At 68.3% G+C, this 57,671-nt stretch carries 44 protein-coding genes, 7 pseudogenes and 1 riboswitch (1 of these 52 running past the window's edge); of the genes and pseudogenes, 18 read left to right on the forward strand and 33 right to left on the reverse strand.

The features are described from left to right. Nucleotides 1-33 precede the first annotated feature (33 nt). Nucleotides 34-196: riboswitch (cyclic di-AMP (ydaO/yuaA leader) on the reverse strand. Between the two features lie 1,418 nt (nucleotides 197-1,614). Continuing rightward, a pseudogene (locus tag ACWFR4_RS41500) lies at nucleotides 1,615-1,821 on the reverse strand (transposase family protein); the annotation flags it as partial. A gap of 244 nt (nucleotides 1,822-2,065) precedes the next feature. Then, nucleotides 2,066-2,428 (reverse strand): dihydrofolate reductase family protein, encoded by a 363-nt coding sequence (locus ACWFR4_RS41505; protein ID WP_453656749.1) that lies wholly within the window; start codon nucleotides 2,426-2,428, stop codon nucleotides 2,066-2,068. An 83-nt stretch (nucleotides 2,429-2,511) separates the two neighbouring features. Between ACWFR4_RS41505 and ACWFR4_RS41510 the strand changes: the two genes are divergently transcribed. Both ACWFR4_RS41510 and ACWFR4_RS41515 read left to right on the forward strand, forming a co-directional pair. Next, nucleotides 2,512-3,765 carry an RNA-guided endonuclease InsQ/TnpB family protein gene (locus ACWFR4_RS41510; RefSeq protein ID WP_453656750.1) on the forward strand — a complete coding sequence of 418 codons (1,254 nt, stop codon included), beginning with the start codon at nucleotides 2,512-2,514 and terminating at the stop codon, nucleotides 3,763-3,765. Nucleotides 3,766-3,899: 134 nt separating this feature from the next. Further along, nucleotides 3,900-4,640: an HAD family hydrolase gene (locus ACWFR4_RS41515; RefSeq protein WP_453656751.1), complete on the forward strand. Its 741-nt coding sequence runs from the start codon at nucleotides 3,900-3,902 to the stop codon at nucleotides 4,638-4,640. An 83-nt stretch (nucleotides 4,641-4,723) separates the two neighbouring features. Here the strand turns inward: ACWFR4_RS41515 and ACWFR4_RS41520 are convergent, their stop codons facing one another. Beyond that, nucleotides 4,724-5,500 carry a class I SAM-dependent methyltransferase gene (locus ACWFR4_RS41520; RefSeq protein ID WP_453656752.1) on the reverse strand — a complete coding sequence of 259 codons (777 nt, stop codon included), beginning with the start codon at nucleotides 5,498-5,500 and terminating at the stop codon, nucleotides 4,724-4,726. 576 nt (nucleotides 5,501-6,076) lie between these two features. Between ACWFR4_RS41520 and ACWFR4_RS41525 the strand changes: the two genes are divergently transcribed. From ACWFR4_RS41525 to ACWFR4_RS41540, 4 genes are all read left to right on the forward strand, one after another. Further along, entirely contained in the window at nucleotides 6,077-6,568 is a 492-nt protein-coding gene (locus ACWFR4_RS41525; protein ID WP_453656790.1) for a DUF2975 domain-containing protein, read from the forward strand. Further along, the gene (locus tag ACWFR4_RS41530; RefSeq protein WP_232650045.1) at nucleotides 6,568-6,789 is read left to right on the forward strand and encodes a helix-turn-helix domain-containing protein; all 222 of its coding nucleotides are present in this window, start codon (nucleotides 6,568-6,570) and stop codon (nucleotides 6,787-6,789) included. Before ACWFR4_RS41525 ends, ACWFR4_RS41530 begins: the two co-directional genes overlap by 1 nt. A gap of 290 nt (nucleotides 6,790-7,079) precedes the next feature. Then, entirely contained in the window at nucleotides 7,080-7,574 is a 495-nt protein-coding gene (locus ACWFR4_RS41535) for a transposase family protein (RefSeq protein WP_453656791.1), read from the forward strand. Next, nucleotides 7,571-9,364 (forward strand): protein kinase domain-containing protein, encoded by a 1,794-nt coding sequence (locus tag ACWFR4_RS41540; RefSeq protein WP_453656753.1) that lies wholly within the window; start codon nucleotides 7,571-7,573, stop codon nucleotides 9,362-9,364. Before ACWFR4_RS41535 ends, ACWFR4_RS41540 begins: the two co-directional genes overlap by 4 nt. A gap of 182 nt (nucleotides 9,365-9,546) precedes the next feature. On the opposite strand, the gene ACWFR4_RS41545 is transcribed toward ACWFR4_RS41540, so the two are convergent. The 4 genes from ACWFR4_RS41545 to ACWFR4_RS41560 all read right to left on the reverse strand — a co-directional run bounded on the left by ACWFR4_RS41545 (nucleotide 9,547) and on the right by ACWFR4_RS41560 (nucleotide 13,690). Next, nucleotides 9,547-9,720: a hypothetical protein gene (locus tag ACWFR4_RS41545; protein WP_453656754.1), complete on the reverse strand. Its 174-nt coding sequence runs from the start codon at nucleotides 9,718-9,720 to the stop codon at nucleotides 9,547-9,549. A gap of 518 nt (nucleotides 9,721-10,238) precedes the next feature. After that, a complete protein-coding gene (locus ACWFR4_RS41550) occupies nucleotides 10,239-11,282 on the reverse strand; it encodes a hypothetical protein (RefSeq protein WP_453656755.1) in 1,044 nt (347 codons plus the stop codon). Between the two features lie 281 nt (nucleotides 11,283-11,563). Then, nucleotides 11,564-12,277, reverse strand: coding sequence for a hypothetical protein (locus ACWFR4_RS41555; RefSeq protein ID WP_453656756.1), 714 nt, complete (start codon nucleotides 12,275-12,277; stop codon nucleotides 11,564-11,566). A 159-nt stretch (nucleotides 12,278-12,436) separates the two neighbouring features. Further along, nucleotides 12,437-13,690, reverse strand: a complete 1,254-nt coding sequence (locus ACWFR4_RS41560; RefSeq protein ID WP_453656757.1) for an RNA-guided endonuclease InsQ/TnpB family protein — start codon at nucleotides 13,688-13,690, stop codon at nucleotides 12,437-12,439. Between the two features lie 516 nt (nucleotides 13,691-14,206). Between ACWFR4_RS41560 and ACWFR4_RS41565 the strand changes: the two genes are divergently transcribed. Beyond that, nucleotides 14,207-14,635, forward strand: coding sequence for a VOC family protein (locus tag ACWFR4_RS41565; protein ID WP_453656758.1), 429 nt, complete (start codon nucleotides 14,207-14,209; stop codon nucleotides 14,633-14,635). A 178-nt stretch (nucleotides 14,636-14,813) separates the two neighbouring features. Next, nucleotides 14,814-14,921, forward strand: a pseudogene (locus ACWFR4_RS41570) (IS5/IS1182 family transposase); the annotation flags it as partial. A gap of 306 nt (nucleotides 14,922-15,227) precedes the next feature. On the opposite strand, the gene ACWFR4_RS41575 reads toward ACWFR4_RS41570, so the two are convergent. The 5 genes and pseudogenes from ACWFR4_RS41575 to ACWFR4_RS41595 form a co-directional block, all read right to left on the reverse strand. Then, nucleotides 15,228-16,679, reverse strand: a complete 1,452-nt coding sequence (locus ACWFR4_RS41575) for an amidase (RefSeq protein ID WP_453656759.1) — start codon at nucleotides 16,677-16,679, stop codon at nucleotides 15,228-15,230. A 739-nt stretch (nucleotides 16,680-17,418) separates the two neighbouring features. After that, complete coding sequence (locus ACWFR4_RS41580; RefSeq protein WP_453656760.1) at nucleotides 17,419-18,657, reverse strand: IS256 family transposase; 1,239 nt, start codon at nucleotides 18,655-18,657, stop codon at nucleotides 17,419-17,421. Nucleotides 18,658-18,848: 191 nt separating this feature from the next. Next, complete coding sequence (locus tag ACWFR4_RS41585; RefSeq protein ID WP_453656761.1) at nucleotides 18,849-19,688, reverse strand: enoyl-CoA hydratase/isomerase family protein; 840 nt, start codon at nucleotides 19,686-19,688, stop codon at nucleotides 18,849-18,851. A gap of 918 nt (nucleotides 19,689-20,606) precedes the next feature. Then, nucleotides 20,607-22,400: a SpoIIE family protein phosphatase gene (locus ACWFR4_RS41590; protein ID WP_453656762.1), complete on the reverse strand. Its 1,794-nt coding sequence runs from the start codon at nucleotides 22,398-22,400 to the stop codon at nucleotides 20,607-20,609. Nucleotides 22,401-22,749: 349 nt separating this feature from the next. Continuing rightward, nucleotides 22,750-22,857, reverse strand: a pseudogene (locus tag ACWFR4_RS41595) (transposase); the annotation flags it as partial. A 62-nt stretch (nucleotides 22,858-22,919) separates the two neighbouring features. On the opposite strand from ACWFR4_RS41595, the gene ACWFR4_RS41600 reads away from it, so the two are divergent. After that, entirely contained in the window at nucleotides 22,920-23,384 is a 465-nt protein-coding gene (locus tag ACWFR4_RS41600; RefSeq protein ID WP_453656763.1) for a zinc ribbon domain-containing protein, read from the forward strand. A 365-nt stretch (nucleotides 23,385-23,749) separates the two neighbouring features. Here ACWFR4_RS41600 and ACWFR4_RS41605 read toward each other — a convergent pair whose 3' ends face one another. The 3 genes from ACWFR4_RS41605 to ACWFR4_RS41615 form a co-directional block, all read right to left on the reverse strand. After that, the gene (locus ACWFR4_RS41605; RefSeq protein WP_453656764.1) at nucleotides 23,750-24,310 is read right to left on the reverse strand and encodes a class I SAM-dependent methyltransferase; all 561 of its coding nucleotides are present in this window, start codon (nucleotides 24,308-24,310) and stop codon (nucleotides 23,750-23,752) included. Between the two features lie 258 nt (nucleotides 24,311-24,568). Next, nucleotides 24,569-24,988: a hypothetical protein gene (locus tag ACWFR4_RS41610; RefSeq protein WP_453469382.1), complete on the reverse strand. Its 420-nt coding sequence runs from the start codon at nucleotides 24,986-24,988 to the stop codon at nucleotides 24,569-24,571. A gap of 153 nt (nucleotides 24,989-25,141) precedes the next feature. Next, a complete protein-coding gene (locus ACWFR4_RS41615; protein ID WP_453469380.1) occupies nucleotides 25,142-26,059 on the reverse strand; it encodes an NADP-dependent oxidoreductase in 918 nt (305 codons plus the stop codon). A gap of 521 nt (nucleotides 26,060-26,580) precedes the next feature. Between ACWFR4_RS41615 and ACWFR4_RS41620 the strand changes: the two genes are divergently transcribed. Further along, complete coding sequence (locus ACWFR4_RS41620; protein ID WP_453656765.1) at nucleotides 26,581-27,108, forward strand: DUF1062 domain-containing protein; 528 nt, start codon at nucleotides 26,581-26,583, stop codon at nucleotides 27,106-27,108. Nucleotides 27,109-27,399: 291 nt separating this feature from the next. On the opposite strand, the gene ACWFR4_RS41625 is transcribed toward ACWFR4_RS41620, so the two are convergent. The 6 genes and pseudogenes from ACWFR4_RS41625 to ACWFR4_RS41650 all read right to left on the reverse strand — a co-directional run. After that, nucleotides 27,400-27,867, reverse strand: coding sequence for a hypothetical protein (locus ACWFR4_RS41625; RefSeq protein WP_453656766.1), 468 nt, complete (start codon nucleotides 27,865-27,867; stop codon nucleotides 27,400-27,402). Between the two features lie 105 nt (nucleotides 27,868-27,972). Further along, nucleotides 27,973-28,137, reverse strand: a complete 165-nt coding sequence (locus tag ACWFR4_RS41630; protein WP_453656767.1) for a hypothetical protein — start codon at nucleotides 28,135-28,137, stop codon at nucleotides 27,973-27,975. Between the two features lie 105 nt (nucleotides 28,138-28,242). Further along, nucleotides 28,243-29,466 carry a serine hydrolase domain-containing protein gene (locus ACWFR4_RS41635; RefSeq protein ID WP_453656768.1) on the reverse strand — a complete coding sequence of 408 codons (1,224 nt, stop codon included), beginning with the start codon at nucleotides 29,464-29,466 and terminating at the stop codon, nucleotides 28,243-28,245. Nucleotides 29,467-29,506: 40 nt separating this feature from the next. Then, nucleotides 29,507-29,989, reverse strand: a complete 483-nt coding sequence (locus ACWFR4_RS41640) for a hypothetical protein (RefSeq protein WP_453656769.1) — start codon at nucleotides 29,987-29,989, stop codon at nucleotides 29,507-29,509. 167 nt (nucleotides 29,990-30,156) lie between these two features. Next, on the reverse strand, nucleotides 30,157-32,286 hold the full coding sequence (locus tag ACWFR4_RS41645) for an ATP-binding protein (protein ID WP_453656792.1): 2,130 nt from the start codon (nucleotides 32,284-32,286) through the stop codon (nucleotides 30,157-30,159). A 12-nt stretch (nucleotides 32,287-32,298) separates the two neighbouring features. Continuing rightward, a pseudogene (locus ACWFR4_RS41650) lies at nucleotides 32,299-32,508 on the reverse strand (helix-turn-helix domain-containing protein); the annotation flags it as partial. Nucleotides 32,509-32,849: 341 nt separating this feature from the next. Here ACWFR4_RS41650 and ACWFR4_RS41655 point away from each other — a divergent pair. Further along, nucleotides 32,850-33,077: pseudogene (locus ACWFR4_RS41655) on the forward strand (IS5/IS1182 family transposase); the annotation flags it as partial. Nucleotides 33,078-33,092: 15 nt separating this feature from the next. Here the strand turns inward: ACWFR4_RS41655 and ACWFR4_RS41660 are convergent. Next, nucleotides 33,093-34,070, reverse strand: coding sequence for an ArsR/SmtB family transcription factor (locus ACWFR4_RS41660; RefSeq protein WP_453656770.1), 978 nt, complete (start codon nucleotides 34,068-34,070; stop codon nucleotides 33,093-33,095). 89 nt (nucleotides 34,071-34,159) lie between these two features. On the opposite strand from ACWFR4_RS41660, the gene ACWFR4_RS41665 reads away from it, so the two are divergent. Continuing rightward, a complete protein-coding gene (locus tag ACWFR4_RS41665) occupies nucleotides 34,160-35,476 on the forward strand; it encodes an MFS transporter (protein WP_453656771.1) in 1,317 nt (438 codons plus the stop codon). 557 nt (nucleotides 35,477-36,033) lie between these two features. On the opposite strand, the gene ACWFR4_RS41670 is transcribed toward ACWFR4_RS41665, so the two are convergent. Then, nucleotides 36,034-37,092: a VWA domain-containing protein gene (locus ACWFR4_RS41670; RefSeq protein ID WP_453656772.1), complete on the reverse strand. Its 1,059-nt coding sequence runs from the start codon at nucleotides 37,090-37,092 to the stop codon at nucleotides 36,034-36,036. A 249-nt stretch (nucleotides 37,093-37,341) separates the two neighbouring features. Between ACWFR4_RS41670 and ACWFR4_RS41675 the strand changes: the two genes are divergently transcribed. Further along, nucleotides 37,342-37,884: a hypothetical protein gene (locus tag ACWFR4_RS41675; protein WP_453656773.1), complete on the forward strand. Its 543-nt coding sequence runs from the start codon at nucleotides 37,342-37,344 to the stop codon at nucleotides 37,882-37,884. 412 nt (nucleotides 37,885-38,296) lie between these two features. On the opposite strand, the gene ACWFR4_RS41680 is transcribed toward ACWFR4_RS41675, so the two are convergent. From ACWFR4_RS41680 to ACWFR4_RS41690, 3 genes are all read right to left on the reverse strand, one after another. Then, entirely contained in the window at nucleotides 38,297-39,931 is a 1,635-nt protein-coding gene (locus ACWFR4_RS41680) for a thiamine pyrophosphate-binding protein (RefSeq protein WP_453656774.1), read from the reverse strand. Then, a complete protein-coding gene (locus tag ACWFR4_RS41685) occupies nucleotides 39,928-40,713 on the reverse strand; it encodes a cyclase family protein (protein ID WP_453656775.1) in 786 nt (261 codons plus the stop codon). Before ACWFR4_RS41685 ends, ACWFR4_RS41680 begins: the two co-directional genes overlap by 4 nt. Nucleotides 40,714-40,818: 105 nt before the next feature. Next, entirely contained in the window at nucleotides 40,819-41,412 is a 594-nt protein-coding gene (locus ACWFR4_RS41690; RefSeq protein ID WP_453656776.1) for a kinase, read from the reverse strand. Between the two features lie 181 nt (nucleotides 41,413-41,593). Here ACWFR4_RS41690 and ACWFR4_RS41695 point away from each other — a divergent pair. From ACWFR4_RS41695 to ACWFR4_RS41705, 3 genes and pseudogenes are all read left to right on the forward strand, one after another. Next, nucleotides 41,594-42,797: pseudogene (locus ACWFR4_RS41695) on the forward strand (RNA-guided endonuclease InsQ/TnpB family protein); the annotation flags it as partial. 71 nt (nucleotides 42,798-42,868) lie between these two features. Beyond that, nucleotides 42,869-42,988 (forward strand): annotated as a pseudogene (locus ACWFR4_RS41700) (ASCH domain-containing protein); the annotation flags it as partial. Nucleotides 42,989-43,096: 108 nt separating this feature from the next. After that, nucleotides 43,097-44,281 carry a hypothetical protein gene (locus tag ACWFR4_RS41705; protein ID WP_453656793.1) on the forward strand — a complete coding sequence of 395 codons (1,185 nt, stop codon included), beginning with the start codon at nucleotides 43,097-43,099 and terminating at the stop codon, nucleotides 44,279-44,281. Between the two features lie 90 nt (nucleotides 44,282-44,371). Here the strand turns inward: ACWFR4_RS41705 and rph are convergent, their stop codons facing one another. Continuing rightward, nucleotides 44,372-46,969: a rifamycin-inactivating phosphotransferase gene (gene rph, locus ACWFR4_RS41710; protein ID WP_453656777.1), complete on the reverse strand. Its 2,598-nt coding sequence runs from the start codon at nucleotides 46,967-46,969 to the stop codon at nucleotides 44,372-44,374. Nucleotides 46,970-47,901: 932 nt separating this feature from the next. Between rph and ACWFR4_RS41715 the strand changes: the two genes are divergently transcribed. Then, nucleotides 47,902-50,913 (forward strand): family 16 glycoside hydrolase, encoded by a 3,012-nt coding sequence (locus tag ACWFR4_RS41715; protein WP_453656778.1) that lies wholly within the window; start codon nucleotides 47,902-47,904, stop codon nucleotides 50,911-50,913. A gap of 102 nt (nucleotides 50,914-51,015) precedes the next feature. On the opposite strand, the gene ACWFR4_RS41720 is transcribed toward ACWFR4_RS41715, so the two are convergent. The 6 genes from ACWFR4_RS41720 to ACWFR4_RS41745 are packed head-to-tail and all read right to left on the reverse strand — an operon-like array spanning nucleotide 51,016 to nucleotide 57,490. Continuing rightward, the gene (locus ACWFR4_RS41720; RefSeq protein WP_453656779.1) at nucleotides 51,016-51,843 is read right to left on the reverse strand and encodes an ABC transporter ATP-binding protein; all 828 of its coding nucleotides are present in this window, start codon (nucleotides 51,841-51,843) and stop codon (nucleotides 51,016-51,018) included. Beyond that, a complete protein-coding gene (locus ACWFR4_RS41725) occupies nucleotides 51,840-52,829 on the reverse strand; it encodes an ABC transporter ATP-binding protein (RefSeq protein ID WP_453656780.1) in 990 nt (329 codons plus the stop codon). The genes ACWFR4_RS41720 and ACWFR4_RS41725 overlap by 4 nt, the downstream gene beginning before the upstream one ends. Nucleotides 52,830-52,831: 2 nt before the next feature. Then, nucleotides 52,832-53,683, reverse strand: coding sequence for an ABC transporter permease (locus ACWFR4_RS41730; protein WP_453656781.1), 852 nt, complete (start codon nucleotides 53,681-53,683; stop codon nucleotides 52,832-52,834). Further along, nucleotides 53,680-54,627, reverse strand: a complete 948-nt coding sequence (locus ACWFR4_RS41735) for an ABC transporter permease (protein WP_382639231.1) — start codon at nucleotides 54,625-54,627, stop codon at nucleotides 53,680-53,682. Before ACWFR4_RS41735 ends, ACWFR4_RS41730 begins: the two co-directional genes overlap by 4 nt. Before the next feature lie 6 nt (nucleotides 54,628-54,633). Further along, nucleotides 54,634-56,292 (reverse strand): ABC transporter substrate-binding protein, encoded by a 1,659-nt coding sequence (locus ACWFR4_RS41740; RefSeq protein ID WP_453656782.1) that lies wholly within the window; start codon nucleotides 56,290-56,292, stop codon nucleotides 54,634-54,636. A 13-nt stretch (nucleotides 56,293-56,305) separates the two neighbouring features. After that, entirely contained in the window at nucleotides 56,306-57,490 is a 1,185-nt protein-coding gene (locus tag ACWFR4_RS41745; protein WP_453656783.1) for a C45 family autoproteolytic acyltransferase/hydolase, read from the reverse strand. Between the two features lie 128 nt (nucleotides 57,491-57,618). On the opposite strand from ACWFR4_RS41745, the gene ACWFR4_RS41750 reads away from it, so the two are divergent. Then, nucleotides 57,619-57,671 carry the beginning of a MurR/RpiR family transcriptional regulator gene (locus tag ACWFR4_RS41750; protein ID WP_453656784.1) on the forward strand. 847 nt of this gene lie beyond the right edge of the window, so the window shows 53 of its 900 coding nt (coding positions 1-53); its start codon is at nucleotides 57,619-57,621; the stop codon falls past the right edge of the window.

Genomic DNA, 57,671 nt, shown 5'->3' on the forward strand with positions numbered 1-57,671 from the left:
GTGCGGCGGTGCTTTCCCTTTGCGGGCATGACGAATTCCTCTCCGGCGCCTGCGAGGTGAGCTGTCGGGTTCGGACGGGAGATGTCCGGTCGCACCATGTGTGCGACTTCACCCCGAGCCGTTCCGGAATCCGGATCGGCGGCTTTCCTGGGTCCCCCGCTCCTGCCGTGCGTAACCGAGTGGGTGGGAGGGGTTCCGGACAGCGGCAGGATTCGGCGTTCCATCCGGATTGACGGTGACATTAGGCGAGAAAGCGCGAACGGAACAAGACCAGAATTGTGATCGCGAAATATGAGAGCCCTGTGTCTGGTGACCGGAACCCGCCGCTCTCTTTGATCGAAAAGCCCAATCTTCTTTGCGCAGAAGGGAAGTGGGGCTCAGCAGAGCTCGGGGCCTGTTTCCGTTCGTGTGACACGGTTCACTGAAGGGGATACAGGTTGGAATGCCGCTCGATAGTCTAGTGAAGTGCGTTATTTCGCATGAATGCTTAGCGATATGGGCAGATCTTCGCTTACATCGCTAATGATCTGAAAATGCCACTTTAGGTAATAAAAGGGACATACCGCTACATCCCTTTTATTACCTAAAGTGGCATATAGCCATCAATGCTGGCCCGGTCGCGCGTGCCGACGGACATCCCCGCCGCACGGTTCGTGAGCGGGTGTCGATCGGGATGGCGCCTGAACGTGGCCTTGTGCGGTTCGGCTCAGGAATCGACTGAGGTGAGGCCGGCGGGCTCCATCGTCGGAGTGCACTTCCCGCCGACCTGCTCGTCTCGCGGGATACCGGGGACGGGGTGGGTGAGGGCTCCGATGCCGCACCCGGAGTTTTTGCCGACTCAAGATGTGCGCGAGCTCAGAAGAGGTCCGAATGTGATGGCAAGTCAGTTGCCGATCGTCACTGATATGTCAGTGAAGTCCTCGGCTCGGATCCGGAGGAGCCTGCTGAAATCTTCTGGCGAATGACGAGCCGATGGCCAGCCGCGAAGAAGCGCAGTAGTACGGGAAGTTACTCGGGCGCATGGAACATGACGGCGATTCGCCAGTCAGGTGGGATATTTGAGACCTGCATTCGAGCGAAGGCGTGCTGGGCGCGAGCGCGAACGGGCTTATGGGAGCGGCGCGTTCCTATTTTGAGGCAGGAACCGCCGCGTTGTGGTGAGCCGTGGGACGAGTCGCTTCCTCGAATCCGGTTGTGCGGTGAGCTGACGGGACGCGGGCCGCTGGTGCCGGGGCGTGCGGGCGTTCGCGGCATCTGACCGACGCCGGGGCGAGATGGGCCGTTTCCCTGCGGGTACCGCTACCGGGATTCAGTCGCAGTGCACCGGCCTTCAGGACCCTGCTGAGAAAGGCGTGATTCGATCAGGGGCGGCTCGTTGGTCTCTCGCGGTTGTTGTGGTGGTGGGTGGGAGGAGCGAGAAGGTTGTCGCTGGAGCCGCGGGCTGATCAGGGCGTGCCGGAGCTGACGGCCCGAGTGGTGCGGGCGGCGGCCTTCCCCAGGGGGACGCCGCGGTACGGATCCGGGAGGCGTTGGATCCGTTGTTCGATGACGCGGCACTCGCCGAGGCGTTCCCTCTTCGGGGGCGCCCTGCCAGTTCGCCTGGGGCGCTGGTGTGGCGGTCGTGGTGCCGACGCGGAAACCGGCGGCCAGCTGGGCGTAGGTGTGGCCGCACCGCAGGTGCGCCGGCACGAGCAGACCCTGGCGACCCACGCTCAGTCGGCGCCGGCGAGTGCCGAACTCCTGGCGGCGCGTCCGCAGGCGAGCGGACAGATAGCGCAGGGTCGAGGTGGACACATCGACGCCGGACCGGTAGGCAAGCACGCGGAGGCTCCCCTTGGACAGGAGATCTTGGTCGTGCACCCGTCTACCAGGAGCCTCTTCACGTCCACCCACCGCCCTCCACTCCAACTGCCCACCGCCTCGCGCAGGTTAGAAATCCCTCAGTGGCGCAGGTGGCCAAGCGCGGAGCGCCAATGGCAAGTCGGCAAGGACGCACGGCATCGACCCGCAACGAGCGGTGACCCCCAAGGCGGCCACCGACGAGGGCGCCCGCCCCGGTTGCCGATCAGCTTGATCGCGGGTGCGCCGCGAAGACATGCGCGACGGCTCCGCCACTGAAGACGGTGGTGCTGTCCGGCTCGATGGTGAGCGGCGCGAGGAAGATCCGCTCGCCCGCACCCAGGACTACCGGGTGGACGAGAAGGCGGTATTCGTCGATCAAGCCGGTCGCAACCAACGACCGTGCGAACCGTGCCCCACCGTGGGCGAGCAGGTATCCCCGGGGGCGCTCCTGCTTGAGTCGCGTGATGGTTTCGCCCAGATCTCCAGCGGCGATCGTCGTCTCGCCCCAGTCGGCGGACCTGAGCGACTCCGAGAACACGACCTTCGGGATCTCGTTCATCGCCGTGGCAACGGGCGCGGAGCGCACGCAAGAAGCCGGGCCGCAGCGCCCGGCGAGGAATGTGCACTGTTCGAATGCCGGTACGTCGGGTGGCAGGTAGCGTCACGGTCGTGAAGTTGACCGTGCAGGTGAAGCTCCTGCCGACGCCCGTGCAGGCGGCGGCACTTGAGGAATCCCTGCATGCCTGCAATCAGGCCGCGACCTGGGTCTCCCAGATGGCGTTCGAGAAGGACATCAAGCGCAACTTCCCCCTGCGTGAGCACACCTACACGGCGGTCAAGGACCGGTGGGGGCTCGGAGCCCAGGCGGCCCAGCACGTCATCAAGAAGACCTGCGATGCCTACACCACGCTCAAGGCGAACCTGACGGCAGGAAACCTCGGCAAGCCCACCTCCAAGCGCTACCGGCGGGCCACCGAAAAGCCGATCGCTTTCCGGCCGGAGGGTGCGCAGCCGTATGACGACCGGATGCTGTCCTGGCAGTACACGCAGCGCACGGTGTCCATCTGGACGCTGTCCGGCCGGATGAAGCAACTGGCGTTCACCGCCGCCCCCGAGCATGTGGCCCGCCTGGCCCTGTGCCGCAAGGGCGAGTCCGATCTGTTGTTCCGCGACGGCATGTGGTTCCTGATCGCGACCTGCGAGGTCCCCGAGGCCGAACTCAACGTCGGAGTCACGGAGTTCCTGGGGATCGATCTGGGGATCGTGAACATCGCGACCACCTCGGACGGTCAGATCATGGCCGGACGCCGGCTGAACCGCGGGCGTCTGCGCGAGCGCACCCTGCGTACGAAACTCCAGCGTAAGAACACCCCGTCCGCCAAACGGCGCCTGAAGAAGCGGCGCCGTAAAGAGGCGCGGCGGGCGCGGGACATCAACCACAAGATCGCGAAACATGTGGTGGCCGAGGCAGAACGCACCGGTCGCGGAATCGCCCTGGAAGACCTCACGGGCATCCACGCACGGGTACGGCTTCGCAAGCCCCAACGGGCCACCCACTCCTCCTGGGCCTTTGCCCAGCTCGGAGCGTTCATTACGTACAAGGCCCGCAAGACGGGGGTGCCGGTGGTGCACGTCGATGCGGCGTACACCTCCCGCACCTGCGCCCCATGTGGGCACATCGACAAGGCGAACCGGGCATCCCAGGCCCGTTTCGCATGCCGGTCCTGCGGTGTCGTTGCACACGCGGACTGGAACGGCTCCCGCAACATCCGCCACCGTGCGGAAGAGTTGTGGCGACGCGGGGCGCAGTCAACCGCCCCAGACCCACCCCCGAAAACCGGGCGCGGGACAGGACGCAAACCCAGCACCACAGCCAGTGGCGCCCGTTGCGCAAGCCCGGGACTTTCAGTCCCGGGTGGTTGACTAGCGTCGTTCACCCTCCGCAGCAGCGTTTGTCGAGCACTTTGTGCAGAGCAGGTGGAGGGCACGACGGGGTAGGAAACATTCATGAGTAACGCTGTCGCTGCAGAGGCCTGCATGAGGGGCAATTGGGCGCCGTGGCGGTCGAGTTCCATGTGGTCGAGTGCATCGATAGAGGACGGGAACCCCCGCCGTCCGAAGCCGATGCCTGTGATCTACTGCCGGTCATGCCGTTGATGCTGCTGGACCTCGACAACACCCTGGTCGACCGCGATGCGGCCTTCCGTAGCGCCGTCGCCAGCTTCCTTGCCCAGCACGGCCTGCCCGACTCCGACCTCACCTGGGTGACGACCATTGATGCCGGCGGTTATACCGCCCGGCACGAAGTCGCCGCAGCTCTGACCGGCCGATACGGCAATGCGGTACCAGCCACCGCTATCCACGCCCTTCTCGACAACGGCGTCACGGACCACGTCGTCCTGGCGCGCTCCTCCCGAGAGGCCCTGACCAAGGCACGGGCCAGCGGCTGGACCTGCGTGATCGTCACCAACGGCCGCACCGTCCAGCAGGAAGCGAAGATCCGTAACACAGGGCTCGACCAGCTCGTCCAGGGCTGGGCAATCTCCGAGACCGTCGGCCACAAGAAGCCGGAACCGGAAATCTTCCAGGTGGCAGCAGCCACCGTGAGCACTCCCCTGCCTGGCGCGTGGGTCATCGGCGATTCACCGCATGCCGACATCGCCGGCGCCGACGCGCTCGGCCTTCGAAGCGTGTGGGTGACAGACGGCCGGTCCTGGACCCAGGACTCCTACCGGCCCACCCACGTTGCGAGCGACGCCGCCTCCGCGATCAGCCACGCCCTGAGGACACCGGGATAGCTTCGCGCCAGCGGGGGGCGCGGGCCGGGGAATCCGCCGTGGCCTGCTGACATCTGCCGTCTCACGCCGGGCGGTGGCATCACCTACCCGCCCGCGCGGGCCACAAGCAGCGGCTGGAAGAAGCCCGTCTCCTGCGGCATCCGCCATTCGACGTCGACGAACCCGGCCTCGGCTACGAGGCCGGTCAGCCGGTCCCGGCCCAGTGCCCAGTAGGTGGTCCGGCGGACCTTGACGCGCCATTCCCCATCTGCCTCAAAGAGTTGGAAGTGCTCCAGGTCGTAGTGCTCGCCGTCGTCGTGCCAGTGCCAGAGCTGGAAGGTGACGGTTCGTTCTCCGTCGTCAGCCCGGTCGCCGATCCGGTGGACTTGTGGAGGCGTCGAAGCCGGGCGGTCGCGCACCAGGTCGTCATAGGGGCGTGTGCTGACCAGCAGCCGGCCACAGGGGCGCAGCACACGGCGCATCTCGGCCAGGGCGGCGTGCGCATCCTGCTCCGTCAACAGGTGAGGCAGAGAGTTGTCAGCGCATACGACGACGTCGAAGGAGCCATCGGGAAATGGGAGGCGTCGCATATCGGCGGCGGCAGTGCAAAGGCTCAGGCTCCGGCGAGCGGCCTCACGGGCAGCGCGGGCGGCGGCCCGGAGGCTGAGGTCGGTCCCGGTGACGCGGTGCCCGCGCAGTGCCAGGCCGATGGCCTGCGTTCCAATCCCGCAGGCACAGTCGAGCACCGCCGCGCCATCCTGGCCGATCTGGGCGTCCAGAGCGTCTCCCTGCCGACGGATGCTCGCGTCCCAGTCCGTGTAGATCAGGTGGTAGTCGTCAGCCAGCTCGTCATAGAAGGGCCCCACCGATGTCTCGGACATGGCCCGAGATTAACGCGCCCTCCCCCACAGGCGACCCGATCGCCCAGCGACCGACGCAAATCCGCTGACCGTAGCGCCGCACTTCCCCCGTGAACGTCTACGAGCGCGCTGATCAACAGTTGGCGTGGAAACACATCGGCAGACGCTGCTGCCGAACATGAACCGGCCACGGGGCCCTGGGCATCGCGGTCTTCAACGAGAGGAATGATGGCCGACGCGATCGGCCGGGTGCCTGGAAGCGGTGCGGCATGCGCGGCCGACGGAACGCTCGTCGGTGAGCTCCGCGAACGCCGGCAGACGGTGCGGGCGGTGATCCGAACGCCCGTGCCTGGCCCCTTTCGCCGTTCCCACCAGCACGAATGCGGCCGCGGGTTCCGTACGGCGACGTCCATGGGGGCTCCCGATCGGCATGTACTGATCGACAAGATCAAGACGGTTCGCGCCACCGCCATGCCGCGGGAGGGGGCGGCGGCGTCCCGCCACGGTGCGAAGCAGCCGCCCACCCTCCGTTCCAGCCCTTGCTCAATCTATCGAACTTCGATAGATTTCCATCGTAGCTCGATGGAAGGATGGGTCATGGGAAAGCTGGCAGTGCGTGCGTTGCGCGTCGTGCTCGCGGTGGTGCTCGTCGGCACCGTGTTCGTACAGGCATCGATGGTGTGGGTGTTGGTCAGCGGGAGTGACCCGGAAGACGGGTCTCTCCCGCTGACCCCACTGCGCGTGATCACGATCCTGGGCATGGTGTCGGCCCAGGTCGCCGTGGTTTGCGTATGGCGACTGGTGACGATGGTGCGACGCGGAACCGTGTTCTCCCACGCCGCCTTCCGGTACGTGGACGCCGTGATCGGCGCGATCGTGGCGGCCGCCCTCCTGTGGTTCGCGGTCACGGCCATCAATGCGCCGGGCCAGCGGGACGACCCGGGCGTCACTGTCATCATGGGCGGGGTTGGCCTGGCCATCCTGGGGGTCGCGCTCATCGTGCTCGTGCTGCGGATGCTGCTCGCCCAGGCTGTCGCGCGCGACGTCGAAGCGGCGCACATGCAGGCCGAGTTGGACGAGGTGATCTGATGCCGATCGCCGTCGACATCGACGTGATGCTGGCCAGGCGGAAGATGTCCGTGGGCGAGCTCGCGGAGCGCGTAGGGATCACGCCCGCCAACCTGGCGGTTCTCAAGAACGGCCGCGCCAAGGCGGTGCGCTTCGCGACGCTCGCCGCGCTCTGCGAGGTGCTCAAGTGCCAGCCGGGCGACCTGCTGCGCTGGGAGGCCGAGGACGCCGCGGGCGGATGACGTGTCCCAGGGCGCGTGAAAACGCCTGGAACACCCCACCTCAAACCCCCGTCCTCCCAGCACGGAAGGGCGGGGGTTCGTCGTTGGGTGGACGGCCAGTGCTACGCCGTAGTCACCCGCGTGACGATCTGTCCGTTCGACGGAGTTCTGGGAACGGGACAGGCACAGGCTTCCAAGATCATGGAGTTGTCGACGCCCCGAACTCCGAGTGAAAGACCGTACCTGCTGACGCATCAGCGCCGATCCCGCCTGCCTTTGACCATCTCCGCGAGCATCCCGGGGCCGTGCCCGTGGAGGTCCCGGGCCTGCTGGAGCGACTGGCCGAAGTGCCCGACCCTCGGGATCCGCGCGGCGTACGGCACGCTCTGGTCGTCGTGCTCGCACTGACCGCGTGCGCGGTTCCGGCCGGAGCGGCCCCCTGCCGGCAGTGGGTGAGTGGACTCACCGACGCACCGCCGTCCGTGCTGGAGCGCCTTGGTGTACGGCCCGATCCGCTGCCCCGGAGCGGTGCCTGTCGTCGCCGTTCGGAGTCAGGCTCACGTCTGCCACCCGTCCCCACCCGTCCGCATCAGTTCCAGCCACACATCATCGGTGCCGAGACGTATCCGGGGCTGGGCCATCGTCGCCCTCCGGCATCCGTGACTGGAGCTCAAGATCTCGTGCGAACCAGAACCGTGCCGATCGCACGGCGCGTCCTCGCCTGCAACAGGTGCATCAACAACCTTTATTCTCAACTGAGTTACACCCATTGCCAGGCACAAGAGCTGGGAGCCGGATCGCGATGAGCAGCACCAACAGGGACGAGCAGGAGGATAATGCCGATGGGGGCATCAAACCCCTTACGGCGTTCGACCCGGTGCGTATCGGGCCGTATCTCCTGCTCGGTCGGCTCGGTGCGGGTGGCATGGGGCGGGTCTTCCTTGCCCGTTCCGAGAGCGGGCGCACCGTCGCCGTGAAAGTGGTGCACGAAGAGCATGTGTCCGACGAGCGGTTTCGCGCACGGTTCCGGCGGGAGATCGACGCGGCGCAGCGCGTCGGGGAGCGCTACACCGCTCCCGTCCTCGACTCCGGTCCCGACGACGATCCGCCGTGGGTCGCCACCGGGTATGTTCCCGGGCTCTCCCTCGAACAGGTCGTACGCCGGCACGGACCACTGCCCACCGCGTCCGTGCGCGCCGTCGCGGACGGGCTGCTGCGCGCCCTGAAGGACATCCACGACGCGGGCATCGTGCACCGCGATCTGAAGCCGTCCAACGTGATGCTGACCGTGGACGGGACCAAGGTCATCGACTTCGGCATCGCGCGGGCCCTGGAGACGTCCGCGGAGTCGCCGCTGACCAGCACGGGGATGGCCGTGGGCTCGCCCGGCTTCATGTCGCCGGAGCAGATCCAGGCGCAGCGCGTGGGGCCGAAGAGCGATGTGTTCACCCTGGGGAGCGTGCTTATGTACGCGGCCACGGGGCGGCTGCCTTTCGGGCACGAGGCCAGCAATCAGCACGCAGTCATGTTCCAGATCGTGCAGGACGAGCCCGACCTGGACGGGGTCGACGACCCCGCGCTGCGGGCGCTCATCTCGCGGTGCCTGACCAAGGACGCCGGGCAACGGCCTGCCGTGGACACACTGTTGGCGGATCCGGAACTGGTCAAGACGGTCGCGGTCAAGGACACCCTGCTGCCCGCCGACGTCGTCGCGCACCTCGCGCAGCAGTCCGCACGGCTGCTCGACGCCGAGGCGGCGCCCCACCGGGCGGAGCCCGTGGACCGGTCGACCCTCGGGCTGCGGCCGCAGCCCGGACCGCCGGAAGCCGTCCCCGCGGCGGGTGGTTCCACGACGCCGAAGCCCGAACGGCGGCCTGCCCGTCGGCGCCGCACGCTGGTCGTCCTGCCCATCATCGCCGTCATCACCGTCGGCGGCGGTGCGGTCACCCTGCTCAACCCCTTTGGGGGCGGCGGAAGGGACGGAACACATGCCAAGTCGCCCCAGAGCAGCACGAGCACCACTCCTGACGGGAGCAAGGCGCCGAGCGAGGCGGGAAGTTCACCTTCCGGGAAGAGGAAGGACGGGAAAGACAGCAAGGAGCAGCAAGGCAACAAAGGCGAGCAGAGCGCGGCGAAACCCAAGGAGAGCACCGGGAGTTCGACGTCGTCCAGCGGCGCCGGCGGCTCCGACACAAACGGCGGCTCCGACAGCGGCGTCACCACTAGCGGGTCCGGCTCTTCGGCCTCGGGCGGCGGAGGTTCGTCCGGCGCCGGCGGCTCGTCCACCGGCTCCCCGCCGCCCGCTTTGAAGAGCTACAGCGTCAAATACACGAATTCCTGCGTCGGCGCCTGCTCCATGCCGATCCTCGTGAGCTGGTCGGCGATCTCCCGAGCGACGCGCTACGACATCCACTACACAAACAAGGGCAGCCAGTACACCAAGAAGAACGTCGACACCATCCATTCGACCGGCAACACCAGCTACACGATCACTGGGCCGTATTCCGGTGACGAGATCTGCCTCTCGGTACGCGCGGCCAACAAGTACGGAGCCTCTGCGTGGGCGGAGACCTGGTGCACCACGGTGCCCTACTAGAGACACCACCTTGAGTTCTGCGGTCTACTGCCGGGCGGGCGAAACCGATCAGGAGACTGGGGAAGATCTCACCGTGGCGTCAAAGGTCTTCGGTGGGCCGGCGCCCTGGTCACCCCGCCCCGCCGGGATTGGGCGTCGGCCAACACCATGCCCTCGACCTGGTACGTCCATCAACTGATGGTCTATCCGCCTCTTCGTTCTTCGTCCCGCGCGCGGATTGCCGCGAGAACGGCGAACACGTAATAGCTCACGAGCCCTACGGTGGCGACGGCGGTCACACCGATGGCTGTCGCTGTGTCCCGCCCATCCGACTGACTGTCGTTGTCGGCCTTGAAGACAAGCGTGGTCAGCAGCACGTGCGATACGTGAACTCCCAACGTCCGCGCCCACGCTGCGTCACCGGGGCGGGACCGAGCCGTCGTCTGATGCACGAGACATGCAGCCCACTTCTCCGGGGAGTGATGCTAGTTACCCCGGCCGATCTTGACGCTTACGAGTCGGCCCTTCCGCTGTAGTGCTGCCTTCCACATTCGATGCCAGCACCACTCTGGCGACATACGACATCCGCCGGAACGGCACCAACGTCGGGTCGCTGAAGATCGCAATGGTGGCGGCCCTCCGCGGGGGAGACACGAAGATCGGCTGCAACCCGCAAACCCCCGTGGTCAACTGCCCGGCGCCCTCGAGCGGCACGAGCGTCAACGTCGCGAACTCCCCATGCGGCCGCCCTGAACCGCAGCGCCTGAGCCGTTCCCGGCAAGATCTGGAAGACACGTCCTCACACAATCAGAAGAGGCGCTCCTGCCTACTTGTCAGACGATGCAGTAGGGGCGCCCCCCCATCCGATGTTCAGTGGTCCTGCAGGCGGTAGCGGTTACTGCTGGTCGGAGGCTCCTTGCTGTTTGAGGGCCTGGTAGCGGTTGGCAAGGGCATGGAACGCCTCCTTGGGTTCCCAGTGCATGTCCGGGTAGGTACGCACGTCCGCGGGGTAGTCGCTGTGCTCGTCGAGGATCTTGACGATGCCGTAGGAAGCGAGGTCGGGGTCGGGTCCGGACAGACGGTGGGGAGTGCCGTAGCCGGCGAAGCTGAACCAGAAGACGGAGTCGACGCCTTCCTCCTCGAAGATGGGCATGAGGTCGTCGAGATAGCGGACCTGCTCGCTCCCGTCGCGCACCAGGTCCGGCTTTGGGGTGGCACCGTCCGGCTCCATGGCCACGTACCAGCCCGAGCCGCCGTAGTCGCCCGCCCCTCGGAAGGTACAGCAGCCGACCTCCATGATGGCGACCGGCTTGCCGTGGGCGAACTCCTTGCGCAGATCGTCGCGGTAGGTGGCGGCGTTACGCAGACCACGGAAGGCATCCAGACCGATGATGTCGAAAGGGCTCCAGTCCACGCCGTCCAAGGGGCACGAGGCGTAGCTGACCGGGCCGGCGAAGAGGGGGCGGACGGTGCGGACGACGTCACCGAGGAAGGCGTTGACCTTGTCGGGGATGGGCCGGAGTGCGGCTGCGCGGCCGGGGCCGGCCAGGACCGGGATGCGGTCGTTGAAGGTGTCGCCGGGCAGGTAACCGCGGGCGAACAGGCTCAGTTCGCAGCCGGTGACCAGAACGACGTCAGCGCCGTCTTGACGCAGCCGTTCGGCTCGCTCTGCACAGTCGGCGAAGTACGGAAGCATCTGTTCGTCGGTCATCTCGCAGGGAAACGGCGAGAACCAGACCTCCAGCCCGACAGCCGCCGCATGGCGCGCGGTGCTCTCGATCCGGTCCGGGTCGCCGCCCGTGATGCGGATCGCGGTGCAGTGCAGGTCCTCGGCAACGACCTGCATGTCCCGCGCGACGACATCGGCGTCGAAGAGCGGGCGGGAGGTGTCGCCGTTGGGAAAGGTGCCGGTGTCGTAGTGGATGCCTTTGCCTCGCACGCCTTGCACCTCCGGTAAGTATCCACGTGTCGCTTACGGTCCGATCGTCAAGTCTCCAGCGGCGTCAGAGTCAAGCCCGGATGGTGATCAGCCGTGTGTATCCGATCGCTGCCTGCGCGCCGACACCTCCGCCCTCCTCAGACGTTTCGCATGATGGGCAGGTCAAAGACGGCGCTCGCCGATATGTGACAGGACGGCACGCGAGTTCCCCACCCACGCGGTCACACGTCGCCGTGGGGATGGCGAAAGGAGGGGCGCGGGCAGTCGCGGAGCCGGTACGTCTAGGAGCTGTGCAGCCAGATCCGCAGCGGACCCACGGGCTCGAAGCCATGGCGGATGGCGACGGTCAGGTCGTCGCCCTGCTCGTAGCCGACTACGGCGAGGGTGGGGAACAGCCGATGCACCGCGCCCAGCACGCCCGGCCAGGCCCTGTCAGCGCCGCCATCCCGCGCGAATACATTGGAGATTCCGACCACGTGGCCGCTGCGGCTGGCCACCGCCCCGGCCACCACTCGGCCGCCGGCGAAGTGCCCGGCGAGCACGAAGACAGCCGGGTCGTCGAGCAGTTCGGGCCGGAAGAGGCCAGCGTTACCCTCTCCGTCGTCCCAGGCGAGGGCCCACGTTCGCAGCCTGTCCGGGGCGTCCACCACGTACCAGTCAAGATCCGGGGTAAGGGCGGGCGCACTCGGTGGGCGGTGTATCCACTGCGCCTCGAACAGCACCTCAAAGCCGGCCTCGGTCAAGTCGACGTCGGCGAAACTGTCCTTGACGGAGGCGCCGGGTGCCACCGTGTCGATCCGGGCCACCAGCGCAGCCCGGTCAGCACTCGGCACCAGCGTCACCGCGTCGGGGTAGTAGAGCGGCGTGCGAGCCGGAGCGGCCCATGCTTGGGGTCCGAACTCGCCGGCCAAGCCGTGCGATCGACCCATCGCTGCGCACCACTCGGCGTTGTTGCGGGCGGCGGCCCGGACCAGGAGCTGCTTCGGCGTAGTCACGAGTGCTGATCATGACGCGTCCGGCCCCGACCGGCGAACGGTTTATCGCCCCGCGCCGGACAGCTGCCTCCGAAGGCCGTCCCGGCGGCCAGCCGGCCCCAGGGGATACGTGACCGCAGCCCTGGGAAACTCCGTGACCGCCCGCATGGGTTCCTCACGTCAACCACCCGGGACTGAAAGTCCCGGGCTTGCGCAACGGGCGCCACTGGCTGTGGTGCTGCGTTTGCGTCCTGTCCCACGCCCGGTTTTCGGGGGTGGGTCTGGGGCGGTTGACTGCGCCCCGCGTCGCCACAACTCTTCCGCACGGTGACGGATGTTGCGGGAGCCGTTCCAGTCCGCGTGTGCAACGACACCGCAGGACCGGCATGCGAAACGGGCCTGGGATGCCCGGTTCGCCTTGTCGATGTGCCCACATGGGGCGCAGGTGCGGGAGGTGTACGCCGCATCGACGTGCACCACCGGCACCCCCGTCTTGCGGGCCTTGTACGTAATGAACGCTCCGAGCTGGGCAAAGGCCCAGGAGGAGTGGGTGGCCCGTTGGGGCTTGCGAAGCCGTACCCGTGCGTGGATGCCCGTGAGGTCTTCCAGGGCGATACCGCGACCGGTGCGTTCTGCCTCGGCCACCACATGCTTCGCGATCTTGTGGTTGATGTCCCGCGCCCGCCGCGCCTCCTTACGACGCCGCCTCTTCAACCGGCGTTTGGCGGACGGGGTGTTCTTGCGCTGGAGTTTCGTACGCAGGGTGCGTTCGCGCAGACGCCCGCGATTCAGCCGGCGTCCGGCCATGATCTGACCGTCCGAGGTGGTCGCGATGTTCACGATCCCCAGATCGATCCCCAGGAACTCCACCACGTTGGTGTTGAGTTCGGCCTCGGGGACCTCGCAGGTGGCGGTCAGGAACCACATGCCGTCGCGGTACAGCAGGTCGGACTCGCCCTTGCGGTACAGGGCCAGGCGGGCCAAATGCTCGGGGGCGGCGGTGAACGCCAGTTGCTTCATCCGGCCTGACAGCGTCCAGATCGACACCGTGCGCTCCGTGTACTGCCAGGACAGCATCCGGTCGTCATACGGCTGCGCACCCTCCGGCCGGAAAGCGATCGGTTTCTCGATGACCCGCCGGTAGCGCTTGGAGGTGGGCTTGCCGAGGTTTCCTGCCTTCAAGTTCGCCTTGAGCGTGGCGTAGGCATCGCAGGTCCTCTTGATGACGTGCTGGGCCGCCTGAGCGCCGAGCCCCCACCGGTCCTTGACCGCCGTATAGGTGTGCTCACGCAGGGCGAAGTTGCGCTTGATGTCCTTCTCGAACGCCACGGACGACACCCAGGTCGCGGCCTCATTACAGGCATGCAGGGATTCCTCAAGTGCCGCCGCCTGCACGGGCGTCGGCAGGAGTTTCACCTGCACGGTCAACTTCACGACCGTGACGCCACCCTGCCACCCGACGTACCGGCATTCGAACAGCGCACATTCCTCGCCAGGCGCTGCGGCCCGGTTTCTTGCGTGCGCTCCGCCCCCGTTGCCGCGGCGATGCTGCGCATCGCCACCACAGGATGCGATTCCTCCCGGGGGTGAACCCCCGGGGTTCCTCGCAAGAGAACGCTGAAATCCAGTTGCCGGCGTCGGGACACCAATTGTCATGGCCGTCACCCAGCAGCTCGCCCGCGTCCCGGCACAACCCTTGCGGCGCCAAACTCCTCGGCCAGTAGCCCCCCGACCACGCCCCCGTAGCAGCGGGGGCGTTCCCATGCCGGTGTGCAGAAGCTGGCACCCCGTGGCGCGCCGCGACGGGACAACCCCTTGGAGACACCGACCTCGGGGCGCCCGCGGCGACCGCACGACACAGCAACGGCTCGCTCTCAAGGACCATCCCCCCTCAACATGCAGATGCCTACCGGAAGATGAGCAGCAGAGCCCCCCTGCTATGGTGCGCCGATGTCATCGATCAAGCAGTTCCAAGTCACCTTCGACTGCACGGAACCTGAGCGCGTCGCTCGTTTCTGGTGCGAGGTGTTGGGGTACGTCGCACCGTCGCCACCGAAGGGGTTTGACACTTGGGACGAGTTCAATCGCTCGCGGCCTCCTGAGGATCAGGGGTCATGGTTCGCCTGCAGCGATCCCACAGGTGTCGGCCCGCGACTGTTCTTTCAGCGCGTCCCCGAGGGCAAGGTCGTCAAGAATCGGGTGCATCTTGACGTGCGCGTCGGCACCGGGCTCGTGGGGGAAGAGCGCCTCGCCGCACTCGAGGCCGAGTGCGCACGCCTCATCCCGCTCGGCGCGGTACGCGTGCGGCTGTTGCTTGACGACAACGACTCGTGCATCGTCATGCAGGACATCGAGGGCAACGAGTTCTGTCTCGACTGAGATCCCTCCGAGACGGCACGGTGGGGAGCCACCTCCATCGGACCTTCCTCGAAGGTGGGCCCGTATGGGGCCGGAGTTAGCCCGCGAGGGCGAGGTTGTGAAGCCGGGCGATGCCGAGCATCGCGGTGTGACCGTGGCAGAGCCTGCTCGCCCGCCTGGCGGAGGTCGTGCAGGAGGTGAGGGCCTGGGCCGCTCGCGTGGCGGCTTCACCAGCGGATTCCACCTGAGCGCGGACGGCCGCTGCCGCCCGCTGTCCCTGCTGGTCACCGCAGGCGAGCAGGCAGACTGTGGTGACGATCAGGGAGAGCGGGCACATGACCGCCAGGGCAAGTCCTGGCCGCGCAGCCCCGGCCTGCCCAAGGAACGCCTCGTACGCCTGCACTGGGAGACCGCCCGCGCCTACGCCCAGTGGAACCGCTGGGGCCATTGCCTGACCGAACTGCTGGCCATCGAACGCGTCGCCCCGCAGGAAGTACGCCGTCCCGCAGTACGGGAGGTGGCCCGCACCATGCTGTGCAGTCCCGCACCCGCCCGCGGCGCGAAAGGGTTCGCCTCCCGCATCAATGCAGCCTGACTGCGGGCCGAGTGTCCACTACTTCGGTGCCTGGAAGCCCCCGATCTGCTGCTCGAGCAGTTCGGCCAGCCGCAGCGGGGTGCGGTCCTCGAACATCGGACCGATGAGCTGCACTCCCACCGGCAGACCTTCCGGAGATCTGCCCGCCGGTATGGCGGTGGCCGGCAGACCGGGCATGGTGGCCACGCCGGCCCAGACGAGCTGGTCGAAGTACGGGTACCCGACGCCGTCGATGTCGATCCTGCGTTCTCTCAGATCAGGGTTGTGGTCGTGCGGGAACGCGGGAGTGGGCGTGATGGGGCACACCACGGCGTCGAACTCGGCGAAGAGCTGCCGCCAGCCGTGGCGGTGGAGCTCGCGCCGGCTGTTCGCCTCGATCCAGTCGTGGTGGCTGAACGCCATGCCGCGCAGACGCGCCGCATCGAGGCTCTGGTCGTCCGCGCTCAGTCCGGTGGCGCGGGTCCGCAGCTGCTCGTACGCTTCGACGGGAAAGCGCGCAACGGAGCTCGAGAACAGCAACTGCGTGTAGAGCGTCGCGGCTTCGGTCAGATCGGGCAGCAGCGGACTGTGCCGTTCGACGCGGGCGCCGCCGTCGACGAGCGCGTCGGCCACACGGTTCACGCCCGCCCTCACGGCGGACCCGGTCGGAATGAGCGGATGCTCGTCGAGGACCAAGACCCGGAAGTCGCAGAGCCGCTCGTGGCGCGCGGGCGGCAGCGTCAAGTCGTGCGCCATGCCGAGCGTCAGCGGGTCCGGTCCGGCCATGACATCGAGCAGGAGCATGAGATCGCGGGCACTGCGCGCCATCGGACCGACGACGGCGAGGTCAAGGTCGGCCGGCAATGCCGGCGCGTGGGGCAGGACCATACCGCGGGTCGCCGCCAGCCCGAGCGTCGGCTTGTGCGCGTAGACACCACAGAAATGAGCGGGTGTGCGCAACGAACCGGCGATGTCGGAGCCGATGGACAGTACGCCGAAACCGGACGCCAGGGCCGCCGCCGAGCCACCGGAGGATCCACCCGGCGTGCGACCGTGATCCCACGGGTTGTTGGTGGTGCCGTAGATCTCGTTGAAGCTCTGCACATCTTGCAGCCCCAAAGGCACATTGGTCTTACCGAGAACCACCGCGCCTGCGTCCTTGAGCCGCGACACCTGCACCGCATCCTCGACCGGCACGAAGTCCCGGTACGGCGACATGCCCCAAGTCGTGGGCAGCCCGGCGATGTTGAAGGACTCCTTGACCGTCACCGGAAGACCGAGCAACGGTCGGTCCTCACCGCGAGCGCGCGCCTGGTCGGCACCACGTGCGGCCGCCCGCGCACGGTCGAAATCCGGCACACAGACCGCGTTGGTCGCCTTGTCATCCCGCTCAATGCGAGCGATCGCCTCGTCAGTCAGCTCCGTCGAAGTCACTTCACCAGCACGCAAAGCAGCCAACAGATTCTCGGCCGTCCGAAAGTTCCACTCCATGAAATCGACCGTATCGACCGCTCGATAAGGCCACAAAATGCCGCTACGCGCAACGGTTCCGCGTCGGAGTGGCGGCGGCCAACGCCTACGCGACAGAGCGACACTGCTCACAGCCGCGGACCCCGATCTCGGATCAGACCGGACCGGACCGGCGAGGGCATGACGGCTGTCGTGTCTGTGAAGCTGGACCGCCCCGAGTCGGTCTGCGCCACGCTCGGACTGCTGGGCGGCGCAGCATTGCGCACCTGCGTCGAGGAGACCGTCCGCGAGCACCTGGCCACCTGGGCAGCTTGGGCACTGGGTGGAGGGACACCCAGAGCAGGCCGAGGCCGTCATCGGCAGGATCGTCCGGGGCGCCCCGCCGGAACTGAGCAGCGGCCCTCCCCGCCGGTTCCCGCGAACGGGACCGGCGTCGGCCGTCGCGTCCTACGGGCACCTTCAGCGCGATCCCTGGCCAGCCAGAACACTCAGGGGACACCCACAGCGCCTCAGTCACAACAGTCGTGACGTAACACGCCAGTTGGACACTGCGAGCATCGCAGCGGGCCGCAGGGCAGTGATGGTGCGGAAGTCCTTTGGACGCCGTTGTCCTGTGCCATGCGTGAGTCAGCTGCTGTTGCGACGGCCATACCAGTGCCGGTGCGCCGTTTCGCGTGGCCCGCGAGTCAACGCCGCAGCCCCGGAGGTCACGTCCGCGGGAGTGGTGTATTGACGGCCACTCGGTGATCTCGTTTTGAGGCTACGCGGTGAGTTCGGTGGGCAGGTCGGTCTCGCTGGTTTCTGACTCGATCGGGTGGAGGCGGGCCTTGGCCAGCAGATCGAGGCCCATGTATCGGCGGGCTTCGGTCCATTCGTCGTTCTGCTCGGCCAGCACCGCACCGACCAGCCGGATCAGGGCGGTGCGGTCGGGAAAGATCCCGACCACGTCGGTGCGGCGGCGGATCTCCTTGTTCAGGCGTTCTTGCGGGTTGTTGGACCAGATCTGCCGCCAGATCTCACGTGGGAATGCAGTGAACGCCAGGAGTTCGTGCTGGGCAGCGTCCAAGTGGGCGGCAGCCTTGGGGAACTTGGCCTCCAGTGCGTCCAGGACGTGCCGCATCTGGGCCTGGACCGCCTCCGTGTCGGGCTGTTCGAAGACGGTCCGCAGCAGGGTGGCCACCCAGGGCTGGGCCGATTTCGGAACCTGGCTCAGCAAATTTCGGGCGTAGTGGGTGCGGCACCTTTGCCATGACGAGCCGGGCAGGACCGCGCCGATCGCGGCGACGAGGCCGGTGTGTGCGTCGGAGATGACGAGTTGGACGCCGGACAGGCCGCGGGCGATCAGTGAGCGCAGGAAGGCGAGCCAGCCGGCGCCGTCCTCGCAGGTGGCGACGTCGATGCCGAGGATTTCGCGGTGCCCGTCGGCATTCACGCCGACCGCGATCAGTGCGTGGACGTTGATGATGCGGCCGCCCTCGCGGACCTTCTGGGTCAGTGCGTCGACCCAGACGAACGCGTATGGCCCGGCGTCGAGCGGCCGGTTGCGGAACGCGGCGACCTGCTCGTCCAGGTGCTTGGCCATCGCGCTGACCTGGGACTTGGACAGCTGGGTGACGCCGAGGGACTCGGCGAGTTTCTCGACCCTGCGGGTGGAGACGCCGAGCAGGTAGGCGGTGGCGACCACCGAGATGAGGGCCTGTTCGGCCCGCCGGCGTCGTTCGAGGAGCCAGTGCGGGAAGTAACTGCCTTGGCGCAGCTTGGGGATGGCCAGTTCGACGGTGCCGGCGCGGGTGTCCCACTCGCGTGGGCGGTAGCCGTTGCGGTGGTTGACGCGTTCGTCGCTGACCTGCCCGTATTCGGCGTTGCAGAGGGCGTCGGCCTCCGCGGACATGAGTGCGTCGGCGAACGTCTTGACCATTGCGCGCAGCAGATCCGGACTCGCCGCGGCGAGGTTGTCCTCGGCGAGGGCGTGCAGGGGCAGACTGTCTGGTGCGGTCATCGTGCTGATCTCCTTCGAGGCTTCGACACTTCGAAGATCAGCCGGTGGCCGTTCATCTATGCGGGCATCGGCCAGAAGCCGGAGCAAACCCCCGGATCAGGTCGAACCCGTACACCACTTCCCTGGACGCAACCGCCCCGGATCGAGGTACATGCAGACCACGGGTCCGATGCACCGTTCCGTCATCTGCATCAGTCGACGGCCTTCAAGTCACCCAGCGCGTCACCGAGGTCGAGCTCGGTACGGCCACGGGTCTGGAAGCCCTGTTTGAAAAGCTCTGCCGTACGTTGCTGTGTTGGCTTACTCCGAACGAGTTGCTGGAACAGGGCAGCATCTGCGCGCACATCGGCGGGAGTTGCCAGGCTGATGGCATTGATGGCCGATTTAGCCGCAATCAGCGCATCACGCGGGAAGTTCCCCATGCGCGCAGCAAGGTCGGCCACGAACTCGTCCAGGTCGGCGTCGGGCACCGCGCGGTTGATCCATCCGTAGCGTTCGGCGAGTTCGGCATCGAAGTCGGCCGACGTCAGCACGGCTTCGAGCGCTCGGCCCCGGCCCAGCAGACGGGTCAGATGCTGGATCGCTCCCGCGCCGGGCGGGGTGCCGATGCCTACTTCGGGCTGGCACAGGACAGCGTTCTCCCGGGAGGCGAAGCGCATGTCGCAGGCGAGGAGGAACTCGCTGCCCGCCCCCCGTGCCCGGCCACGCAGCTTGGCGATGGTGACGGCCGGGATCTCGCTGAGCCTGCGGAACAGCATCCCGAGTGAGGCGTCGCCCGGACCTCCGGCTTTCGCGGCTTCAGCGGTGTATTCGGGCACTTTGGTCAGGTCAACGTGCGGGAAGAAGAAGTCGGGATCCGCACTGTCGAAGACCACCACCCGTGCAGTCGCCGGTCGGGAAAGCTCCTCGAGCAGTGCGACCAGATCGCGCACGAGCTCGGGACCGATGAGGTTGATCGGCGGGGCGTTGAAGGTGGCGGACAGGACGTTGCCGTCCAACCTGGTGCTGATGGTGTCGTACGAGGCAGTCATGTCCTCTTCCTCTCGGTGCTCATCACGGCCCGGTGGCAATCGGAGGCTGTCAGGGCCGGCACTCCTCAAGTCGCAGCACGACCGATCCGGCAACCTCCTTCCAGCCGCTGCACACAGTCAGTCAACGGCCTCGACCCGACCCACTCGGGGCAGACATCCCTTCCACTCTCTCTCCGATCACCCACTCGCACCGCCCAGGAGCGTGATCCCCGCACGACGCTCGCCCGGGCGTACCACTGCTCCCTGACCGCCCGAGGGGCCAACTGAAGTACAAAGTGGCCAACCAACCTCGGCGTATCGCTCGGGTACGGCGGCTGGTGGGGCAAAGCACGAAAGTGCCTTCCTGACCTGGGACGATGAACCTTGCTGAGGGGTTCTGTCGGTCCAAGCGGAGGGGCACTTTCTACGTGCAGAGGATCGGGTTCCCTCCCAGGGTCCATGTCAGTGCCGATGGTTCGGAGGTGGTCGGTCAATCCGAGGCACGGTTACGGGCCGATCTTGCTGACGCCACCGGTCTGACTGCCGCGTACTCCACCGCGCTCAGGTCGCTTCGGCCGCGCGGGACCGGGCATGATCCGGGCCGGATCGCCACCGGTCTGGCGGTGATGCTCGCCAGCGGGGGCGAGGCCATCGCAGATCTGGCCGTACTGCGGGACCAGGCAGGGGTGTTCGGCCCCGTCGTCTCGGCACCGACCGCCTGGCGGCTACTCGACGACGTCGATCCGGACTTGCGCGAGCACGGGTTGAACCTGCGGTTCTCGGTCGGATACGCGGTCACCGAGCCGGTCCGTCGTGCAATCCGCTCACTGCCCGAAGCTCTCTGGCATCCCGCCTTGGACCAGAACGGGACACTGCGAGACGGCTCCGAAGTCGCCGAACTGACCGGCAAGGTCGACCTCGCCGGTCACCCGGCCGGCGTCAGGGCTCTTCCGGGCCCTCCTCGTCGACTTCGAACCAGACCGTCTTCCCCTCCGGTTCGGGGCGGATGTTCCACCGGTGGGCCAGCAGGTCGAGGAGGACGAGGCCGCGACCGGAGGAGGAGAGTTCCCCGGGGGCGCGCCGGTGCGGGACCTCGTCGCTGCGGTCGGTGACCTCCACGCGCAGTCGTCGCCGGCCTTGGGCAGCGCCGCTGATCTCGGCCCGAAGGACGGCGGCATGTTCGGTGTGGATCAGTACGTTCCCGAGGAGTTCGGAGACGAGCAGGAGGACCGTGTCGACCTGCTCGGGCCGCGCCCAGTCGTGGAGCAGGCCCTGGAATTCGATGCGTGCGTCGGAGAGTCCCTGGGCCTGATCCTGTTCGAGGGTGAAGCGCAGGTGCCGCCCGGTCCGATTCGCATGCACACCCGACGGGTCTCGGCGCAGGAGCAGCATCGCGATGTCGTCCTCCGTGAAGGAGGCGCCGGGCTGGTCGCCCGCCTGTGAGGGGGACGACGAGGCCACGACGGCGTTCAGAAGCCGGTCCGCCAAGCCGTCGAGGTCGTCAGGACCACCCGGAGCGAGCGCATTGCGCACACGGAGCCAGCCGGAGTACATGTCGTGGCCGCCGGACTCGATGAGACCGTCGGTGCAGAGCATGAGGATCTCGTTCTCGCGCAGGGAGACGACGCTGACCGGGTAGTCGTCCTCCCCGAGGTCGAGCCCGAGGGGCAGTCCACCCCGCACGTGCTTGAGCAGACAGGTGCCGTCCGGCAGACGCAGCACGGGATGCGGGTGCCCGGCCCGGGCGATGCGCAAGATACCGGTGGCGGGGTCGGCCTCCAGGTAGATGCAGGTGGCGAAGCGGCCTTCGCCCAGTGACGTCAGGAAGCGGGACGCGCGTACCAGGACTGCGTCCGGGCCGTGGCCCTCGGCGGCGTAGGCGTGGATGGCCGTGCGCAGTTGCGACATCAGCCCGGCGGCCTGCACATCGTGGCCCTGGACATCGCCGATCACCACACCGAGGCGCCCGCTGGGCAGGAGAATGCTGTCGAACCAGTCACCGCCGACCATGAGCCCCCCGCCGGTGGGCACGTACCGGGCGGCGACCGTGAGGCCGTCGACACCGGGGTCGATCCGGCTCATGCTGCTGCGCAGCCCCTGGGAGAGCGCGCGGTCCGCCTGGCCGTCGTACGACTGCTCGATGCTCTGGCTGAGCAAGCGGGCCATGCTCACCAGCAAGGGGCCCAGACCGTCGGTCATCCGTACCGGAGCGTCGAAGGCCGCCATCCATACGCCGGTGAGCTGGCTGTACGTCGTCAGGGGCAGGAAGGCCCAGGCCTGACACCCCCTCTGTCCGTCGAGCTGCCAGGCGGACGGGAAGCGATCGCGATACTCCTGCGGGGAGGCCAGGAAGACGGGGCGTCCGGTCCGGGCCACCTGCGCGGCCGGATGAATCGTGCCGAGAGGCAGCCGAAGCGCGTCGCCCTCGCCGTCGCGGAAGCCGACCCGGCCCACGCACTTCAGGAATTCGCGGTCCGACCGGAACACCGCCTGACCGCACAGCGGCAGGCTGGCGTCGGCCAGCTGGGAGATCAAGGTGAGCGCCTCCCCCAGGGACGTGGCCCGCGCCAGGGCGTGCCCCGTCACGAGCAGGTCGGCTCCGCGGTGGCGCATCCGCTCGGACACCTCGCCTGATCCGCCGACGGTCGGGCCCGCCAAACGGTTGAGAGTCGCGACCTGGCGCATCTCGACTTCGTACTCCTCGGAATTGCCGTGCTCGCGCCCGCCACCCACCTGCGGCACTCCCGTCTACTCGGCGCACTCTGCCCTTCCCGCTCCCCCCATGTTCCGTCGATCAGCCCTACCTCGCCTGCTCACTCACGTCCCGGAGCCCTGCGACCTCCCGATCCGCGTGGAACGCATTGACGGATGCGAAGCGACGGGACGAAGGTCGACAGGCATGACTTCGACCTCGATATTGAGGTTCAGCGAGATCCTTGCGAGGAACCCCCGGCGTTTACGCCTGGGAGGAATCGCATCGTGTGATGGTGACGCGGAGCGTCGCAGCGTCGCAGCGTCCAGGGGTCCGGGCGCGGAGCGCGCGCTGGGCTGTCCGGCGGAGCCGGTGAGTGCTCTCGTGGTCTCAGTCGGGGCGTTTCTGGTTCTCGATGTACTGCTTGAGCACGGAGAGCGGGGCTCCGCCGACGGAGGCGGCGAAGTAGGAGGGGGCCAGAAGTGATCGCCCCACGGGTACCTGCGTATAAGGAGTCGCGGCGATCGAAGGACATCAACCACAAGATCGCGAAGTGTGTGGTGGCCGAGGCAGAACGCACCGGTCGCGGAATCGCCCTCGAAGAACTGACGGGCATCCGCGAGCGGGTACGGCTTCGCAAGCCCCAACGGGCCACCCACTCCAGCTGGTCGTTTGCCCAGCTCGGCCAGTTCATCGCGTACCAGGCCCGCAGGGTTGGGGTGCCGGTGGTGTACGTCGATCCGGCGTACACCTCGCGCACCTGCGCCGAGTGCGGCCACGCAGACAGAGCGAACCGGGTCTCTCAGGCCTGGTTCGCGTGCCGGTCCTGCGGATTCGTTGATCACGCAGACCGGAACGGCTCCCGCAACATCCGTGCACGCGCAGAAGAGTTGTGGCGACGCGGGGCGCAGCCAACCGCCCCAGACCCACCCCCGGACCCCGGGCGTGGGACAGGACGCAAGCGCAGCACCACACCCAGTGGCCCCCGCTCTGCAAGCCCGTCGCTTTGGCGACGAGGTAGTTGACTCATGGCTGAGGTGAGTCGGCCCTCGGAAGCGGTCTGAGCCGCGGGGAAAGCGAGACCTCGAGGACATCGCCGTGCGCTCCTGTCCGCCCGGCACGGCGAGCCGGCAGCACTCTCTGCGCCATCCGGAGGACTACGGCGGGTCCTGGTCCTGCACGTCCGGACCACGGACCCGGACCCGGTCTCGGTCCCGCGAGCACCGCCCGACCCCTGCACTGACCTCCAGGGGACCGTGCGGGTGGATGCGGGCTCAACGCCGGCCACCTCGTCTTCACGAACGGCCCCAACCACCGAACCGACAAGCCGCCGTGAAACGACGGGCCGTTCGACCTGCAGACGTCGTCGTCGAAGCGGCGGCGGAGCGGCTCAGGGCTGACGGCGCGCGAGGATGATCCCTCCCAGCTTGCTCTCGGCGGAGGTGAGAGTCTTGTGCGCCTCGACGGCGAAGCCGGCTTCGTCGAGCCACTCGATCATCTGGTCATGCTGCCGACGATGGACATAGACCTTCATCGGGTGCCCGCCATACCCCTCGGTCTTCATCTTCGACTCGTCGCCGACATGGAAGCTGAGCAGGAGCGGCCCACCGGTCCGAAGCACTCGACGGAAGTGCGTGAGAACCGAGCTGATGTCGTCGTCAGGAATGTGGATCAGTGAGTACCAGGCGACGAGGCCAGTCACCGAGGCGTCGGCCAGGGTGAGGTCCGTCATCGAGCCGAGATCGAACCGCACACCGGGGTGATCAGCACGGGCCACATCGATCATTCCCGGTGACAGATCGATGCCGAAGGCATCCAGGCCCAGCTTCCGCAGGTGGCCCGTGATCCTGCCCGTCCCGCACCCCACATCCACGACCGGCCCGCCGCCTTGGGCACGCACCAGCTCGGCGAACACAGCCAAGACCGCGCGCTCTTCCGGTGTTTCGTCCAAGAGGTGACGTGTCAGCTCTGCGTAACTCGCAGCCACGGTGTCATAAGACGTCCGCGTATCCGCCAGCCAGTCATCTGTGTTCGGTCCCGGTTCCACCGACCGAACACTACCCAAGTCAACAAGCGGCGTGACGGGTCGGGACATCTACACCTGGGGCACGATCACGATCACCTGGCTCAAGCACTCGATCGAAGTGCTGGGGGAGCACAAGTCGCCATCAACGGCGAGTTGCCGGGGAACCACTACCGACAGCGCAGGCTACGCCTTCCGCGCGTCGGCGATCCTGTCCAGTTCGCGCATCGCTTCGGCGTGGGCACTCATGCGCCTGCTCAGACTGCCGCTCGTGAACAGTGCCACGCCGGCGGCGGACACCGGCATGGACAACCCGAGCACGGCCAGAGCCTCGGGCCAGTCGCGTTCGTCCTGACACCAATCACCGTTCTGCAGGCCCTCGTTGGCTGTACCGCGCTCCGTCAACAACCGTGCTTCGCATTCGCTGGGATAACGGTCGCCCGACTCCTCATCGACCTGGTACGGAAGGAAGAGCAACACGGCACACCATGTCCACAGAAGCGCCGCCAAGGCCAACAGGCCGACACCCCAGGCGCGTATCCGACTGGCCCGGTCGCGGAAGTCAAGGTCGTACTCACGTGATCGCTTGGCGGACGAACCTAGCAGCAGCTTCTCGCTGATCCTGACGCTTGTTGCGGTTGTGACCTGCGCTGCCTTCCCCGCCGGCAGTCACTTGACGGATAGTCAGCTGATTGCCGGCGGAGACACTGCGTTGATGCTTCGGGGGTACCTGCTCGTTGGTCGCCCCGGAAGCCGGGGCTACGGACGGAGCACGATCTTGCCGTGGGTGTGCCCGCGCTCCAGCTCACGGAACGCGTCTCGCACCCGCTCCAGCGGGTAGGTGCGGGCGATCGGCACCTCCAACTCCCCGCACGCTGCCAGCCGGGCCAGCTCGCCGAGCACGACCGCGCATGCCGCCGAGCCTTCTCCGTAGGTCCGCGCACCGACCCTGGCCGCAGCCTGCCAATCGCGGATCGTGTTGATCCGCTCGGGCCGCACGCCCAACTCCACTGCCAGCTCCACGTAGCCGTCGCCGAACGTGTCGATGAACGCGTCGACGTTCCCGCCGGCGGCCTGCCGGATCCGCTCGGCCGCGCCTTCCCCGTACTCGACCGGGACGACACCACGGTCCTTCAGCCACGCATGGTTCCGCTCGCTCGCCAGCCCGATCACCGTGGCTCCGCGCCGCCGCGCGAGTTGCACGGCGAGCGACCCGACGCCGCCCGCCGCACCGGACACCACCACCGTGTCGGCCGGGCCGGGGTCCACCGCGAACACGGTGGCGTATGCGGTCGTGCCGGCCACGTACAACGACCCGGCCACGTCCCAGGACAGCCCCTCCGGACGGGAGACCACGTTCACGTCGTCGACCACGACGAACTCCGCGTGGCTCGCTCTGTCATGGGTGAAGCCCAGGACCACATCGCCCACCGCGAAGCCGCGCACCTGCGCGCCGAGCTCCACCACGACGCCGGCCAGGTCGCTGCCCTGCCCGGAGGGGAACGTAGCCGGCCAGCGTTCGTGCCGCGCGCCCTTGCGGATCATCACCTCTCCGGGCTGGATCCCGGCCGCGCGGACCTCGACCAGCACCTGCCCGGGGCCGGGCGCCGGACGCTCCACCTCATCCACCCGCAGCACATCGATCTCGCCGTACTCGTGGAACCGCACTGCCTTCATGACGTGATCACCGCCTTTCGTCGTTCGGATAGGCCTTGGACGGCCACGCGCCGGCTGCCACACGTCGACCGTGCCATCGCCTTCAACGACTCAGGAACGGAGCTGTCTTCCCGGAAGTGCGGAACGTGCGAGTTCTCCATGGCCGCCGACACCAGACGTCGAGCGGACGATCAAAAGGATCAAGACCTTCCGGTCCGTGGCCGCTGGGTAAGACAGCCGGGCCTACGTCTTCCGCGACGCCGTTTCACCGTCGCCGCGATCCGGCTCTGGCTCTGACTCGGTCCGTGATCCGCCGGACAGGACCTGGCGGTGAGGCGCTCGAAAACCAGTGGAACAGCGCCGCTGTGCACCATTACCGTGCTGCCGGACCAAGTCGCCCAGGCAAGGACGTCCCGTTGTACACCGTGTGAGACCTCCCGAGTGCTGATTCGTCGCGCGTCGCGCTTATCGCGCCGCGCTGCCTTTTGCTGCGGACTTCTCACTGAAACCGGTGTACTTCTGTGCTCAATAACTGGGTTGTCATGCCCACCTGCCTGCCGCTCGTTCTCCGCCGTTGCCACACGTGCGCGTCCGAGCGCTTCCGGGCAAACGGTAAATTCCGCGTCAACGCAAACCACAAGCTCCTCGACGCCTGGCTCCTCGTGCTCTGTACCGGCTGCGGAGAAACGACAAAGCTCTCGGTCCTGGAGCGGATGAATGTGCGCTCCGTACGGCCTGAGCTGCTGGACCGGCTGCATGACAACGACCCTGGCCTGGCGGCTGAGTTGCTCCAGGATCCGCTCGTGCGGCGCCGTAATCGCATAGCCCTCGACTGGGACAACGCCTGGCGCCTCGACACCGGCGGATCGGATCACCTGGACCGCGAGGTGATCGACGTCTCGGTGCGCTTTGCGGCGCGGATCCCTGTCCGACCGGTGCGACTGATCGCTGAAGGTTGCGGTCTTGCGCGAGCCGAGGTCGAGAGACTGATCGCGGAGGGGAAGCTCGTTTCGGCAGTCCGGCTGAGCAGCAAACTCTCCGGCGACTTCACCTTCACGCTCAAACGCTGAGCCCTCCTCAAGACCAGGGCCTGTCCGGCAAGATGCGCCGGACAGGCCCTGGTCGACCCGGCCTTCCCCCATCGGGCTGATGGCAGCGCGGCAAGCGCTCAGGGCGCCCACTGAAGTGCTCAGGTGCCAACTGACGCGCCAAGTCTCAAACTCTGTGACTGTGCAGGTCAGTTGACGATGCTGTACTGGGCGTCGATCTCCATGATGAGGCTGTCACCGCAGGGGCTGAGACGTCGTTCAGGAGACGTGGAAGGGGAAGCGCGGGGCGAGTTCGCACGTGAGCCCCGTCGACTACTTCTCGACGGAGTCGGGGCGCCGTCGTCGTCCCGTGGCACGGCTGGGCGCCCTGTACCAGACGGCCAGCGCGCCCAGAGCCAGCCCGATTCCGATGGATCCCCACACGGCTGGGTTCTCCTCCACCCACATGCGTCGGTCGCCCGCCATGGCAATGGAGCCGGCGAGGCGGCCGTTGCGCCCAGGTATCAGGCAGACCAGCGCAAGGAACGCCACGAAGCCGAGAGCTGCCGCGCCGATGCAGCGAACCCACTGTCGCCGCCCCAGCGCGGCCCAGGTCAGTGCCCAACAACAGAAAATGCCGCTGCCGCAAAACGCGCCGAAGGCGAAGCCGGCGCCCGGCCCCAGACCGGCCACCCACCGCCACAGGTGATCCCCCACGACGACCGAGGCGGCGGCACCGAGAACGACGATCCAAGCCAGCGCCGGGGCGTGGCGCTCGCCCACCTTGTCCATGAAGGACATGGCGGCCAGGCTACGGCACGGGGTGCCGGCCTCTCCAGCCCCACGAGTGGGGACAATTCCGCTGTTCACAGGGGTGGGAACAGTGTGGTGACGCGCTGCGCTTCCTCAACACTGGCCGAATTCACCGGTGTTGCGGGTAAGCGCGAGGACCGGCCACGCAACCAGGCGCAGCCAGGCCGCCGCGAGTGCGGCGTGACCGGCCGACCAGCCGGCGTCGGGTGCACGCCGTCCGCGGCCCAGTACTCCGGTCCGGTCGTCGCGGTGAGCCATTGCCCTCATCACCTGCCTCATCACCCACCGACACGTCCAACGCCCCTGTCAGACCTCTTGGCGGGGGCATGCGGCGGTGGTCCGCCTCGGTGGGTGGGCTCGACGTCAGTCGTCGATCGCCTGGTAGAGCGCGGTCCAGAAGTCGAGCATGAGATGCACCGGATCCGGCACGGACGCTCCGACCTGGGTGAGGAGGATCCCGGTGAGCCGGTTGACCGGGTCGGCGTAGGTCGAGGCGCCGCTTCCGCCGTCCCAGCCGAACTGGCCGATGGGCGCATAGTCACCGCGGTAGGTGCGCACCGCCATCCCGAAGCCCCAGCCGCCGTGCTGCCCCTGACCGTGGGACACATGCACGTTGTCGACGGCCAACTTGTGCCGGGCGGCGTGCTGTTCGGGCGAGAGCCGGTTGGTGGTCATCAGCTCGACGGCGGGCCGGGACAGGATCCGCTCTCCCCCGTGCATCCCGTGGTTCAGCAGCATGCGGAAGTAGGCGTGGTAGTCGTCGGCGGTGGAGTTCAGTCCACCGCCGCCGCCCTGAAACGCCGGAGGCGTGCTGTGGCGCCCCGTCGCCGCCTCGTCCCACACCTGGAACTCTCCGGTCACCGGGTCGGGGGCGTACAGGGGCGGCAGCCGGTCGAGCTGGTCCGCGGGCACGTGGAAGCCGGTGTCCTTCATGCCCAGCGGCTCGAAGATCCGCTCGCGCAGGAACGACTCGAACGACTGGCCCGTGACCCTGGAGACGAGCACGCCGACCAGGTCGCTGCTGATCTGGTACTGCCAGCGCTCTCCGGGCTGGTGCATCAGCGGAAGCGTGCCCAGGCGACGCATCCACTCGTCCTGCTCGGGCATCGGCTCCGGCAGATTGGGGGTGATCCCCTGCTCGAAGACCGCGTTCATGATCGGAGTGCCCAGCACCGTCATATCCATGCCGAGCCCGAACGTGGAGGTCAGCACGTCCCGTACGGTGATCGGCCGCCGCGCCGGCACTGTCTCGTCCAGCAGGCCGTCGAGCCGTTTCAGCACCTGTCGGTCGGCCAGCTCCGGCAGCCAGCGCTCCACCGGATCGTCGAGGCGCAGCCTGCACTCGTCGAGCAGGACCATCGCCGCCGCGATCGAGACCGGCTTGGACGTCGAGGCCATCCGGAAGATCGTGTCGCGGCGCATCGGAGCGCCGCCGTCGTGACGCATCGTCCCGATCGTTTCGACATGCGTCTCGTCACCCTTGCTGAAGAGGGCGACCGCCCCGGGAATCTTCCCTGAGTCGACATGCCGGGCCAGCACGTCGTGCACCCTGTGCAAGCCTGCCTTGGAGAAGCCGCTGTTGGACATGGTGGTGTGCTCCTTTGACTGAGAATGAGAGAGCGGATGGTCAGCAGCCGAGCCGGTCGGCGATCACATCCAGCACCTGCCGCAGATCGCGTGCCATGCGGACCCGGAGCCCGATCTCGGCGATCCCGGCGGCGAATCCCGGATGGCCGGGAAGAACCCGGTGGACGCGATGGGTCACCCTGGTGCCTGCGGGACAGGCGGTGGCGGCGTGCACCCCGGCGTACCAGCTCTGCACCGCCACCCTGGACCGGTCCCGGTCCACCTGGATCTCCAGCGGCTCCACCGGCCCGGCGAACTCGGCGTGGTAGGCGCCGGCACCGGACCCGGCCACGACGGTCATCGCCCCCTGCCGAGCCGCCGAAGCGCGGGCCAGCAGCAGCAGGTTGTCATCGCCCACCCGCCCTTCGGCTACGGCGAGCAGGAGCTCGGCGACCGCGGCGACGGGCGCGCCGAGCGTCCCGTCGACCTCCCACCGGACGGGCAGCGCATCCAGCTCGGTGAGCAGGGAAGGCGTCGTATGCATGGCCAAGAGCCTTGATCCTGCGCCCTGTTCAAGGCAAGCCCTGTCACGTCATACGGGACGCGGGACATCCCCCGACACTCGGCTGACCTGCACTGCCACGCCGACGGTCGACCGTTGCACGGTGTCCCGGGACGGAACGGAACGCCCTCGCACCACCCGGGCCGGGCTCAGGACCCCGTGGACGCACCGAGCGCGTGCCCACGCAGCAGGCGGATGTTCGCGCGGGCTTCGTCGGCGAGAGTGGGAATGCCCAACTTGACGGCAAGCCCGAGGGCGCGGTCGAGGTGCCGCTCCGCCGCAACGGGGTCACCTGCCAGCCGGCATGTCTCGCCGTACGAGGTCAGCACACCTATGGCGTACTGCTGCTCCCCGGTCGCCTCGATGATGCGGAGCGCCTCCGCGTGCATGGCCAGCGCCTCTGTGCCCCGACCGAGACGCCGAGTGGCCACGGCGGCGTTGGCCAGGCTGACCGCCTCGAAGATCTGGTGACCGGTCGCCCGGCTGTGCGCCACCGCCTGCTGTGACAGTTCCAACGCGCCCTGGACGTCGCCGAGCCCGAGCGCGGCACCAGCCAGCTGGTCCAGACACATGCGTTCGAGTTGCAGGTCGCCGCGCGCTCGCGCGATCCCGATCACGGACAGGACGGCCTCCCGTGCCTGCTCATAGCGTCCGTGCCGGACCAGCACCAGGCCCACGCGCGCCTTCGCCAGCATCCGGTAGACGTCGAAGTCCGCACCCTCCGGAAAGATCACGGACGACTGGCGCAACAGCCCGATGGCGCCCTCGTAGTCACCTTCCTTCATGCGCAGCTCCGCCAGTTGCTGCAGCACCTCGAACTCGACATGCAGATCGCCGCCTTCCGCCAGCAACACCCGCACCGCCTCGAACTCCGGCAGGGCTTCCGCCGGCCGGCCGCCGCGCTGCCGGGCCACACCGCGGTGGAACCGCAACCAGACCAGTGACCGGCGGTCACTCAGTCGTTCCGCTTCGGACAGAGCGGTATCGATCATGTGCTCCCACCGGTCGAGACCACCACGCCGCATGAAGTAGACGTCCGCGACCTGCGCGAGCCCGATCACGGAGGTGCCCAGCCGCAGCTCGGTGGCCTGGGCGAACACCGCCTCGATGTTGGGCCATTCGCGATCCAGCCAGGCGAGCGCGTCTGTCGCGCTGTCCATCTCGGGGACGAGTTCGGGCGGGTGGGTGATCGTGAGCGGCAGCGGTGCGGTCTCGTGCAGGAGTGCCCGGTCCGCCGCGAGCACGCCGCTCAGGTAGTAGTCGGCCAGCCTGGCGATCGCCTCCGCGTCGTCGGGCTCGGCGTCGTCCGAACGAGCCGCCTGCCGTAGCAGGTCGTGGAGCCGGTAGCGGTTCGCGGTCGGCTCCTGGATCAGATGGGCGTCGACCAACTCCTCCAACAACCCCCGGGCGTTGCTCCACGGGATGCCGGCCAGCGCGGCAGCGCCGTACACGCAGAGGTCGGTCCCCGAAGCCCGGCCCAGGAGCCGGAACATGCGGCGCTGGGCCGGGTCGAGCTGCCGCAGCGACATCTCGAACACGTCCGACACCGCCAGCTCGCCCTCGCGCAGCCGTTCCACCAGGGTGTCGAGCGTCCACGCGGGCCGATGCCGCAGCCGCGCGGCGGCCACCCGGATGGCCAGCGGCAGGTTCCCGCAACGGCGCAGCACCTCGCCGACATCACCAGGACGAGTCCCGCCCGCGGATTCGACGAACAGCGCCGCCGCCTCGTCGGTCGGCAGGACGTCCAGCGTGATCGGCAGGGCGCCGTCCAACTGCACCATCCGCCGACGGCTGGTGATCACCACGAAGCTCCGGCCGGCACCGGGGAGCAGATCCCGCACGTGATCAGCGTCAGCGGCATTGTCCAGCAGCACGATCGCGTGCCGCGTCGCCAGCTCCGACCGCCACAGCGCGGCCCGCTCGGCGACCCCGTCGGGAATCCTGCCGGGCGGCAACCCAAGCGCGGCCAGCAGCACACGCAGCGCCTCCGCCGGCCCGACCGGCTCCCGGCCCGGAGTGAATCCGTGCAGGTCCAGATAGAGCTGACCACCGGGGAAGTCGGCGGTCAGCCGATGCGCGGCGTGTACGGCCAACGCTGACTTGCCCACCCCGCCCATACCATCGATCGCCACCACCGACGTGCTCCGCGCGGCGCCGAGGAGAGCGTCCAACTCCGTCCGGCGCCCGGTGAAGGCGGTGATGTCGTGCGGCAGGTCATTGCGCACCGGCGCCGGGGCAGCCGTGCTGGTCCGGGGCCCGTCCTTGGCCCGCTCCCACACCTCGCGCAGTGTCCTGGGGTCATGACCGGCTGCCTTGCAGAGCGCCACCACCGTCGGCCAGGGCGGAACGGCCTGTCCGGAGAAGTAGCGCGACAGCGAGGAACTGCTGACGTGGACGTCGCGGGCGAGCTCGCGCAGACTCCGTCCGGTTACGTCACGCAGCTGCAGTAGCTGCCCCGCCAACTCCTCACTCACACTTGCCAGCCTTCCCCCAGGAATCACGCGCTGATACTAGATGGAGTGGGGTGAGGCGGTGTCTTGATTGCCTGTACCTGCACCTGTACCTGCGCGGGAACGCGTCCCCGCCGCAACCTCCTGCTCAAATGCCTTACGAACGCGGGCTGTTGCCCCCGATGGCACCTACGAGGGTGATCGCTTCTTTCACGGGGCGGAGGGGTGGCAGTTGAAGCGGAGATCCTTTTGCGGGCAGTGGTGACCACCGGAGTGGCCGCGGCAGCCGGCGCGGCCAAGGTGCGGTCAGCGGCCGCCGCTACCGGGATTCATTGGCAGTGCATCGGGCTTCAGGACTCTGCTGAGGAATGTGTGATTTGGGTGGTCAAGCCATCTACCGCCGCCAGGTTCGTGAGCTGGGCATCCACCCGCTCATCGCCCGGCGCGGCACCGAGCACGGAAGCGGCCTGGGCAAGAACCGCTGGGTCGTCGAAGCGGCCTTCGCACTTCTGCGCTGGTTCCGCCGGCTGCGTATCCGGTAGGAAATCCGCGCCGACATCCACCAGGCCTTCCTTACCCTCGGCCGCGCAATCATCTGCTGGCGGTGCCTCAAAAAATAGTGCTGATCTGAGCCCTCAGCCCGAACCGCCGACCAGTGCCTCGCCGAGCGGGGTGCGCCGGTAGAGCACCGACCGTCCGGACCGGGCGCGGACGAGCAGACCTGCGCCTCGCAGGATGGCGAGGTGGTCTCCTACCGCGCCGGGTGCCATGGCGAGGCTTCGGGCGAGGTGGCTGGTACTGGCCGGGGCGTCCAGTGCCACCAGCAGCCGCGCTCGGGCCCGGCCGACCAGAGCGGTCAGCGCGTCCGGTTGGGGGACGGTCTCCTGTTCGCCCCACAGGGCGGCGGTGCCGCGGGCAGGGTAAACCAAGGTCCTGGGCCAGGGGTCTTCCAGGTGGGCGGCGATATTCCCGACGAAGACCGAAGGGATCAGCAGTAGCCCGTCGCCGACGAGGCGGACTGTTCCGCCTCGGAAGAAGCCGATCTCGATACCGCCGGCGCGCCAGACGATGCCCGGGTGCAGGCTCTCGATGGTCGTGGCCCATCCCTGTTCGCCGATCACACCCACCCGGTGCACGACATCGCGCTCACAGATCGTGCGCAGTTGCGGCCAGTCCGGGGCGAGCAGCTCGTGCCACGCCTGGTCCATCGCCTCGGCGATCCTGGAGACGGCGTCCGTCGAGTCCAGCACTGCGCGTACGCGGGGATCACGGGCGGACGGGCCGGTCGCGGTGGTGGCGAATTCGTGGCGGGCCGCTTCCAGCGGTGTGGCCCGGATCATGGCCAGGTCGTCTGCCCAGGTCTGGTTGAGGCCGCGTGGGGGCGGAGCGACGAAGTTCGGTCCGGATTGCGGGGTCTGCAGGGCGAGGACGGCGTTCAGCTCGGTCTCGCGGCGAAGCCGTTCAAAGGCCGGCAGGAGCCGGGTGGCCCAGGCTCGCGGCAGCGGCCGGTCTTGGCCGGCGAGCGAGCGCAGCAGTAAGCAGAGGTCCATCGCGGGCGACAGTGCGAAGCGGCTGCGCAGCAGGTCCTCGACGGAGACTTCGAAGCGGAGCACCCTGCCAGGCTACCGCGGGCCGTCTGCTCCGATTCGTCCAGCGACGAATCATTGGTGCGTGGCGTGGGCGCACGGCGAGGGTGGGCGTCATGACCCCAACCGTCGGCCCCGCACAGGGCAACCACCGTGCCACCTACCGGGAGGTGCTGGCCGAGCCGCGATTCCGGCTGCTCTTCTCGACCCGCACCGTCGCGATCACTGCGGGCGCGCTGCGGATCACCACGTTCTCGGTGCTGGTCTTCGCGGCCAGCGGCTCCGCGCTGTTGAGTGCATTGGCCTTCGGCATCGGCTTTCTCCCGCAGTTGTTCGGCTCTCTGCTGCTGGGCTCACTGGCTGACCGACTGCCGCCCCGTGCGCTCATCGCCGGCGGCTACGCCTTGGAGTGCGCCGCCGCCCTGCTGCTCGCCCTGGTGCGGATGCCGATCGCGGCAAGCCTCAGTATCGTGGCGCTGGTTGCCCTCGCCACACCGGTGTTCAGCGGCGCGTCGAGTCGGCTGGTCGCGCAGTGGTTGGAGGGCGACGCCTATGTACTGGGCCGTTCACTGAACAACATCGCTGCCTCCGGCGCGCAATTGTTCGGTCTGGCGCTGGGAGGTGCGGCCGTCGCGGTCCTAGGCCCGCGCCGGGCGCTCGCGGTCAGCGCCGTCCTTTACCTCGGCTGCGCGCTCGCTGTCCGCATTCGGCTACCCCAGCTGCAGCTGGAGGAGTTCGGCGGCACACCCGGCAGCACTCGGGGCGATGGCGGGGCCGTCCGGGCAAGCCTGCACGGTGCTCGCCTGCTGCTGCGCGGACGCACGGTGCGACGGCTGATGCTGGCCCAGTGGCTACCGTCCGCGTTCGTAGCGGGGGCGGAAGGCCTGATCGTCGCCTACGCGGGAGGACGCCACTTCGCGCCCGGCTGGTACGCGGTGCTGATGGGCTGTCTGCCGGTCGGCATGCTCGTCGGTGACCTGCTGGTGGGCCGACTCCTACGGCCACTCACCCGGGAGCGACTGGTAGTCCCGTTGATTGCGCTGATGGGACTGCCGCTGGTCGGCTTTGCTGCCAAACCCGGAGTGGGCGTCTCGTCCTGTCTGCTGCTGCTCTGCGGCTTCGGATTCGCCTACGGTCTCGGCCTGCAACGGCCGTTCCTGGACGCCCTGCCGCAGGATGGCCAGGGCCAGGCCTTCGGTCTGCTCGGCTCCGGCAGCATGACGCTGCAGGGCGTCGGGCCGGCCTGCTTCGGCTCGGTGGCCGCAGGCATCGGAACAGGCGGCGCAATCGCCCTGGCAGGCGGAGCGGCGGCACTGACCGCCGGCTGGATTCTCAGCTGGCACTTGCCCACCTCCCCGGTCCCCGTCCCGAACTACTCAACGGGATCAGAGAACGGCACCGAACAGCATGCGTGTAGTTCTCCTGCGCAGTAACCGTCGCAGGTCGGGTCGGCCACGAGCCGTCACGCACCCCACCCCCACATCAAGGGACGCTGGTACCAGCTGGAAATCACCCGAACCGGGAACGACACCTGGACCCGGCTACATGGTCGACTCCACGACCAACACCTCGGCAACTACCGGAAGTTGGACCGTCTCCTGCTCGGCCGGGCAGCCTCATGCCGAGTGGCGTCGGCTTCGTCGAGTACTTCAAGTCGGTCGCCGACTGCGCCTCGAGCCCGTGCAGGCAGGCGGTGCGGGGTGCGCTTTCCCTATCCCGTGGACCCGGCACGGGCACGCACCAACACCAGCACGTACATCTACGGCCCGTACAAGGCGACCGCGGCGGCTCCCTCTCGGCCGACTCCTGGCAGATGTACCGGACAACGGCCCGAGCCCCGACCAGCCGCCGGGTAGGAAGGTGGAGCCGCAGTGTCGGTGTTGCGACTCCACCGCCTTGCCCGCCCATGAGCCCATTGAACGGCTCGGAGCATTCGTCTATGACCGTTTCGGATTTTCGCGACTCGGCACGGACGGCCCGCTCTTTGCTCTCAGACCATGATGAGCAGACGCGTATTCGGCTTGAGCTTTCTGTTCACCGAACGACTCTGCACGTACACCTCCAACTTGGGATTGTTCCCCGCCTTCACCGAGACTGTCCCCTGGATACCCGTACCGAACAGAAGACTGCGCGCCGCGTCGCCCGTATAGGCGCGGTCGGTGTCCTTCTCGACCACGATGACTTCTTTGTTCTGCTGAACCTGAGCCCGGGCGCCCAACTGGTAGTAACACGAACCACGTTCGTACGTAACTCCCGGATGCGAATCGACGAAGGGGCGAATCTCGATCTCCTTGTCGACCTTCAGAAGCCGGTACTTGTCGGCCGGAACGGGTTCGAGGTTCGCCCGCACCTCGTCGACCGATATGTCCTGCCCGACGGCGAACAGGTTCTTGGTGCCGCGCACCCCCTGCTCGCGACCCCGGAGGAAGCTGGTCGCGGCAGCGCGCACGGTGCCGATCGCCTCCTCGACACCCTTCTGGGAGTCCGCATCCCAGATGGCGATGTTTCCGGCCGGGAACCCGTAGTTCTGCGCGGTGCGCTTGGCCAGGGAGTTCGGAACGAGGATCGCGGAAGTCCAGTGCCCCGGAAGCCCGCCCATCGTCGCCGTGATCCTGTCGAGCCAAGGGCCAAGGATGGTCGGGTCGCCGTCGTGCCGCCTGTCGCCGCCGGAGGCGTTCTCCTCTCCGTCCGTCACCACGATCTGGAGAAAGCTGTGCTCACCGTATTCCTCCCAGATGTGGCCCAGGTCGTCCAGAGACTTCAAGGAAGCCTCGATGAGGGCCGTAGCCCCATTGTTGACCTGATACAGGCCCAGCATCGACGGCAGGTGTTTCACGTCCATGTCCCAGACGAGATTCTCCACCCGGTGGTCGAAGGAGTAGAGGCTGATCCGGGTCTCATGTCCGAGGCTGTCCGATTCGGCCTTCAGGCCGGCCACGAACTCGTCCACAACGCGGATGAGTTGATTCTGGTGCGGACGCATGGAACCCGAACAATCCACGACCAGCGCGACGTGGTTCACCTTGTGCTTGATCTTGTTTGCGGACATGTTTCTGCTCCCCCTCCGAGGCTCCCCAAGTGATGTATTCACTCTATGCGGAGGCACTGACAATGGCGTTTGACGCCCGATCACCTGCCCGCATCAGGTGCCTGCATCAGGTGCTTTGCCCGGCCGCGCCTGGTAGCGGCTCACCGCCGCGGCGCGCTCCGCCACAGCGGTGGAGACCTCCGGCGCCGAACCGATACCCGCCGACGACCGCGAAGGCGGACCGGGTTCGTCGTGCACTCACTGTCGTCCTTGGATGCCGCTTCTTATGGCAAGTTCCTGAAAACTGAGCTGTGCAGAGATACTCCTGTGGTGCTGTTGACATGGATCGCCGAGGTGGCGGACGAACCCCTGGTGCTGGAACCGGATGACCGGCAGGTGGAATGGGAGACCAACACCTGGCGGCTCGGTGCGGAGGACGAAGACAGGATGTCGTTGTCCGTCCCCGAGGTGGTCGCCGCCTTCCAGCAGACTGCTTCCGTCATCCGGTCCCGCATTCGCGAGCTGGACTTTCACGGGGTGGCGACGTTCTACGTGTGGCACGACGAACAGGCCGGGCAGCTCCGGTGCTCAACTGGATCGGTGCCCCCGAATGAGTTGCCGTTCGGCGGCTCCTACGTGCGTTCCGGTGATCTCGGACTGGTCATCGAGGGATTCCTCACCGACCGTCAGCCGGGCGTCATCACCTGGTCGAATCTGGATGACGGGCAGAACTGCGCGGAACAGGACGCGGCCGGGCAAGAGGTCATCCCCTTCCCCGTCTGGGTCACCAGTGTCGGAACCGCCTCACGCTGACCGCTGCCGCCCGGCCGCACAGACGAGGCGACGGTGACCGGATGAGAGCGACGGCAACGGCCGCGAACGCAAGGAAAGTGCCCGGCCTTGCGCTCGTAGCGGCGATGCGGGCGGCGAGGCCGCGCTCGCCGTAGACGAGCGGCCGCAATGTCGTGCCGTCGGCCGTGGGCCGTCGGCTGCGGCGGCGAGCTCCCTCCAGCCGTCGTCGGCGAGCAGGCTGCCCGGGTCTCGGTTGCCGGTCTCGACGGCACTGTCGCTGTCGCCGGCGATGCGTGCGGCAGCGGTGGTTCCGGCCGTGCGCATGGTGGCGAGCTTCATCGGGAGACGAAGGCGGAGACGCAGACGCGGACCGGCCTTTCGATGACCGGTCGACTGCCGGAAGGCATGAAGTGAGGGGGCTTCTCGCCATCTGTCAGTGGCCCTTGAAAGCCTCCTCCAGCCACCAGGACGGGTGCTCGGCGGTGACCTTGGCATCGATGAGCAGGGGTGTGGAGCGGGTCCCGGTGACCCAGTCCCGGACGGGTTCGAGGTCGGCGAGAGTGCGGACGGTGACCGCTTCGAAGCCGTAGCCCCGGGCGATGGCGGCGATGTCGGTGGGCGGGAACACGACCGTGTCCAGAGGGAATTCGCCGGGGCCGAAGTGGTGGACCTCGGCCCCATAGGCGTCGTCGTTGTAGACGACGACCACCATCGGCAGGCCCAGGCGGCGGACGGTGTCCAGCTCGACGGCACTCATCAGCGCGCCGCCGTCCCCGAGGGCGGCGACGGGCAGCCGGTCGGGCCGGGCCAGCGCCGCTCCGATCGCCGTCGAAAGGCCCAGGCCGATGGATTGGAAGGCCTGGGTAAAACACAGGCTGTTGTGGTCGGGCACGGACAGGAACATGGAGGGGTAGCCCATGAAGTTCCCGGAGTCCACGCCGATCACGCGCTCGGCGGGCAGCAGGTCATCCAGCGCGATGCTCAGGGTGCGTGGGTCGATGCGCTCATGGCTGCTCTCGTCCTTGTAGGCCACGTCCCGCCAGCGCACGTGTGTGGCGATGGCCTCTGCGATGGTGGCGGTGCGGTAGCCGGGTCGTTGGCCTCCGCTCGTCTCGAGGGCGCGCCGTGCGGTGCGTTCGACATCGCCGGTGATGCCGAGGTGGATGGTGCGGTGCCTGCCGAGGGCGGCGGGGTCGTCGTCGATCTGGACGACGGTGGCGTCGGGGGCGATCAGCCGACCGTGCCGCATCGTCCACATGTTCAGCGCGCAGCCCCAGCCCACGATCACATCCGCACCCCGTACCAGTTCCGCGGTCAGGGGCGAGGAGAAGCCGCCGGACACGTCGAGCGACCACGGGCTGTCGTGGAACAGCCCGCGGGCGACGGCAGAGGTGGCCAGGAGCGCGCCGTGCCGCTCCGCTAGCGCGGTCAGGGCGTCTCGGCCCTGGGGCGTGCGCGCTCCCCGGCCGGCGACGAAGACGGGGCGTTCCGCGCGTTCGAGGGTCTGCACCAGTTCGGCGACGGCGTCCGACTCGGGCTCGACCGGGGACCGTCCGGGAGGCGGGGAGACCGGTGTGCCTTCGGGGACGTCCAGGGCCTGGATCTCCAGCGGGAGATTGAGCAGTACGGTGCGGCGCTCGTGCAGGGCCCGGCGCACGGCGCCGCATGCCTGCTCGACCGCGTCCTCGGCCGACGTCACCCGCGCGCTGACCGCTCCCACCGAGTGCGCCAGCGCGTCCTGGTCGACGTAGAAGTTCGAGGTGGTCTCAGTGGTCTCCGCCGCGAGGACGAGCAGCGGGGTGCGGCTCTTGGCCGCCTCGGCGATACCGGTGAGCGCATTGGTCAGCCCGCACCCCTGGTGCACCGACAGCGCCGCCACCTTGCCGCTCATGCGGGCATAGGCATCGGCCATGGTGGCCGCCCCGCCTTCATGGCGGGCCGCGACGAACCGGGAGCCGGCCGCGACCAAGGCGTTGGTCAGATGGAAGTTGCCCGAGCCGACCACGCCGAAGACGTGGTCGACGCCGGCCGCTGCCAGGGCCCGGCCGACCGCCTCTGCGACCTTCATGCGTGCTCCACCAGCGCGAGCACGCGGGCGGGGGCGCCGGATCCGGTGACGATGGGCAGCGGTCCGGCCAGGACGACGGCGCCGGTCGGCGGCAGCGCGGCGAGGTTCTGCAGCTGGGTCAGGCCGTACTTGCCGCTGCCCATCAGGAAGGAATGACACGGGAAGGCCGGATCGAAGCCCGGTGCCTGACCGGCGTCGGTACCCACCGTCTCGACCCCGAGGCCGATCACGGGCGACTCCTCGGCGACCCAGCGGGCGCACTCCGCCGAGAGCCCTGGAGTGTGCGGCCCGTTCTCATCGGCGTTGAGGAACTCCTGCTGAGCGTGCGAGCGGTCGTCCCACCCTGTGCGCAGCAGCAGCCAGCCCCCGTCGGGCAGTGGCCCGTACTTCTCTTCCCATGCCTTGACGTGGTCGACCTCGACCAGGAAGTCGGGGTTCGCGGCCGCCTCGGCGGAGAAGTCCAACACCGCTGCCGGGGCGATCAGTTGCTGCGCGGGCACGGATGCCACGTCGGCGAGGTCCTGCCCGGTGATCCAGTGATTGGGTGCGTCGAAGTGCGTGCCGGTGTGCTCACCGCTGCGGAAGTTGTTCCAGTACCAGGCAGGTCCCCGGTCGTCGTAGCGGCTGATCTCCTCCAGTTCGAACACCGCGGTCTGGCCGAACTGGGCGGGCAGTTGGAGCACCGGAGTGGACGACGACAACGGCGCCGTGAGGTCGACGACTTCGATCGAGCCACTGCGCAACGCGGACGTCAGCGCGGCGAGGACGGAGGGGTGGGACATCATGGCCTCCTGCGGCTAGGGGCTGATCCGCGACGATCATAGTGCTGGCGCAGGCATACAGAGGGCGGCACCAGAGGTACGACACGCCTCAAGTGCAGCTGTCTGTCATCTGCCCGAGGCAGGAAGGTGCGCGAGGCCGGTTTCGTTCATGATGCGCTCTACCGTGGCATCGAGCCGGCTGTCTGCACCGATCACCGACTCCAAGCCGCCGGGGAGCAAGTCCCGCTCCCGGTACCAGTCGCGCAGGTGCTGCTCAGTGACCTGGGCCAGATACTCGTGATCAGCCTTCGACGCGTGCCGCACCAGCGTCTCCTCGATCGAGATGTCGAGGTAGTAACACCGTGAGACACCACGATGGGCACCGACCAGGCCGGCGACCATGTCGCCGTAGCGGTCGGCATACAGGATTCCCTCGACCACCACGTGGTAACCGGCATCCAGCGCGTAGCGGGCGACCGTGTCGATCAGGCCGATGTTGGCGCCGCCGGGCACGTCCCGCTCGCGCAGCACGATCCGACGAAGGTTGTCCTGCCCCACCAGGGCCAGGCCCCGCCCGAAGCGGTCCCGGATCCCGGCCGCCACCGACGACTTGCCGGACGCCGAGTTCCCGCGCACCACTACCAGCCGGGTCTCTTCAGTTCCCACACTCACGCGCAGAACCGTAGCCGCAACTGAAAGACGCGGCCACGCGGGGGTCATCAGGACTCCTTCGTGGATACGCCCGGGTTCAACCGGCTGAGGAAACGAAGTTCCCGCGTGAGCGAGGCGGGAAAGCGGATTCGCGGGCAAGGCGGATCGGCGTCCTCCCGGTGACGGGGTGAGGCAGCCCGCAATGATCAAGTGCTCTCAACTGTCAGTCCCCCCAGGTAGGTTCGGGTGCATGACGGCATCAGCGAGGGCGGAGAGTGCCGGGCATGCCCGGTACACGTACCGTGTGCGCCTGTCGAAGACGGCCCGGGGTGCGCTCAAAGCTGAGTGGGACCGGTGCCGGTGGCTCTGGAACGAATGTGTGGCCAAGTCCGAGGCCGTGTACCTGCACAACAAGGCCACCGGTGAGAGGCAGACGTGCGGGCCGGTACAGCTCGCGGCCATGCTGACGCAGGCGCGTGCCCGCACGGCGTGGCTGCGTGAGGGCGCATGCGTTCCCCAGCAGCAGCTGATACGCGACTTCGGCAAGTCCCGCGCCAAGGCGCTCAAGGACATCAAGGCCCGGATGCCGCTGCGGCAGCGCGCCGGGATGCCGAAGTACAAGAAGAAACGCGATGCCCTTGCGTCCCTCGAATACACCCGGCGCGGCTTCCGGATCAAGAATGGCCGTCTGCACCTGGCGGGCGGGATTGTGTTGAGGGTGGTGTGGTCGCGGGATCTGCCGGCTGAACCGTCCAGTGTCCGCGTCTACCAGGACAGCACCGGAGCGTGGTACGCCTCCTTCGTCGTCCCTGCCAGGACCGAGCACTTGCCGCAAACCGGCGCGGTGATCGGGATCGACTGGGGCGTGAGGGAGACCGCAACCACCACCAGCGACGACCACGACCTTGTCCATGCCGAGCACGGCCGCACCGCCGCGCACAGGCTCGCCCGCTACCAGCGGATGATGGCCCGGCGTCAGCCCAAGCGTGGTCAGGCCGCCTCGAAGGGCTACCGCGCAGTGCAGCGGCAGACGGCGAAGCTGCACAAGAAGGTCGCCCGGCAGCGACAGGACACCGGCCGTAAGTGGGCCAAGCGCGTGGTGCGTGACCACGACGCTTTGGCCGTGGAGGACTTCCGCCCGAAGTTCCTCGCCAAGACCACGATGGCCCGTAAGGCTGCCGACGCCGCGATCAGCGCGACGAAGAAGGCACTGATTGAGATGGGCCGCAAGCATGGCCGGGCGGTGCACCTGGTGCACCCTGCCCACACCACCATGGAGTGTGCGCAGTGCGGAGCGAGAACCAAGCACGCACTGCCTCTTTCCGAACGAACGTATGCCTGCACCGCGTGCGGAGCCGTATCCCCCAGGGATAAGAACTCCGCGCGCGTGATGCTGGTCCGGGCTGGTCTTCAACCCGGCTAGCGCTGATCGTGTAAGACCTGACGGCCCGCCGGGCCGCAGGCGACGTGAGCTAGGAATCCCCCACGTTTGCAGGGGGGAGGAGTCAATACTCTGGCCGCACGAGAGATGGATCTCGCCCACGTGGTGGACGAGGGAGAAGGGGACACCAGCGTCGTCCAGTGGCAGGCCGGCCGCGAGAGGTACTGGCTGGGCGAGGAGATGCGCGCGGCGTTGGAGGACCCCTACTGGAGAGCCGCTCCGGGGAGGAGCGAGGAGAGGTGCGATATGCGCAGAGCGCCAGACATCAGGCAAAGTCACAGTCGCAGGGGCAGAGGCAGAGGCAGAGGCAGGGTGACCGTCGCCGTGCTGGCCACCCTCCTCACGGCTGCGGGATGCGCCACGGGCTCCGGCGGCACGGCGGACTCCAGCGGGAAAGACGCCCCGCCGAAGACCTCTGTTGACTTCCTCACCTGGGAGTTCGAGCACATCGCGGACTTCAGCGGAAAGCTCACCGATGTCGCGGCCCTGGCCAAGGACGACGTCTGGGCGGTGGCGACCGAGAACAACGGTGCGTCAAATGCCCACCTCCTGCACTTCGACGGTACGCGGTGGAAGCGCGAGCCCCTGCCCGAAGCCCTCGGCACCAGCCTCTACCCGCCCGCCCTCGAAGAGGTCGGTGAGAAGACATTGTGGCTGCGGCCGCAGACCGCTGAAGACGCCTCCGCCGTGAACCGCTGGGCACAGTGGAACGGCACCCGCTGGTCGCCGGTGCCGAACCCTCCGCCGGGCGCTGCCGGTGACTTCGAGGCCACAGGCCCGGACGACATCTGGACCCTCGACGCCGCCAAGCAGGCCGCGCAGCACTGGAACGGCACCCGCTGGACCACGACCCGTCTGCCCTACGGAACCTCCGATCTGGCGATCGTTGGACCGGCCGATGTCTGGGCGGTCGGCAGCCGCTCAACGGGGCCAGGCACCGAACTGGGCACCGGCGAGGGCTACAGCCAGCCCGCCTCGATGCACTGGGACGGTACGTCCTGGAAAGCGGTGGACACGCCACAGGCCCGCTTCAAGGCCCCCGTCCCGCCGGAACCCGGCGCCGACCTCAACCAGGTCTTCGCCCTCGACAGCGGTGAGATCCGCGCGTACGGCATCAACACCTTCAACCACGGCGAGGTCGACAACGAACCCGCGGACCAGTTCCTCCGGCTGCGCTGGGACGGCTCCCAGTGGGTCGAGCAGGAGCCCGCGCCGGGCGGTTGCGCTCTGCGCACGCCGGTCGGTCAGGACGACAAGGGCCTGTTCCTCGACGGCAATTGGTACCTCACCGACGCCGGCACATGCGTGAAGATCATGCGCCACCGCCTTCCCCTGTCCACCGGCGCCCGCAAAGGATCGAACCAGTCCCTGTGGCTCGAGGAAATCCACCGGGTGCCCGGCACCGACGCATGGCTCGGCGCCGGACACGTCCAGGTCAACCAGTCCGGCGACCCCTTCGGCGCCCCCGTCGTCGTACGCCTCAAGAGGGGCGGCTGACCTCCTCGACCACCTGAAGCCCGGCCGAGGCTCTGTCGCGGCTCAATCTCGGGCTTTCACCAGGGGCGCTGTCCGGTAGGTGACCGCCCGTCAAGACAGGATCTCGACGTACCCGTCGGTTCCGTGCACGCGGATCCGCTGCCCGTCCCGGATCAGCCGGGTGGCCTGCTCCACGCCCACGACGGTCGGCAAGCCGTACTCCCGGGCGATCACCGCGCCGTGGGTCATCAGGCCGCCCACCTCCGTCACCAGGCCCGCGATCCCGACGAACAGCGGCGACCAGCTGGGGTCCGTGAAGGCCGTGACCAGGATGTCGCCCGCTTCGAGATCGGCCTCCGCCATGTCGAGGATGACGCGGGCCCGCCCCTCGATGGTCCCGGCGGAAACCGGTACGCCGATCAGGGCGCCGGCCGGCGCGTCGTCGCGCCGGTACGCCCCGGTGAGGGCCTCACCGTCCGAGGTGAGCACCCGGGGCGGTGTGAGCGCGTGGTACGACCGGAACGCCTCCTTGCGCTGCTGGATGAGCTGGTCGTCCACCTGGTGCGAGCGCACGATGTCGTGGAGTTCCTGGAAGGTGAGGTAGAAGACGTCCTCCTGCTCAGGAAGCACGTCGGCCTGCACCAGACGCTCGGCCTCCGCGAGCAGGGCCTGCTTGTAGACGAAGTAGCGGCTGATGATGCCGTACTTGGGGTACTCCCGGTACCCGATGAAGGTTCTGACCCGGTCGATCATCCCCTTGACCTCGTCGGCTTTCCGGTCCCCGTCCGGCAGGGCCCGCAAGCGTGACAGCACGTCCTGTTCCTTCTTCTGGGCCTTCTGCCGCCCTTGCTCGAAGCGCCGCTCGGCGGCGCCCGGCTCGAAGTTCCTGACGTTGTCGAGGATCACGGGCACCAGCGTGCTGGGGCGCTCGCGCCAGCGTGGCCTCGTGATGTCGATCTCGCCGACGCAGCGCATGCCGTACCGGTCGAGGTAGGCCTCGATCGCGTCGCGCGCTTCGGTCCCGCCCGCGAGCTTCGCCAGCTCGTCCAGGAAGTCATCGCCGTGGACGTCCTGCAGGAACGCCACCACCTCCGGCTGGGGGCGGATCACGTCCGCGACGTCGAGCAGTGCCAGTCCCATCTCCGACGTGATGTTGTCGGGGGCGGACAGCGTCAGCGTGTCAGCCACGTTCTTCTCGCCGAGCCACTCCTGCAGCTTGTCGTTGAGCCACCACGTGGCCTGCATTCCCGCCATGATCGCCTGAATGCTCAGCGGATCACTGAGCACTCGCTTGTGCTCCTCGAAGGCCTCCAGCAGGAAGTCGAACAGTGCCGGTCCGGTCTTCGTCCGGATGTCGCGCTCCAGGGCGGCGATGGACTCCCGGCTGCGCTCGATGAGCTCGGTGACGACGGCCGGATCGGTGTCGATCGGGGCGGGCGCGCCGCCGGCGGGCGGCCCGCCGGGGCCCGCGTCCGGGAGTGTCGGGACGAAACCGTCGCGGTCGAGGACGGTTTCCAGAGCGTGCCTGATCAGCGGATCGCCCTTCCCCATGGCCTCCAGGAGGCCGGCGCGGCTCGCGGGCGAGGCCAGGCGCCGGGTGACGTCGACGAACAGCCTCCCGCCGGCCTCGTGCATCGGCACCATCGCCGTCAGCTGCCACATGGAGAACCCCAGGGGTTTCATGGGGTCGGTCATCATCTGCCCATGACCGACGGAGACGTAGACGTGATTCTCCTGGTCGTCGGTCTCGGGGATGGGGAACAGCGTCGTGATCGGCCGGCTCTGCACGATCTGGAAGCCGTCATCGACCAGGCACCATTCGATGTCCTGCGGGCGGCCGAAGTGCGCTTCGATCAGCCGTCCGAGCTGTACGAGCCGCACGGCCTGCGCATCCGTCAGCGCCGGCTGCTCCTGCCGCTGCGAGTCGATCGCCACTTCCTGCGTCCCGCCGGTCGGCAGGGCGTGAACGGCACGCTGTTTGGCGACGATCGCCTTGTCGACGACTTCGCCGTCCCGCACCTTGAAGACGTCCGGGTTCACCAGGCCGGAGACCAGGGCCTCGCCGAGTCCGAAGCCGGCGTCCACGGTGGCGACCTTCCGGTTGCCCGTGACGGGGTCGGCCGTGAACAGGATGCCTGACGCATGCGGCAGGACCATCCGCTGCACGACCACGGCCATGTGGACCGTACGGTGGTCGATGCCGTTGCGCTGGCGGTAGGTCACGGCCCGCTCGGTGAACAGCGAGGCCCAGCAGCGGCTGATGTGCTGGAGGATCGCCGTCGGCCCCACGACGTTCAGGTAGGTGTCCTGCTGGCCGGCGAAGGAGGCCGTCGGCAGGTCCTCTGCCGTAGCGCTGGATCGGACGGCGTAGGCGACCTGCTCGCCGAGCCGGGCGAGCGCGCGGGTGATCTCCGCGGCGAGGTTGCCCGGGATGGCGATCTCTTCGATGGTGCGGCGAATCTGCGCGCTGAGCGTGCGGATCGCCTCCCGGTCGTCGGGGTTCAGGCGCGACAACTGGTCGAGCTGATCGTCGATCGACGGTGCTTCCGCCGTGATCCGCCGGAAGGCGTCCGTCGTCACGCAGAAGCCACCCGGCACGCGGATGCCGTCGATCCGCGACAGCCCGCCCAGGTGCGCGCCCTTGCCGCCGACGACCGCGACCTGAGTCCCGTCAACGTCTTGAAGATCCAACACGTACTGCTCAATCACTGCGTTACCTCCGAGGCAGCCGTGCTGCGTTGCACTGCGGTGGCCGGTCGAATCACCGGCACCTCCCACTCTGTCGAACCTCTTGTCGCGCACGTCCTCATCCCTGCTTGCGTTCCCTCAGACGAGCCGACCGGCCGCTCCAACCAGTCGGGCAGCACGCACCCCCGCACCTCCGTGCCGGGCACCCGCAACCGCGCTGCCGGTGCCACCACCGGTCAGCCGTCACCGCGCCCCCGTACGTCGACACCAGCACACGCACGTCGTGCCCCCATTTCCGCAGGTTGTGGCGTCGGCCGACGATTCTGCGCCAAGACCCGGGTCTTGCGGCAAGCCCCCCAACGCGCTATAAGTTGAGAGTGGCAAGGAGAGAACTCTCCTTGCCTTTGTCATTTCCATTGCACGTGCCTTTGCCGTCCATCGGAAATGACAAGCCTTCTCGCGTTGCGGTACGGTCGCCAGCTTGCTGAACTGGCGCGGGCTCAGCCCGGTGAACGGGGGGTCCAGGAGCTCCGACGCCGTGATCACACCAGCGACGCCAAGATCATCGCACCTGTGCCCGAGGCTCAGCCGCACCCTCTCGCTACCGCTCAGCGGCGAACCCCATGCGGGGTCGTGTCGCGATCCCCTCGTCAGGCGGGCAAGCAGGAACTCCGCCGCGTTGGGGGCGGCGTCCTGCGGAGCCCCCCGTCAGCCTGGTCCCCCAGAGGTCAACCTCCCAGCTTGCGATCTGCTGTGCGCAGCTCCGGCATGCATGGTTCCCGGTCATGCCATGGCACGGCCTCGGCCAACTCCCCTTCGGTTCTTCTTTTCTGTGGACAAAGTGTGGACGCTCCGCGACCCCATCCCTACGCTGAGCGTCGCTCGGCCACGGAAGTCTGCGTTACCCACAGCGGAACCACGCAGGAGGAAGAGTGACGCCACGCCCCGCACACATGTCCCGCCCCAGACGTCGCGGCGCCCGAAGAGCCACCGGGCTGCTGCTCACCGCTCTCCTCGGTGCCGGTCTGGTCGCCCCGGCGCCCACCGCGGCCGATGACAATCCACGGCCGTTCGCGGATCTGCCACCGCAGGAACCGGGGGTGACCCTGCGCGTCTTCGACATACAGTCACCACTGAGCAAGCTGTGCGATCTCAAGCCCGCGCAGACCCCGAACGTCGACAAGCTGATCCCCACCGCCGACTGGACGTCCACCGACGGCTTCGGGTTCGAGAACAACTTCGTCTCGCAGATCATCGGCAATCTGAACGTGCCGGAAGCCGGCGCCTACGGCTTCCGGCTGATCAGTGACGACGGTTCGCGGCTCTTCCTCGGCGACCAGCAGGTCATCGATCACGACGGGCTGCACGGAGCCGAGCCCAAGGACGGCGAGATCACGCTCAACGCCGGCTATCAGTCGCTGCGCATCGACCACTTCGACGCGGGCGGCGGCCAGCAGGTCACCCTGCAGTGGAAGCCGCCGGGAGCAAGTGAGTTCACCACCGTGCCGAACTCCGTGCTGAGCACGGACGCCGGTGTCGTGCGAGTGACGGCGCCCGGCCGCAAGGAGTGCGAGGGGACGTACGACACCCCCGGTGACGGGCTGCCGCTGACCGAGGTCAACCCGGGTTACAAGCTGACCGATCTGCGGCCCAAGGGCTTCGAGCCGCAGGTCTCGGCGATGGACTGGCTGCCCGACGACCGCCTTGCGATCACCACATGGGGCGGCAGCACCGAGACGAAGGGCGAGGTCTACCTCCTCGACCACGTCACCGGGGACACCGGGCCGGACAAGGTCACGTACAAGAAGATCGCCGACGGGCTCAAGGAGCCGATGGGGATCAAGTATGTGGACGGGAAGCTGTACGTCTCCGAGAAGCATCAGCTGACCGAGCTCGACGACACCGACGGCGACGACGTCGTCGACGAGAAGCGGAAGATCGCCGAGTGGCCGTACGGCGGGAACTTCCACGAGTTCGCCTTCGGGCTGCTCTACGACAAGGGCGACTTCTATCTGAATCTTTCGGTCGCGATCAATTACGGCGGAGCGAGCACCGATCCGCAGCCCGCGCCGAACCGCGGTACGACCATCAAGGTCAACAAGGCGACCGGCAAGGTCAGTTACCTCGCCGGCGGTCTGCGCACCCCGAACGGGATCGGGCGCGGCCCGGGCGACGATCTGTTCGTTGCGGACAACCAGGGTGGCTGGCTGCCCGCGTCCAAACTCGTGCACATCAAGCAGGACCGGTTCTTCAACCACTACATGAACCCGGACGGTCCCTTCGACGACCAGCCCGTCACCAAGCCGGCGCTCTGGCTGCCGCAGAACGAGATCGCCAACTCACCCAGTACACCGATGCAGTTGAAGAAGGGGCCGTTCGCCGGGCAGATGGTCTTCGGTGACGTGACCTACGGCGGACTCCAGCGGGCCGACCTGGAGAAGGTCGACGGCGAGTACCAAGGTGCGGTGTTCCGGCACACTCAGGGCCTCGAGTCCGGCATCACCCGGATCAGCACCGGGCCCGACGGCGCGATCTACACCGGCGGACTCGGCGCCGACGGCAACTGGGGCCAGGAGGGCAAGCTCCGCTTCGGACTGCAGAAGCTGACGCCGACGGGGAAGACCGCCTTCGACATCAAGACGATGCGCGCCACCCGCGACGGCTTCGAACTCACCTACACCAAACCCCTGTCCGGGGAGACCGCGACCAAGCTGACCAAGGGCGCCTACTCCGTCGAGCAGTGGCGCTATGTGCCGACACCCGCGTACGGCGGACCGAAGGTCGACGAGGAGTCGCTGCCGGTCACGTCGGCGAAGCTATCCGACGACCGCCGCAAGGTCCGGCTCACCATCCCGGGCCTGAAGCCGGACCGCGTGGTGCACGTGCGCTCGCCCCGCCCGTTCTCGTCGTCCGAGGGCGAGCAGCTGTGGTCAACCGAGGCTTGGTACACGCTCAACGCCAAGCCTGGCCCCAAGGAGCCGGTCACCACCTACGACGCCGAGTCCGCGAAGCTCTCCGGCAGTGCCGGCATCGACACCGAGCACGCCGGCTACACCGGCGGGGGCTTCGTCGACGGCTTCGGTGAGCAGGGGGCGAAGGCGAGCTTCGACGTCGTGGCCGACAAGAAGGGCATGTACGACGTCGGCCTGCGCTACGCGAACGGCCCGCACCCCGCACCGGGCACCAAGACGATCGGCGTCACCGTCAACGGCGGTGAACCGAAGCAGACGAGCCTGCCGTCCACGGGCGAGTGGAACCGCTGGTCCACCAAGACCGAGCGGCTCGAACTGCGCAAGGGCCGCAACACGATCACGTACGCCGTCGGGGCCGGTGACACCGGACATGTGAATCTCGACGCGCTCGACGTGCGCCGGCCCGGCGCCCGGATCGACCTGTTCTCCGGCGGGAGCATCTCCACCGCCTGGCAGCACTCCGACGGCCGCAGCGCGGAATGGCCGCACACCGCCGAGAAGTCCATGGAGGTCTGCTGCGGCGACCTGCGCACGAAGCAGCACTTCCGGGACTTCAAGCTGCATGTCGAATTCCGGGTGCCCAAGCTGCCGGACGACGTGACCGGACAGAACCGGGGCAACAGCGGGGTCTATCTCCAGGAGCGGTACGAGGTGCAGATCCTCGACTCGTTCGGCGTGGAGAAGCTCGCGAACAACGAGGCGGGGGCGATCTACCAGAAGAAGGCCGCCGACCTCAACGCGTCTACTGCGCCGGAGACTTGGCAGACGTACGACATCACGTTCCGCGCGGCCCGCTTCGACGCGGACGGCAAGAAGACGTCCGACGCCAGGGTCACTGTGGTGTGGAACGGCAAGAAGGTCCACGACAACGTGGCGGTCGACGGCCCGACGGGCGCGGGCGACTCGGAGTCCGCGGCGGCGGGGGCCATCCGGCTCCAGGACCACGGGAACAAGGTGCGATTCCGGGATGTGTGGGTGGAGCCACTGTCCTGACCTGGTTGTTTCCGCAGAGCGCCCTGCCGACGGTTCGGCCATCGGGCCGTCGGCAGGGTGCCGCCCACCGGCGCACCCGACGGGCTCAGCCGATCAGAACGTTCACACCGTGGCCGCCCGAGCCCTGACCGCGTCCGCCGGATCCCATCCCGCGCGCGGCACCGAGGCGAGCAGCAGCCGCGTGTACGGGTCCTGCGGGCCGGCCAGGACATCGGCCGTCGGGCCCTGTTCGACCACGGTGCCTCGGCGCATCACCACGACCTCGTCCGTGATGTGCTGGACGACCGCCAGGTCGTGGCTGACGAAGACGAGAGCGACCCCGGTGTCGCGGCGGATCTCTTCGAGCAGGTGCAGGATCTGCGCCTGGATCGACACGTCGAGCGCGGCCACCGCCTCGTCGAGGACCAGCACCTTGGGGTCGACAGCCAGCGCCCGCGCGATGGCGAGCCGCTGGCGCTGGCCGCCGGACAGGCCGTGCGGCCGGGCCCCCGACTCACGGGCGCCGAGGCCTACTTGTTCCAGGAGTCCATCGGCGAGGAACTCGTCCCGGCCGTGCAGGCGCAGGGCCGTGGTCAGGCACTGGCGGGACGTGAGCCGGGGGTCCAGGGACACGTACGGGTCCTGGAAGACCATCTGGATCTCGCGGGCCCGCGCGAGGCGCGCCCGGCTGCCGCGCGGGGTGCGTGGTGCGCGGGTCCGCCCCGCCACGGAGACGGTGCCCGCGTCGGGCCGTACGAGGCCCACGAGCATGCGCGCGACGGTCGTCTTGCCGGATCCGGACTCGCCGACGATGCCGAGTGAGCCGCCCGCCGGGACGGTGAAGGTGACGCTGTCGGCCGCGGTGAGACGCCCTCCGCCGGGCAGACCGTATGTCTTGCGCAGTCCTTCCACCGCCAGCAGCGGGGCGTCCTGCGGTACTTCGGCGGTCATCGAACGCTCCTCTTCAGTGGAGTCGGGCCCGGGCCGGTGAGTTCGGGCAGTCGTCGGCAGGTAGCGCTGCCCCCGCCCGACAGGGGCGACGGCTCGGGCGACCAGGTCGAGCACGCCGGATCCGCGTCGGCACAGCGGTCCGCGAACTCACAGCCGCCGAACGTGTCCGCGAGGGACGGCGGGCGCCCGGGGATCGGGCGCAGGTCGCGCCGCCCCTCCCCCAGCGTCGGCGAGCAGGCGAGCAGTCCCCTCGTATAGGGGTGGCGTGGCCGGTCGAAGAGCTGGATGGCCGGCTGTTGCTCGACAACCCGGCCCGCGTACATGACGTAGACGCGATCGCAGTACGCGGCGGCGAGGTGGAGGTCGTGCGTGATGAACAGGAGGCCCAGGCTCCGGTCGGCGCGCAAGGTGCGCAGGAGCGAGAGGATTTCCGCCTGGGTGGTGACGTCCAGGGCGCTGGTCGCCTCGTCGGCGAGGAGGAGACGCGGGTCCGTGGCGAGGGCGCCGGCGATGACGACGCGCTGGAGCATGCCTCCGGACAGTTCGTGCGGGCGCTGGCGGGCCCGGCGTTCGGGGTCGGGGAGGCCGACGGTGTCAAGGAGTTCGACGGCCCGGGTGCGGGCCGTCTTCTTGTCGAGGCCGGTTGCCGTCAGCCGTTCGACGAGGAAGTCGCCGACGCGGCGGACCGGGTTGAGGGCGGAGCGCGGGTCCTGGTGAACCATGGCGACCGTACGGGAGCGGTGGCGGCGCAGGTCGTCGCCGGTCAGGGCGAGGACGTCCGTGCCGTCGACGTGGACGGATCCGGATATGGCTGTTCCGTCGGGCAGCGTGCGCAGGGCCGCCTTGGCGGTGGTGGACTTGCCCGAGCCGGACTCGCCCACCAGGCCGACCACTTCGCCGCTCGCCACCTGGAGGGAGACGCCGTTGAGGACGGGCCGGGCGGTGCCGGGCAGTTGGAGGGTGAGGTTGTCGATGTCGAGGAGCATGGCTACTTCCTGCTGCCGAGTCGGTCGGCGGCCCAGACCCCGACGACGTTGAAGGACACCACGACGAGGGCGATGGCGAACCCCGGTACCAGCGCGGGCAGGAGCGCGCCCTGGACGACGGCGGCCTGCCCCTCCTGGACCATCAGTCCCCAGTCGGAGCTGGGCGGCTGGGCACCGAAGCCCAGGTAGGAGAGCGTGGCCAGGGACATCAGGGCCTCGCCGAAGAGAACCACGAGATAGCCGACGACGGACCGGCCGAGGTTGGGGACGAGGAAGCGGGCGCAGATCCGTGCGCCGCCCATGCCCAGGACCCGGTAGGCGTCGATGTACGGCTTGCGGCGCTCGGCGAGGGCCACCGAGCGGGTGTACTTGGCGACGGTCGGCGTGTACGCGAGTCCGAGCGCCAGCACGGACGTCGTCATGCCGGAACCGAAGACGGCGATGATCAGGACGGTGAACAGGAGCCCGGGGAACGCGTACATGACGTCGGTGAGGCGGGAGACGAGGGTGTCCACCCAGCCGCCGCGCCAGGCGGCGAGCGTGCCCAGGGTGACGCCGAGAATTGCGGCGATCGCCAGCAGCAGGATCGGGGCGATGAGGCTGGTGCGGGCTCCGTACAGGACTCGGGAGAGCAGATCCTGCCCGGAGGAGTCGGTCCCGAGGAGGTGGTCGCCGCTCGTGCCGACGAGGGACGCCGAGAGGTCGATCGTGTCGGGGGCATACGGGGCGAGCAGAGGTGCGAGGACTGCGGCGAGTACGACGAGGGTCATCACGCCGCCCGCGACGACGACGCCGAAGGGGTGCCGTTCCCTTACGGGTTTCAGGCCGATGGGTGCGAGGGTCTGGGCGCTCATGCGGCGGCCTCCTTCACCCGCGGGTCGAGCAGCGGGTGGACCAGGTCGACGAGGGTGGTGACCACGATGTAGCCGGTGACCATGAGGAGGAGTACGGCCTGTGCGACCGGGAAGTCGTGGGTGTTGATCGCGCCGACGAGCAGTGATCCGACGCCGCTGATCCCGAACGCGGTCTCGACGACGACGGTGCCGGCGAGCATGCCCGCCATGACCAGGCCGCACATGGTGACGATCGGGCCGAGCGCGTTGCGCAGGATGTGCCGGAGCACGATCTCACGTTCGGGGATGCCGGACGCGCGGGCGGCCTCCACGTGATCGGCGGCACCCGCGTCGACCATCGACTGCCGGGTGACGCGGCTGATCAGGGCGAGCGCACCCAGCGCGAGCGAGAGGGCGGGCAGGGTCAGATGGTGCAGGCCGCCGGCGAAGCCCTCGCCGCTGCCGGACACCGGGAACCAGCCCAGCTGCACGCCGAACAGGGCGACCAGCGCGATGGCCGAGACGAACGAGGGCACCGACGCGGCGAGAGTCGTGCCGCCGACGACCGCCGAGTCGATCCAGGTGCCGCGGCGCACGGCGGCGAGGATTCCCGCGCCGACGCCGAGGACGACGAAGAGCACGGTCGCGTAGGCGACGAGGGCGAGTGTCGTCGGGAAGCGGGCGGCGACCAGGTCGGCGACCTGGTCGCCGTACTTGAAGGAGCGGCCGAGGTCGAAGTGGAGACAGTCGCCGAGCCAGCGCCCGTACTGCACGACGAGCGGCTCGTCGAGGTGGTATTGCGCGCGCACCAGGTCGAGCTTTTCGGGGGTGAGTTTGTCGCGGCCGCCGGCCAGGAAGACGGCGGGGTCGCCGGGTGCCGCGTACACGGCGGCGAAGATGACGAAGGAGGCGGCGACGAGGGTGGCGAGCAGTCCGGCGAGGCGCCGGGAGATCCGGGCAGGCATCGGTGGTCAGCCCTTCTTCGCGCCGAGTTCGGCGGCCCACGGGTAGTAGAGGTACGCCATGGAGGCGGGCGGTCCGGTGAGCTTCGCGTTGAGGACGAGGACGGAGGGGACCTGGGCGACGGAGATCCACACGGCGGCGTCGGTGAACTTCTTCTGGACGTCGACCGCGAGCTTGGCCCGCTCGGCGTCGTCGAGGGTGGCGAGTGCCTTCTTCACCTCGGTGTCGTACGCCGCGTCCTTGAAGCCGACCCAGTTGTTCGAGGAGTCGGACAGGGCATTGTCGTAGAAGCCCATCGGGTCGGCCTTGGAGATGTACCAGTCGCCGGCCAGGACGTCGATGTCGGCGCGGGCCTGCGGGTCGCTGTAGAACTGCTCGAACTGCGAGGTCGGGACCGTCTTGATCTGCCCCTTGAGGCCGATCCGCTGGAGGGCCGCTCGCACCGCGTTGGCGATGACGGTGCGGCCCTGGCTGGCGTCCGTCCCGATCACGATCGGGGTGGCGGCATCGGCCCCGGACTCCTTCACCAGTTGCTTGGCCGTGGCGAGATCGTCGGCCGAGGGGCTGGCGGGGGCGTAGTCGACGGCCTTCTGGGCGGCTTCGAGGACGGGCTTCTCGTAGCCCCAGGCGCCCGAGCCGACCGGGGTGCCCCAGGGCTGGACCATGCCGCCGTAGCCGGACGCGGCGATGCCCTTGCGGTCGAGCGCGAGGGACAGCGCCCGGCGGACCTTGGCGTCCTTCAGTCCGCCGCGCTCGGTGGGGATGAGGACGAGCGACGCGGTGGAGGGACCGTAGTGCTGCTCGATGCCCTTCTTGCCCTGAAGAGCCGCTGCGGTGTTGGGCGATTCGGCGTACGCGCCGTCGGCCGCGCCGGTAGTCAGGGCGTTGACGAGGGCGCTGTCGGCGGCCCACCGGAAGGTGACCTGCTTCGTCAGCGGCTTCCTGCCCCAGTAGGAGTCGTAGCGGCGGATGGTGATGGAGTCACCGGACTTCCAACTGCTCAGCTCGTACGGCCCGGTGCAGGCGTCGGGCTGTCCGGGTGTGCCGAAGTCCTTGCCGGCCTTCTCGACCTGCTCCTTGTTCCACACGATGCCCGCGTCGCCCGCGAGTGCCTTGAAGAACATGGCGTCCGGCGCCTTGAAGGTGATCGTGACCTGCCGGGCGCCGGTCTCCTTCATCGCGGCGATGTTGCCGAACTCGTCGCCCTGTTCCATGTCGGGGTCGGCGTGCCGCTTCAGGCTCCACAGCACGTCGTCGGCGGTCATCGGGGTGCCGTCGTGGAAGGTGACGCCGGAGCGCAGGGTCAGGACGAGGGTCTTGTCGTCCGGCGTCTCGGCCTTCTCGGCGAGGAGGGGCTTCGTCGACATGTCGGGCTGCAGTTGGTAGAGGCGTTCGCAGACGTTGGTGAGGACGACGCGGCCCGCGCTGGAGCCCTGGGTGTCCAGGTCGAGCGAGTCCGGCTCGTCCTCCAGGAGCCAGTCGGCGTTGGCCAGTTCACCCTTGGCGGCGGTGGTCGTGGGGGTGAGGGTGAGCTTGGCGGCATCGGCGGTCGCTGAGCCGCCCGCGGTGTTCCGGGTGGCTCCGCTACAGCCCGCGGCCGCGGCGATCGTCGCGACGACGAGGCCTGCGGCCACGGCCGCCCTTCTTCTGGAACTGGTGTGGGTCATCGCTGAATTCCTGTCAGTTCTGGCCGTACGGGCCGTCGTAGAGGTTCCAGGGGAGGTGCTGGTACTCGCGGTCGCAGGGGGTTCCGGCGGTCACGTGGTAGTCGCCGGTGGTCAGGTCGGCCAGGGAGGAGACGAGCGTCGTCCAGTGCTTGACGGCCGGCTGCCGGGAGTCCGGGTGGGTGCACAGGGACTCGGGGAGACCGAGGTGATCCGACATGGCGTGGCGGATGATCTTGCGGGATTCGTCTGGCCCCGTCGAGCCGCGCAACGCCCTGAGCCCCTGCTCGGCGCGCGGCACGCGGACCAGGGAGTCGGACGACATGGGCCGGTAGCCGGCGGCGGCCAACTGGGCGGGGACGCCTGCCTGGTAGTGGTTGCCGTGCACCAGCAGGCCGTCGGTCGGATACATCCAGCCGTGTCCCGCCGGGGTGGTCTCCAGATCGATGGCGAAGCCCTCGCGGCAGGTCAGCAGGGCGTTGCTGGCGATGTGGGCACGGGTGCGGCAGAGCACGTCGAGGGCGTCGGTGATGTTGCTCTGGTCGAGGACGCTGCGGCGCACGACGGTCTGGGGCAGGCCGATCGCGTCGTCGAAGCGGCCGCCGAGGCCGTTGGCGTTGAAGGCGATCCCGGCGGAGTTGGCGCCCTGGCGGCCGATCTGGCCGGCCTCGACCTGCATGACCAGGGTGGGTTTGGGGGGCTGAACGATCCGGATCATGACGACGGTGTCCGCGACCCCGGCACGCCAGTCCCAGTTCTGTCCGGCGTAGACGTGCCCGTCGCCGCTGGCCTCGCCGTAGGCGGCGAAGGAGGTGCAGCCCTCGGCGGGCTCCTCCTCGGGTGTCCTGCCGCCGGCCTCCATCTGCGCGAAGGACTTGTCGTAGATGACCTCGCCCCGTGCGTTCAGGGCCAGGACGTCGAGCAGGCCGACTCCCGCGCCGTCCGCGATGCCCCGCATCTCGTCGTCGAGGTGGGGTGCGTAGTCGCGTACGGGTTCCAGCCAGCGGGCGGCGCGGGCGGTGACGCGGTCCCAGGTCAGTCCGGCGGACTGGCCGAAGGCCTCCTCGTAGTAGGCGAGGGCGGCGTGCAGTTGGGGCCGCACGGCCTCGCCGTACTGCCGGCCCCGGTCGAGCGGGCTGCCGGAGATCTCGATGACCGGAAGAACCCGGGTGGGGGCGGTTTCCGTGGGACGGGGTGTCATTCTTCTCCTCGCGACGGAGCACTCCCGAACGACGGCGGAGGACCGGAGGATCCTGTAACGTCGATTTCAGAAAGAGCTCCACTTGGAACGTTCTGCCCAGGACAGTAACGCCAACCACACGGAAGTCAATGGTTGTAATGGAAATTACAGAGGACGGGGCCGGTGCGACGCGGCTCCGCGC

It is taken from the genome of Streptomyces sp. NPDC055140, from assembly GCF_053607285.1.

What these genes read in the sequence shown, in the direction of transcription:
- ACWFR4_RS41520 (WP_453656752.1), bottom strand. Translation starts at nt 5,500, where the DNA reads ATGTCCGAGACATCGGTGGGGCCCTTCTATGACGAGCTGGCTGACGAC.
- ACWFR4_RS41525 (WP_453656790.1), top strand. Translation starts at nt 6,077, where the DNA reads ATGGGAAAGCTGGCAGTGCGTGCGTTGCGCGTCGTGCTCGCGGTGGTG.
- ACWFR4_RS41530 (WP_232650045.1), top strand. Translation starts at nt 6,568, where the DNA reads ATGCCGATCGCCGTCGACATCGACGTGATGCTGGCCAGGCGGAAGATG.
- ACWFR4_RS41540 (WP_453656753.1), top strand. Translation starts at nt 7,571, where the DNA reads ATGAGCAGCACCAACAGGGACGAGCAGGAGGATAATGCCGATGGGGGC.
- ACWFR4_RS41565 (WP_453656758.1), top strand. Translation starts at nt 14,207, where the DNA reads ATGTCATCGATCAAGCAGTTCCAAGTCACCTTCGACTGCACGGAACCT.
- ACWFR4_RS41575 (WP_453656759.1), bottom strand. Translation starts at nt 16,679, where the DNA reads ATGGAGTGGAACTTTCGGACGGCCGAGAATCTGTTGGCTGCTTTGCGT.
- ACWFR4_RS41580 (WP_453656760.1), bottom strand. Translation starts at nt 18,657, where the DNA reads ATGACCGCACCAGACAGTCTGCCCCTGCACGCCCTCGCCGAGGACAAC.
- ACWFR4_RS41585 (WP_453656761.1), bottom strand. Translation starts at nt 19,688, where the DNA reads ATGACTGCCTCGTACGACACCATCAGCACCAGGTTGGACGGCAACGTC.
- ACWFR4_RS41615 (WP_453469380.1), bottom strand. Translation starts at nt 26,059, where the DNA reads ATGAAGGCAGTGCGGTTCCACGAGTACGGCGAGATCGATGTGCTGCGG.
- ACWFR4_RS41620 (WP_453656765.1), top strand. Translation starts at nt 26,581, where the DNA reads ATGCCCACCTGCCTGCCGCTCGTTCTCCGCCGTTGCCACACGTGCGCG.
- ACWFR4_RS41625 (WP_453656766.1), bottom strand. Translation starts at nt 27,867, where the DNA reads ATGTCCTTCATGGACAAGGTGGGCGAGCGCCACGCCCCGGCGCTGGCT.
- ACWFR4_RS41630 (WP_453656767.1), bottom strand. Translation starts at nt 28,137, where the DNA reads ATGGCTCACCGCGACGACCGGACCGGAGTACTGGGCCGCGGACGGCGT.
- ACWFR4_RS41635 (WP_453656768.1), bottom strand. Translation starts at nt 29,466, where the DNA reads ATGTCCAACAGCGGCTTCTCCAAGGCAGGCTTGCACAGGGTGCACGAC.
- ACWFR4_RS41640 (WP_453656769.1), bottom strand. Translation starts at nt 29,989, where the DNA reads ATGCATACGACGCCTTCCCTGCTCACCGAGCTGGATGCGCTGCCCGTC.
- ACWFR4_RS41665 (WP_453656771.1), top strand. Translation starts at nt 34,160, where the DNA reads ATGACCCCAACCGTCGGCCCCGCACAGGGCAACCACCGTGCCACCTAC.
- ACWFR4_RS41670 (WP_453656772.1), bottom strand. Translation starts at nt 37,092, where the DNA reads ATGTCCGCAAACAAGATCAAGCACAAGGTGAACCACGTCGCGCTGGTC.
- ACWFR4_RS41680 (WP_453656774.1), bottom strand. Translation starts at nt 39,931, where the DNA reads ATGAAGGTCGCAGAGGCGGTCGGCCGGGCCCTGGCAGCGGCCGGCGTC.
- ACWFR4_RS41685 (WP_453656775.1), bottom strand. Translation starts at nt 40,713, where the DNA reads ATGTCCCACCCCTCCGTCCTCGCCGCGCTGACGTCCGCGTTGCGCAGT.
- ACWFR4_RS41690 (WP_453656776.1), bottom strand. Translation starts at nt 41,412, where the DNA reads ATGACCCCCGCGTGGCCGCGTCTTTCAGTTGCGGCTACGGTTCTGCGC.
- ACWFR4_RS41715 (WP_453656778.1), top strand. Translation starts at nt 47,902, where the DNA reads ATGTCCCGCCCCAGACGTCGCGGCGCCCGAAGAGCCACCGGGCTGCTG.
- ACWFR4_RS41720 (WP_453656779.1), bottom strand. Translation starts at nt 51,843, where the DNA reads ATGACCGCCGAAGTACCGCAGGACGCCCCGCTGCTGGCGGTGGAAGGA.
- ACWFR4_RS41725 (WP_453656780.1), bottom strand. Translation starts at nt 52,829, where the DNA reads ATGCTCCTCGACATCGACAACCTCACCCTCCAACTGCCCGGCACCGCC.
- ACWFR4_RS41730 (WP_453656781.1), bottom strand. Translation starts at nt 53,683, where the DNA reads ATGAGCGCCCAGACCCTCGCACCCATCGGCCTGAAACCCGTAAGGGAA.
- ACWFR4_RS41735 (WP_382639231.1), bottom strand. Translation starts at nt 54,627, where the DNA reads ATGCCTGCCCGGATCTCCCGGCGCCTCGCCGGACTGCTCGCCACCCTC.
- ACWFR4_RS41740 (WP_453656782.1), bottom strand. Translation starts at nt 56,292, where the DNA reads ATGACCCACACCAGTTCCAGAAGAAGGGCGGCCGTGGCCGCAGGCCTC.
- ACWFR4_RS41745 (WP_453656783.1), bottom strand. Translation starts at nt 57,490, where the DNA reads ATGACACCCCGTCCCACGGAAACCGCCCCCACCCGGGTTCTTCCGGTC.